This is a genomic window from Enterobacter sp. MGH85 (assembly GCF_001037655.1).
Taxonomy (GTDB): domain Bacteria; phylum Pseudomonadota; class Gammaproteobacteria; order Enterobacterales; family Enterobacteriaceae; genus Enterobacter; species Enterobacter intestinihominis.
The window spans coordinates 2753443-2811113 of sequence record NZ_KQ089925.1; the positions used below are offsets into that span (position 1 = coordinate 2753443).

General features: G+C 50.3%; 49 protein-coding genes and 2 pseudogenes (2 of these 51 only partly in view). 30 read left to right on the forward strand and 21 right to left on the reverse strand.

Annotation, left to right across the window (positions count from 1 at the left end):
- The 6 genes from SK51_RS13000 to SK51_RS13025 form a co-directional block, all read right to left on the reverse strand.
- On the reverse strand, positions 1–129 hold the 5' portion of the coding sequence (locus SK51_RS13000; RefSeq protein WP_023314385.1) for a helix-turn-helix transcriptional regulator. Its footprint begins 798 nt before the window's first position; the window shows 129 of its 927 coding nt (coding positions 1–129); it begins with the start codon at positions 127–129; its stop codon lies beyond the left edge, outside the window.
- Positions 130–391: 262 nt separating this feature from the next.
- Positions 392–2992: a hypothetical protein gene (locus tag SK51_RS13005; RefSeq protein ID WP_407057367.1), complete on the reverse strand. Its 2601-nt coding sequence runs from the start codon at positions 2990–2992 to the stop codon at positions 392–394.
- Between the two features lie 61 nt (positions 2993–3053).
- Entirely contained in the window at positions 3054–3656 is a 603-nt protein-coding gene (locus SK51_RS13010) for a hypothetical protein (protein WP_048206748.1), read from the reverse strand.
- Between the two features lie 31 nt (positions 3657–3687).
- Entirely contained in the window at positions 3688–3876 is a 189-nt protein-coding gene (locus tag SK51_RS13015) for a helix-turn-helix transcriptional regulator (protein WP_048206749.1), read from the reverse strand.
- Between the two features lie 134 nt (positions 3877–4010).
- Entirely contained in the window at positions 4011–5132 is a 1122-nt protein-coding gene (locus SK51_RS13020) for a tyrosine-type recombinase/integrase (protein WP_048206750.1), read from the reverse strand.
- A 148-nt stretch (positions 5133–5280) separates the two neighbouring features.
- Positions 5281–6408, reverse strand: coding sequence for a hypothetical protein (locus SK51_RS13025; RefSeq protein ID WP_048206751.1), 1128 nt, complete (start codon positions 6406–6408; stop codon positions 5281–5283).
- A gap of 330 nt (positions 6409–6738) precedes the next feature.
- Between SK51_RS13025 and SK51_RS13030 the strand changes: the two genes are divergently transcribed.
- The 11 genes and pseudogenes from SK51_RS13030 (at position 6739) to hhe (ending at position 26589) form a co-directional block, all read left to right on the forward strand.
- Entirely contained in the window at positions 6739–8262 is a 1524-nt protein-coding gene (locus SK51_RS13030) for a type I restriction-modification system subunit M (protein ID WP_048206752.1), read from the forward strand.
- Positions 8252–9472: a restriction endonuclease subunit S gene (locus SK51_RS13035; RefSeq protein WP_048206753.1), complete on the forward strand. Its 1221-nt coding sequence runs from the start codon at positions 8252–8254 to the stop codon at positions 9470–9472. The genes SK51_RS13030 and SK51_RS13035 overlap by 11 nt, the downstream gene beginning before the upstream one ends.
- Complete coding sequence (locus SK51_RS13040) at positions 9469–10152, forward strand: YecA/YgfB family protein (protein ID WP_048206754.1); 684 nt, start codon at positions 9469–9471, stop codon at positions 10150–10152. The genes SK51_RS13035 and SK51_RS13040 overlap by 4 nt, the downstream gene beginning before the upstream one ends.
- A gap of 22 nt (positions 10153–10174) precedes the next feature.
- Entirely contained in the window at positions 10175–11959 is a 1785-nt protein-coding gene (locus SK51_RS13045) for a cold shock domain-containing protein (protein WP_048206755.1), read from the forward strand.
- A gap of 69 nt (positions 11960–12028) precedes the next feature.
- Positions 12029–15313 (forward strand): type I restriction endonuclease subunit R, encoded by a 3285-nt coding sequence (locus SK51_RS13050; protein ID WP_048206756.1) that lies wholly within the window; start codon positions 12029–12031, stop codon positions 15311–15313.
- The gene (locus SK51_RS13055) at positions 15310–16065 is read left to right on the forward strand and encodes a M48 family metallopeptidase (protein ID WP_048206757.1); all 756 of its coding nucleotides are present in this window, start codon (positions 15310–15312) and stop codon (positions 16063–16065) included. The genes SK51_RS13050 and SK51_RS13055 overlap by 4 nt, the downstream gene beginning before the upstream one ends.
- A 173-nt stretch (positions 16066–16238) precedes the next feature.
- The gene (locus SK51_RS13060; RefSeq protein ID WP_029404312.1) at positions 16239–16598 is read left to right on the forward strand and encodes a hypothetical protein; all 360 of its coding nucleotides are present in this window, start codon (positions 16239–16241) and stop codon (positions 16596–16598) included.
- A 100-nt stretch (positions 16599–16698) separates the two neighbouring features.
- A pseudogene (locus tag SK51_RS24970) lies at positions 16699–17141 on the forward strand (IS1 family transposase); the annotation flags it as partial.
- Positions 17142–17180: 39 nt separating this feature from the next.
- Positions 17181–18632 carry a DUF262 domain-containing protein gene (locus SK51_RS13070; protein WP_000443938.1) on the forward strand — a complete coding sequence of 484 codons (1452 nt, stop codon included), beginning with the start codon at positions 17181–17183 and terminating at the stop codon, positions 18630–18632.
- Positions 18625–20667: a DUF262 domain-containing protein gene (locus SK51_RS13075; RefSeq protein ID WP_048206758.1), complete on the forward strand. Its 2043-nt coding sequence runs from the start codon at positions 18625–18627 to the stop codon at positions 20665–20667. The genes SK51_RS13070 and SK51_RS13075 overlap by 8 nt, the downstream gene beginning before the upstream one ends.
- Before the next feature lie 186 nt (positions 20668–20853).
- On the forward strand, positions 20854–26589 hold the full coding sequence (gene hhe, locus SK51_RS13080; RefSeq protein WP_048206760.1) for a DUF4011 domain-containing anti-phage protein Hhe: 5736 nt from the start codon (positions 20854–20856) through the stop codon (positions 26587–26589).
- Positions 26590–26809: 220 nt separating this feature from the next.
- Here hhe and SK51_RS13085 read toward each other — a convergent pair.
- Both SK51_RS13085 and SK51_RS25615 read right to left on the reverse strand, forming a co-directional pair.
- Positions 26810–27945 (reverse strand): IS3 family transposase gene (locus SK51_RS13085; protein ID WP_226876691.1). Its coding sequence is split into 2 segments (ribosomal slippage): positions 26810–27699 and positions 27699–27945, totalling 1137 coding nucleotides; the frame shifts between segments, so codons are not numbered across the junction.
- A gap of 464 nt (positions 27946–28409) precedes the next feature.
- Positions 28410–28541, reverse strand: a pseudogene (locus tag SK51_RS25615) (integrase); the annotation flags it as partial.
- Between the two features lie 121 nt (positions 28542–28662).
- Here SK51_RS25615 and SK51_RS24235 point away from each other — a divergent pair.
- The 4 genes from SK51_RS24235 to SK51_RS13105 are packed head-to-tail and all read left to right on the forward strand — an operon-like array spanning position 28663 to position 31401.
- A complete protein-coding gene (locus SK51_RS24235; RefSeq protein WP_001339197.1) occupies positions 28663–29871 on the forward strand; it encodes an IS4-like element ISVsa5 family transposase in 1209 nt (402 codons plus the stop codon).
- Positions 29868–30119, forward strand: a complete 252-nt coding sequence (locus SK51_RS13095) for a DUF4225 domain-containing protein (RefSeq protein WP_230679792.1) — start codon at positions 29868–29870, stop codon at positions 30117–30119. Before SK51_RS24235 ends, SK51_RS13095 begins: the two co-directional genes overlap by 4 nt.
- A 2-nt stretch (positions 30120–30121) precedes the next feature.
- Positions 30122–30445 (forward strand): hypothetical protein, encoded by a 324-nt coding sequence (locus tag SK51_RS13100; RefSeq protein WP_023306512.1) that lies wholly within the window; start codon positions 30122–30124, stop codon positions 30443–30445.
- A 29-nt stretch (positions 30446–30474) separates the two neighbouring features.
- Positions 30475–31401, forward strand: a complete 927-nt coding sequence (locus SK51_RS13105; RefSeq protein WP_023306511.1) for a LysR substrate-binding domain-containing protein — start codon at positions 30475–30477, stop codon at positions 31399–31401.
- 5 nt (positions 31402–31406) lie between these two features.
- Here SK51_RS13105 and SK51_RS13110 read toward each other — a convergent pair whose 3' ends face one another.
- From SK51_RS13110 to SK51_RS13135, 6 genes are all read right to left on the reverse strand, one after another.
- Positions 31407–31877, reverse strand: coding sequence for a hypothetical protein (locus SK51_RS13110; protein WP_023306510.1), 471 nt, complete (start codon positions 31875–31877; stop codon positions 31407–31409).
- A gap of 163 nt (positions 31878–32040) precedes the next feature.
- Positions 32041–32757 (reverse strand): ABC transporter ATP-binding protein, encoded by a 717-nt coding sequence (locus SK51_RS13115; RefSeq protein WP_032671299.1) that lies wholly within the window; start codon positions 32755–32757, stop codon positions 32041–32043.
- A complete protein-coding gene (locus SK51_RS13120; RefSeq protein WP_023306508.1) occupies positions 32754–33629 on the reverse strand; it encodes an ATP-binding cassette domain-containing protein in 876 nt (291 codons plus the stop codon). Before SK51_RS13120 ends, SK51_RS13115 begins: the two co-directional genes overlap by 4 nt.
- Entirely contained in the window at positions 33626–34900 is a 1275-nt protein-coding gene (livM, locus tag SK51_RS13125) for a high-affinity branched-chain amino acid ABC transporter permease LivM (RefSeq protein WP_023306507.1), read from the reverse strand. The genes SK51_RS13120 and livM overlap by 4 nt, the downstream gene beginning before the upstream one ends.
- An 11-nt stretch (positions 34901–34911) precedes the next feature.
- Positions 34912–35826 (reverse strand): ABC transporter permease subunit, encoded by a 915-nt coding sequence (locus tag SK51_RS13130; RefSeq protein ID WP_003859667.1) that lies wholly within the window; start codon positions 35824–35826, stop codon positions 34912–34914.
- A 68-nt stretch (positions 35827–35894) separates the two neighbouring features.
- Entirely contained in the window at positions 35895–37016 is a 1122-nt protein-coding gene (locus SK51_RS13135) for a branched-chain amino acid ABC transporter substrate-binding protein (RefSeq protein WP_023300472.1), read from the reverse strand.
- Positions 37017–37427: 411 nt separating this feature from the next.
- On the opposite strand from SK51_RS13135, the gene SK51_RS13140 reads away from it, so the two are divergent.
- A complete protein-coding gene (locus SK51_RS13140) occupies positions 37428–38096 on the forward strand; it encodes a YecA/YgfB family protein (protein WP_023306505.1) in 669 nt (222 codons plus the stop codon).
- Between the two features lie 28 nt (positions 38097–38124).
- Here SK51_RS13140 and tyrP read toward each other — a convergent pair whose 3' ends face one another.
- On the reverse strand, positions 38125–39336 hold the full coding sequence (gene tyrP / locus SK51_RS13145; RefSeq protein ID WP_032671625.1) for a tyrosine transporter TyrP: 1212 nt from the start codon (positions 39334–39336) through the stop codon (positions 38125–38127).
- A gap of 188 nt (positions 39337–39524) precedes the next feature.
- On the opposite strand from tyrP, the gene SK51_RS13150 reads away from it, so the two are divergent.
- Positions 39525–39764 (forward strand): YecH family metal-binding protein, encoded by a 240-nt coding sequence (locus SK51_RS13150; RefSeq protein ID WP_032671296.1) that lies wholly within the window; start codon positions 39525–39527, stop codon positions 39762–39764.
- A 36-nt stretch (positions 39765–39800) separates the two neighbouring features.
- Here the strand turns inward: SK51_RS13150 and ftnA are convergent, their stop codons facing one another.
- Together ftnA and yecR are read right to left on the reverse strand one after the other, a co-directional pair.
- Positions 39801–40298 (reverse strand): non-heme ferritin, encoded by a 498-nt coding sequence (gene ftnA / locus SK51_RS13155; protein ID WP_023306502.1) that lies wholly within the window; start codon positions 40296–40298, stop codon positions 39801–39803.
- A 200-nt stretch (positions 40299–40498) separates the two neighbouring features.
- The gene (gene yecR, locus SK51_RS13160; protein ID WP_023306501.1) at positions 40499–40837 is read right to left on the reverse strand and encodes a YecR family lipoprotein; all 339 of its coding nucleotides are present in this window, start codon (positions 40835–40837) and stop codon (positions 40499–40501) included.
- Between the two features lie 245 nt (positions 40838–41082).
- On the opposite strand from yecR, the gene SK51_RS13165 reads away from it, so the two are divergent.
- On the forward strand, positions 41083–41721 hold the full coding sequence (locus SK51_RS13165) for an RpiB/LacA/LacB family sugar-phosphate isomerase (RefSeq protein ID WP_003859680.1): 639 nt from the start codon (positions 41083–41085) through the stop codon (positions 41719–41721).
- Between the two features lie 42 nt (positions 41722–41763).
- Here SK51_RS13165 and SK51_RS13170 read toward each other — a convergent pair whose 3' ends face one another.
- Positions 41764–43182, reverse strand: a complete 1419-nt coding sequence (locus tag SK51_RS13170; RefSeq protein WP_032676179.1) for an MFS transporter — start codon at positions 43180–43182, stop codon at positions 41764–41766.
- A 214-nt stretch (positions 43183–43396) separates the two neighbouring features.
- Here SK51_RS13170 and azuC point away from each other — a divergent pair, with 214 nt between their 5' ends.
- Together azuC and SK51_RS13175 are read left to right on the forward strand one after the other, a co-directional pair.
- Positions 43397–43480 carry a stress response protein AzuC gene (gene azuC / locus SK51_RS25245; RefSeq protein WP_003859682.1) on the forward strand — a complete coding sequence of 28 codons (84 nt, stop codon included), beginning with the start codon at positions 43397–43399 and terminating at the stop codon, positions 43478–43480.
- 106 nt (positions 43481–43586) lie between these two features.
- The gene (locus SK51_RS13175) at positions 43587–43838 is read left to right on the forward strand and encodes a DUF2766 family protein (protein WP_003859683.1); all 252 of its coding nucleotides are present in this window, start codon (positions 43587–43589) and stop codon (positions 43836–43838) included.
- 80 nt (positions 43839–43918) lie between these two features.
- Here the strand turns inward: SK51_RS13175 and SK51_RS13180 are convergent, their stop codons facing one another.
- Positions 43919–45262 carry an anaerobic C4-dicarboxylate transporter gene (locus SK51_RS13180; protein ID WP_023306499.1) on the reverse strand — a complete coding sequence of 448 codons (1344 nt, stop codon included), beginning with the start codon at positions 45260–45262 and terminating at the stop codon, positions 43919–43921.
- 577 nt (positions 45263–45839) lie between these two features.
- Positions 45840–46343 (reverse strand): non-heme ferritin-like protein, encoded by a 504-nt coding sequence (locus SK51_RS13185; protein WP_022648520.1) that lies wholly within the window; start codon positions 46341–46343, stop codon positions 45840–45842.
- 504 nt (positions 46344–46847) lie between these two features.
- On the opposite strand from SK51_RS13185, the gene SK51_RS13190 reads away from it, so the two are divergent.
- The 6 genes from SK51_RS13190 to otsA all read left to right on the forward strand — a co-directional run bounded on the left by SK51_RS13190 (position 46848) and on the right by otsA (position 53648).
- The gene (locus SK51_RS13190; RefSeq protein ID WP_023306498.1) at positions 46848–47405 is read left to right on the forward strand and encodes a DJ-1/PfpI family protein; all 558 of its coding nucleotides are present in this window, start codon (positions 46848–46850) and stop codon (positions 47403–47405) included.
- Positions 47406–47721: 316 nt separating this feature from the next.
- Complete coding sequence (araF, locus tag SK51_RS13195) at positions 47722–48711, forward strand: arabinose ABC transporter substrate-binding protein AraF (RefSeq protein ID WP_023300466.1); 990 nt, start codon at positions 47722–47724, stop codon at positions 48709–48711.
- A 71-nt stretch (positions 48712–48782) separates the two neighbouring features.
- Entirely contained in the window at positions 48783–50297 is a 1515-nt protein-coding gene (araG, locus tag SK51_RS13200) for an L-arabinose ABC transporter ATP-binding protein AraG (RefSeq protein WP_023306497.1), read from the forward strand.
- A gap of 14 nt (positions 50298–50311) precedes the next feature.
- Positions 50312–51292, forward strand: coding sequence for an arabinose ABC transporter permease AraH (araH, locus tag SK51_RS13205; protein WP_022648516.1), 981 nt, complete (start codon positions 50312–50314; stop codon positions 51290–51292).
- A 153-nt stretch (positions 51293–51445) separates the two neighbouring features.
- Positions 51446–52249: a trehalose-phosphatase gene (gene otsB, locus SK51_RS13210; protein WP_032676180.1), complete on the forward strand. Its 804-nt coding sequence runs from the start codon at positions 51446–51448 to the stop codon at positions 52247–52249.
- Positions 52224–53648 carry an alpha,alpha-trehalose-phosphate synthase gene (gene otsA / locus SK51_RS13215; RefSeq protein WP_022648514.1) on the forward strand — a complete coding sequence of 475 codons (1425 nt, stop codon included), beginning with the start codon at positions 52224–52226 and terminating at the stop codon, positions 53646–53648. The genes otsB and otsA overlap by 26 nt, the downstream gene beginning before the upstream one ends.
- Before the next feature lie 15 nt (positions 53649–53663).
- Here the strand turns inward: otsA and uspC are convergent, their stop codons facing one another.
- Positions 53664–54092, reverse strand: coding sequence for a universal stress protein UspC (gene uspC / locus SK51_RS13220; RefSeq protein ID WP_022648513.1), 429 nt, complete (start codon positions 54090–54092; stop codon positions 53664–53666).
- Between the two features lie 796 nt (positions 54093–54888).
- Here uspC and flhD point away from each other — a divergent pair.
- From flhD to motB, 4 genes are all read left to right on the forward strand, one after another.
- The gene (flhD, locus tag SK51_RS13225; protein WP_003859693.1) at positions 54889–55239 is read left to right on the forward strand and encodes a flagellar transcriptional regulator FlhD; all 351 of its coding nucleotides are present in this window, start codon (positions 54889–54891) and stop codon (positions 55237–55239) included.
- A 2-nt stretch (positions 55240–55241) separates the two neighbouring features.
- A complete protein-coding gene (flhC, locus tag SK51_RS13230; protein ID WP_022648512.1) occupies positions 55242–55820 on the forward strand; it encodes a flagellar transcriptional regulator FlhC in 579 nt (192 codons plus the stop codon).
- Positions 55821–55943: 123 nt separating this feature from the next.
- Positions 55944–56831 (forward strand): flagellar motor stator protein MotA, encoded by an 888-nt coding sequence (gene motA, locus SK51_RS13235; RefSeq protein ID WP_003859696.1) that lies wholly within the window; start codon positions 55944–55946, stop codon positions 56829–56831.
- On the forward strand, positions 56828–57671 hold the 5' portion of the coding sequence (gene motB, locus SK51_RS13240) for a flagellar motor protein MotB (RefSeq protein WP_022648511.1). The gene runs 86 nt beyond the window's last position; 844 of the gene's 930 nt are visible here — the first part of the coding sequence; the start codon lies at positions 56828–56830; its stop codon lies off the right edge, out of view. Before motA ends, motB begins: the two co-directional genes overlap by 4 nt.

The window sequence follows — 57671 nt, forward strand, 5'->3', positions numbered from 1 at the left end:
ATCACGCCGGATGGTCTTATCACAGACATTAAACTCTTCAGCGAGCCCACTCACCGTGACTGATTCACCGTTGTTAAGGCGAGTCAGTATCAATCCAAGGCGATACCCAAGTTTGTCATGCTTATCCATTCAGGCATCCAATCAATTGAAGCTGGAAGGATATTTTCAGCAGGGTGCTGGACAAGATGAGTCCAGGTTGAAGCAGGATTTCTAAAAAATAAAAACCATAAAATTCAGTGGTATATTTTCTGTATGGTTTTTGTGGACTCAACCTGTCCATGTTGTGGTGGTTGCGGGAAGCAGCTTTATTACCGGTGCCTCATTACCCCCAAACAGTAAAGCCCACGACAGGGAGAGTGGGCTTAGCAAACAGGTATTCAGCGTGAAGGATTTACAACACTGCCGAGGGCAATGCGAAGCCGGGATATACCAGCTTTATAAGGTCCATCAGGCGATTCATTCGGGCAGTCAGGGAATCAAAGATAATGGGTGGGAGCTTAGCCCGACCTGCATTTTTTACATCGCTGGGTGTCACAGAGTAGCCTGCCTCGACCAGCCATGCAGCTATCTCCACACTGGTTTGTCGCTTTCTGTCGTCCGGCGTAAGCCCCCATTGATATTGAGCCAGGGCCCGCAGGAAAAGGCGAACAAGGACGTCATCGCTTCGATTTTGTCCTACTTTCAGTTTCAGAGGGGTAAAAATGTTTCTGCAATAGAGAAAATCACACCAGTCTTCCCAGTCTGCTTCATCTTTCAGGCTGTGTGTCTGCCGCCAGTCATCGAATAGCTGGCGTTGCTTAAGTGCCTGGGCTATATCATTCCACGGACGGGAATACATCAACAAATGTCCATCATTCATGGTGGGGGCGATCAGTTGGCGCTTAAAGTCGAACTCCAGATTTAACCGGATATCCGACTCAACGGCGACAAGGTCGCTTTCATTCAACCACATATCACGGGTTGAAATGAGAGATCCCCTGCGAAGCTTCTGACCCGGAGCCCTGTTAAGATAGAGGTCCACCATATAGCGGTTATAGTCGTCGCGGGGAATATCAGCAGGGGGTTTAACGCCTGCACGGGCGTGTACGATTGGGTAGCCTGCAAGTTCTTTATAGGTCAACTGCCCCCGGGTTTTCATGGCGACAAGTTGCCGGACCTGATGTTTACAGGTCAGCATAGACGAGCCCGGATCCGCAATGCCACATAACGCCTGAAAACGTGATGATAACGGGCCAGACATATCGATATTCTCGATAGCGGAATCCGTCAGAAAACCATCTGTAGTCACACTGACCACTGTTGCATTCGGCGGGAGTGCATTCATCAACTCGCCCACCACCGCGCGGACAAATCCCGTGACATGTGCAGCAAAAAATGGCTGGGTGACTGACGAAGGCGGCAGAGGGCTGTTCAGCCCTCGGGCGGTATCAAATGCAGTCTTTGCGTGAAGACCCTGAGCGAGTTTTCCGTACAGTGAATTTCCGATCTCTTTCCAGAATTTCTCCTCCAGAGACCCTTTATCATGGCGATTACGATTTTCGCGTACCTGTTGCACAAAGGGTAAAAACACGGAGCATACTGGTTCTGCCGGTGATGAGGAATCATTAGATTTATACTGACGCCAGGGGATGATAATACCGTGCTGAATAGTCATTTCCGCACCCAGAGACAGAGCGAGGGCCATTTCCGGGGCGGTCGCCCATGACTCACCCGTCAAAGGGAAAAACAATCCGTACTGGTCGGTTCTGACGGGCAGGCAGGGGTAGCGTACCGTGTCGGGGAATCGAAAACTGACCAGCGCAAATCCCATGGTATGCCCGCAAAATTCCTCAGGATTTTGGCTCTGGTAAATATTATCGTAATCAGGCTGCAAAATATCTAACAGCCCGGTGGTGTAAGCGCCTGCTAAATCGTAGTCATACCATTGGCTTTCAGGGGTAATGCCCATCATGAAGCATTCATTTCGACCGCCGTGATAGCAGTTGATGGCGAACGTCTCATAGAGTTCCCTTGCGGGTATACTCTGCGTCGATTTTAACGTTCTGAATCCCTGAGTGTCCGGGTTCCAGCGCTGGCGCGAGTCCGTCCAGGTTCCCATACAGACTTCGGGAGACTGGCCGCTTTCCTTAATGGTCTTGAGAAACCGGGAAACAGCCATCGCACCAATCGTGGTGGGGATGCGCTCAATCATCAGACTTTCAGTGCAGAACGATTTCACCTGTAAGGCATAGCGCACGGCAATTTCGGCATCACGAACTGCATAAGCTTCGAAACCGCGTCGATCGCCTTTTAAATACTGGCGCATATCGCTGATTGAATAAGGTGCTGGAATGGTTAGTTTTGGCAGGCCAAGTAATTGGCCACATTCCGCCAGCCCCATCCCACCCGGAGTGATCAACAACGTATCGGTGAACATCACATTGCTGCAACGGGGCGGGCTGGTCCGTTTATCAAACGTGATGAGGCTATTTTTTTCACGACGATTTTCGACTTCATCAAAATCTATGCCGTAACGGTTTTTAAAACTGCTGACAGTGCTGCGAATTCCTTTCAGCAGTATTTTGTGATCGCTCCAGAAATCGGAAAACGAGGCAACATCCGCCCGCAGGAAATGAGCATACAGCGTAATCGAACCCGGCCATTCGGTGATCTGCTCATTCTTCAATAGCGGCGTCAGGGTTTTCGCGAGAAAGTTTTTCAGCGACAGGCGATCTTTTTTGTGGGCGCTGGCGGGATACAGGATACCGGGAACACCCGTTCCATCAGGCAGCACGACATAGCTCTGATAAGACAGAATGTCGTTTTGCTTTGTCTGTGGGTTATAGACATATTCAGTGTCAAAGCCGATATCAAGATGTAACTGGCTGCTGACGTCCAGCCGTTTTTTTGACTTTTGCGGTATTAACGGAAAGTTATCACGTGTTTTAGTCGGTCTGGAGTCAGATTGCGTCACGCCAGCCGCATTCGCGAGCAGTGCATTCATGTCAAACATAAGTATTTTTTTCTTATTCAGGTGTGCGGTGTCATTATCGACACCGCTAATTGAGGGAAAATCAGATAAGGGCTGTGCGAATATCCGCAAAAAGTTGCTCTTTTTGTTCATCGTCGTGGGTCGCGACGAACGAAACAAACTTATCGCTTACTTTAATAACAACGCCATTCGGGGTCTTTTCTACCATCGGCAGGAGTCTCGAGGAGAGAAGGCAATTGGCATGTAACCAACGGAAGTTCATTGCTTCAAATTCGCGACCGCCAAGAGCGATAGCCAGTTCCTGCAATGCAGCATCAAGAGTGTCAGATTTGGCTGATTCACTGACGAGGGTGCCGCCATAGCGGTTAATCAGCATCAGGATAGCTTGCTCGTCGTTCTGAAACAGGCTGATGCCGTATACGAATCTCAGTCGGGCAATGCAGCGATTACCTTCGTAAATAGCCTCGTCAGACAGACCGCTTTTGAAAATGCTGGCATAGACGGTAAATGCGGCTTTCGCAGCCTCGTCCGAATCAAAATGCTCAATGTGCAGTGCGCGGCTTGCCCGGCCAATAAAGTACAGGCGGTTTTCAACGATACTGATGCCACTGACATCAGAGACAGGGATGATCTTATCGCTTGAGTTCACCAGGTAATCAGTGCTGAGTGTTGTTGAGGTTGTCATATTTTTTTCGCCTTATCAGGAAGTAATGTTATTAACGTGAAATTTGGATGTTCGTGAGTTGCTGCCGTTCCCAGGCCTCCACCTCAGATACTGGAAATCTAATAGCACGGCCCAGCCTGATGAACGGAGGGAGTTTCGCCGGATTTCGGGTGATATCGCTGGCAATCGTGCTGGGGGAAATGCCCCAGCGGAGAGCAAGCTGTTTACTGGTGATGTACATAACGGGGCTCCTCTGAGCAAAAAATAGTTAAGGTTCTGTCAGTCACTGCCGGGCCCAGCAAGGGTGTGCTCACATTACGAGCTGTGCAGTTAGATGGCACTTCATAAAACTCACAGCTCATCTTGTCAGATTTTTTATTTAAAACTATCAACCACTTGTGTAACTACCGACTGAGTGTCCGCTGCATTGTGAAACGCATAGCGACGGGTGGCAGTGAGTGAATGGTGATTCAGTAACCGGGAGGCCATGGCGATATCGCTGGTTGTCTGTAGCACACGGCTGGCAAAGGTCCGGCGGAGGTCGTGCATTCGCAGATTTTCAATGCCAGCATCCCGGCAGATTCGGGCAAAGGTTTCACGCGGATAGCTCAACTGACGAGTTGCATCGGTCAGGCGTGGAAAAACCCAGGACGTACTGAGTGCCAGTTTCTCTTGTCGCCGAATAATGGCTGTTGCGGGAGCTGCAAGCGGGCAGGTGAATGGATGTCCAGATTTGGTATCAGGGAGCAGCAATTGCTGTTCATCAGGATGCCAGTATTCCCATTTCAGGGCACAAACTTCACCAATACGCATACCGGTATAAAGGGCAAGTAATATGGCATCGGAGGCAGGAGTCTTCAGGGCTTCAGCCGCAGCAATAAACAATGGAATTTCAGTGGCAGAAAGTGTGCGATATCGGATGTTATTTTCTTTCAGATAACGAACATGGGTCATCGGAGAATGACTTATCCATTCAGCACGTACGGCCAGAGAGCATATCTTTGAGAGTATTGCCAGAAGGCGGTTAATGGTTGACGGGCGTAATGTCGAACGCAGGTCAGCAGCGAATTGTTCTATTTCGCCAGCGGAGATATCTCGCATGCGGCGCTCTCCCCAGTAGGGACGAATATGACGATTGAGTTTTGAGAGTTCAGATTGTGGGTTTTTCTTATATAGCCGCATGTCAGGTAACCACAAGTCGCTGATAGCCTGTTCGACGGTATATCGACGGGACTGTATGGAAAGGCGTTTTTTATTGCCAAGAAGAAGCATCGTACGCAAGCGGGCATCTTCAACACCGAGGAGCGGGAAAGTCCCCAGCGTTTCATAAATCCGTTGATTATTGATGGTCGCCCGAAATGCCAGAGTGATGCTATTTTGATAAACAAGTGCCCGCAGATGGGGGCAGTGAATATCACGGTATTCCTGACAACCTGTCTTCGGATGTGGCAGTTGTTGAAGTGATTTAGTGCTGAAACGCAGGTCAATAATGGACATCGTAGTTCTCCTGTGAATGTGTATCAGGAAAAATACGATGTCAGATGAGCTAATAGCGAGTTGTCATTTTCACAGTTCATCATTTCAATTTAGAACTGTATTTTTTATCTACAGATGAACTTTCTCTGCGGGTCGTGACGCTATGAGTTCATTTAGTCTGAGCAAGTGATAGTAATCGGGTGACATATTCATTTTTGCTGAGACGACCCACATCGTTAATCTTTGAAGGTAGTCCCAGAGCTGTCGATTTTAGATCTAATAATCCTTTAACGGTTTTACTTTTACCTTCAAGGAAAAGGATGATTTCTTTGGCTGTGGGTTTCCATTCTGGGAAGATAAGCAGTGCAATGTAAATATATGCTTTGTATAAAATCTGGTTTATGTTTTTTTGGATCCCTGTCAGGTTTTCTTTGTTTCTGGGGATGGTTTCATCAATAACAAATCGGTCAGGATTAGTTAATGTAATTGCATTGTCTTTTTCATTAATAAAGTGTTGCATGACCTCATGGGGTAACATTGCAAGAGTAATCAATTGAAACATGGCGGGGTGGTTGAGGCATTTATCTTTAATAAGCCCGGAGTTTTTCATCTTATCTAATATTTGCAATAGAAAGTGAAAATAAAATTCATCACAAAGTCTTGCAAAGAAAAGGAGGGCAGCATCCTGGGGTTCCAGATTTGAAATTTTTGGGAGTGAATTAGTGAAATCGGAGGATTTGATATAGGTTATGATTTTTCTGCGGGAAATTTTGAGTGCTTTGTTATGAATGTGCATCGAAAACTTACCATTCCAGATGTAGGGTTTGTTACTTTGATACGTTTTTTCATCTACAAGTGTATCAAGAATATTTAGTAATGTGAAAATCGGATGTGTCGGATCGTTGGGTGCCTTATTCAGTAAGTTCTTCAAAAATGCATCGATTTCCTTTAAGGTTTTATCAGGGATTTTATTTTGTTTAATCGAATCATAGCCGTAGATATTAATGGCCAGTACTTTGAATTCCTCACATTGCAGTACACACCATTTCTCAAGGTAATCAGTATACTGAAAAAAATTAATATAATTGGACAATAATGCGGAGGGCGCGAAAATCTCGATAGAGGCTAATGAGGAGCGCATCTTACGTGTGCCATCTGGTTGCTCTTGTGTCATCAGGTGTAGTAAATCGCCCTCAGTGAAAATTTCGGATAATTTTTCAATATCATTCTGATACTTAGCGAGCAGTTGAGCATTTTTAGGATGTCGGTCAGGATGTTCAAGGTAGTTTTCAAACATAATGTGCCTCGTTTATTTAGGGCAGATCCCCTTTACTGAAGGAGGTTTGCAAGGTAGTGCTTTGATTACAAGAGCATGAGTAGGTTATTTACCCCAACGGCAGTTTTACACCATAGCTTACATCGAGTCTATCCTGCTAATAGTATTAGAATTTATAAGCTTGTAAGCATAAGGGCATCCGTAAGTTATCTGTCAGTATCAATTGGACAATTCCCTTCAAGATACCGCGATTCTGGTGTGTCCAGGGGCGTGTCTTGAGGTATCATTTAACGCAGTTTTTTACGATGCACTGCCCTGCATCGCAGGCTTTTCTTCAGACCAGGATGATTCATGAACGACAAAATCAGTCAGGACACGATCAACAAAGCCCTGTGGGCCGCGTGTGATACGTTCCGTGGCACCATCAGTGCTGATACCTATAAAGACTTTATCCTTACCATGCTGTTCCTTAAGTACATTTCGGATGTCTGGCAGGATCATTACGATGAATATAAAAAACAGTATGGTGATGCACCAGAACTCATTGAAGCCATGATGGCGAATGAACGTTTCGTATTGCCGAAAAGCGCCAGTTTCTATGCGTTGTATGAACGTCGTCATGAACCGGGCAATGGTGAGCGCATCGACCAGGCTCTGCATGCGATTGAAGAAGCTAATGGCACCAAACTGAAAGACGCCGGGAAAAGCGTGTTCCAGGATATTTCGTTTAACACCGATCGCCTAGGTGAAGAAAAACAGAAGAACACCATCCTGCGCCAGCTGCTGGAAGACTTTGCGGGTGAAAATCTTAACTTGAAGCCGAGTCGTGTAGGTACGCTGGATGTCATTGGTAATGCTTACGAATATCTGATTAAAAACTTTGCCGCCAGCGGTGGGCAGAAAGCGGGGGAATTCTATACCCCGCCGGAAGTCTCAGACCTGATTGCTGAACTGCTCGATCCGCAGCCCAGTGATACCATCTGCGATCCGGCCTGTGGTTCCGGTTCGTTGTTGATGAAGTGCGGACGTAAAATTGTCTCCGGGCATGACAGCCGTAACTATGCCTTGTTCGGTCAGGAAGCGATTGGATCTACATGGTCGCTAGCGAAAATGAATATGTTCCTTCACGGCGAAGATAACCACAAAATCGAGTGGGGCGATACCATTCGTAACCCGAAACTGCTCGATAAAAATGGCGACCTGATGCTGTTTGATATCGTGACCGCTAACCCACCGTTCAGCCTGGATAAGTGGGGACATGACGAGGCCGAGAACGATAAGTTTGGGCGTTTCCGTCGCGGTGTACCGCCGAAGACTAAAGGGGATTACGCCTTTATCTCGCATATGATCGAAACCCTCAAACCGGGAACGGGTCGTATGGGCGTAGTGGTGCCACACGGTGTGCTGTTCCGTGGCTCCAGCGAAGGCAAAATTCGTCAGAAGCTGATTGATGAAAATCTGCTGGATGCCGTCATTGGCCTGCCTGAAAAACTGTTCTACGGTACGGGTATTCCCGCTGCGATTCTGATTTTCAAAAAGCAGAAAGTGGATGACCAGGTGCTGTTTATTGATGCCAGCCGCGAATTTAAGGCGGGCAAAAATCAGAACCAACTCAGCGCAGAAAATATCCAGAAGATCGTTAACACCTATCGTGAAGGCGATAACGTCGATAAATACGCCTATCTTGCCAGCCTGAAGGAAATTCAGGACAACGACTATAACCTCAATATCCCTCGCTATGTCGATACCTTCGAAGAAGAAGACGAGATCGACCTGCTGGCAGTACGTGCTGAGCGTGAGCAACTGAAAGCGGAACTGGCGAAGCTGGAAACAGAGATGGCAGGTTATCTGAAGGAGTTGGGTTATGGTGCCTAAGGGGTGGAAGTTAACCAGCCTTGGTGAGATATGTAATGGCAATCTCCAAACAGGCCCTTTTGGAAGCCAATTACATGCGCACGAATATGTTCCTGTTGGGATTCCAGTGTTGATGCCAAAGGATCTTATTGGCTGCCGAGCGAAACTTGCCGACGCTGCAAAAATAAATCAAAAAAAAGCACAAGAGCTTAAGAAGCATTTCTTGAAGACAGGAGATTTATTATTTAGCCGTAGAGGTGATGTAGCCCGATTTGCATTGATTGATGAAGAGTCTGAGGGTTCAATTTGCGGGACTGGTTGCCTTAAAGCTAGGCCAAGTGATAAGCATTCATCAGCATTTCTTGCCTATTTTCTTCAAAAAGACAGTATTAGGAAATGGCTTGAGCAAAATGCTGTTGGTCAAACAATGCCTAACATGAATACGGAAATTCTTAACGAGCTGCCTTTAATGGCTGCATCATCGAAGCAGGAGGAGGATCGAATCGCCCAAATCCTGTCAACCTGGGATAACGCGATTTCAGTAACGGAAAAGCTTCTCACCAACAGTCAGTTGCAGAAAAAAGCCCTGATGCAGCAATTACTTACTGGGAAGAAACGCTTGCTGAATGAGAATGGGGGCAGATTTATTGGGGAGTGGTGTACGTGCACTTTGTCTGAAGTAGCACATATTATTATGGGATCATCACCTAAATCCGAAGCCTACAACGATAATGGCTTAGGTTTGCCATTAATACAGGGTAATGCCGATATAAAGTGCCGAGTTTCATGTCCCAGAGTTTATACGTCTGACATTACGAAAGAATGTTCTCCTGGAGATATTCTTCTAAGTGTCAGGGCACCTGTAGGTACTGTTGCACTTTCTCAACATAAAGCATGTATAGGGCGTGGTATATCGGCTATAAAATCCAAGAGAAAAATGAGTCAATCATTTCTTTATCAATGGTTTCTTTGGTTTGAACCAAAATGGTGTTACCTATCACAAGGTAGCACATTTGAATCAATTAATAGTGATGATATAAAGACATTAAAATTATCAGTGCCCAATTTTGAAGAACAACAAAAAATCGCCACAGTCCTGTCCGCTGCCGACGACGAAATCGCCACGCTGGAGAAAAAACTCGCTTGCCTGAAAGACGAGAAAAAAGCCCTGATGCAGCAATTACTGACCGGTAAACGTCGGGTGAAAATCGATGAGGCTGTTGCTGCATGAAACTGACGAAAAGCGGGCCGCTGATTGACCGGGAAATCGACTGGCTGGAAGAGGTGTTGCTGAAATACGGCAATGATGACTCTGTACTCTGTTTCTCTGAGCTGGATGGCTTCCTGACGGCGGTTGTCTCTGGCCCGAATATGATCCCCCCTAATACCTGGCTCAGTGCTATCTGGGGTCGTGGTGACTACCACCCTCGCTGGACCACCGAAAAAGAGATGACGCGTTTTGTGGGGCTGTGTTTTAAGCATATGAACGATATCGCTGGCTGCCTGTATGAGGCCCCTGAACAGTTTGAACCGATTTTCAATGGACGTGAGGTGAAGGGGAAGACATATACCATCGTCGAAGAGTGGTGTTTCGGGTATATGAAAGGCCGGTCTCTGGATGACTGGTCAGCCTTGCCAGAGGCCTTACGTCCCTCGCTGGAGGCGATAGCCCTTCATGGTATCGAAAAGAACTTCCCAGTGGTTGAGAAAATGTCACCTGTTCAATTTGAACAGAGTATTACTCTCATTCAGCCTGCGGCACTGGCGCTTTACCAGCACTGGTTGTCGGTGAGAATGTCAGAGGCATCATCCCGGCCTGTTCCCGTGAAGGGGGCAGAAAAACTGCCCGGTCGTAATGACCCGTGTCAGTGTGGCAGTGGTAAAAAATTTAAAAAGTGCTGCCTGCACTGACAAAGCGGAAGGGGGCTTGCTCATGGCAGTGAACAATCTGGATCGTTCCCGGTGGTACATGGGAAATGTTCTCTGGTTCGGAGGCTACAACAGCAAAACGGATCGGGAGAATAACTTTGGCTTTCTCTTATCAGAGAATGGTAATGAGCTGTTTTTTCATAAGAATGAGATAAGCCGGAACTATACACCCGCTGACAATGCACCGGTGCTGTTCAGGGAAGGTATAGGTAAAAATGGTAAGCCTACGGCTTTTAATGTTCACATTCTTGATAAAACAGATGAGGAGACGGCTGAGCTCCTTATTGAATATCTCCGGGCTATTATTGAGGAGGGCGTTGATTTCGCTCGTTGGCGTTATCGTGACTGCGTTATTAATTTTCTCACTCAGTCCTTTGGCGAAAGGGCTATAATTCGGTTAGTTACCAGTGATATAGCTGCTACAAAAGTCTTGCCGCTATTTTTAAAATCACGTAACTACGATAACCAGTTTGCACTTTTCGCTTCTGATAAGAATTTTGATGATTTGACCGCACAACAAATATCTCCTGCGGTCATGCCTTCGTCATTTATCGATAATAACATTGATCAGTTCGCTGTTTGGGTGAAAAGGTGTTCTGCGGCTACGGATTGCCAGGGGGCTTCAACATCGGACATCATCAATGAATTACTCAGCCATATATCTATAAGTGCTATTCTCTACCTGGCATTTTACGATTGTATAAGTAGCGAGCGGATTCTTGAACATCGGCATGATGATATAGAGAATTTTGTTCGACGTAGTTTCACGAAAAATAAAATGGATATACAACCATTTGTCCGTGATGCCTATCAGCAGAAATTCTCATCGAGAGAGCAATTTTATAAACATTCCGTGATTAGTCCTTTTATCAATACGTATTTGATTAAACAGAAGATGTTCAGGAAAGATTTCAGTTTTGTTAATGATATCGAGTCGAATACTGAAATTTCTTCTGATCCTGAATACTTCATTCTGAGTAAATTGTTACCGTTGCTTGGGCGCAACGATGAACAGTCCGTTCTGAGTATTATTCTGCATGAGATATGGCACGGAGTCTTGTCGGGTAAAATTCCGGTAAATCATCCTTCTGTTTTCAAATTGTTCCCACAATGTAGTTCATTACAAATTCGTTTCCCAAGTTTAGAATTATCCTGTGAGGCGTTTCACTGGAATGCAAAACAACCTGACGGAACGATAGAGAAAAAATTCCTTTGTCGTTCGAAAATCTGCCATGATCCGCAGGTACTACCCGACCTCAGTCGGGATTACATCGACTTCACTATTTATGACTGGCTTGCCCACTATGGCATGATCTATCTGATTGCAGGCGAACCTTCTAAGCGGGATTTCCCAATTAAACTGGCCGGGTATTTCAACCGTATCAGAGAATTACATTCCCGCTTGCATTGCCGAAGTTGTGGGGTGCTGATGGTTCCAGATATGAAATATGCTCGTGTCGAAGTCAGCGTCTGGGATACAAAGTCGAAAGGATTTGTGAAACAACCTTTCCAGGCCGCGTATCGCCTGACCGTCTTTAAATGTGCCAGTCATTCCTGCGAACAGTTTGGTATCGAGCATTACATTAATCATTGTATTGGTTACAAATGCAGCGAAATAATTGACGCCAGGGATTTGCATGAAAAATGTTCAGAAGGACGATTTATTTGTGCATCCTGTGGTTCCTGCTGTACGACGCATCAGGAGAAATTTGGTAATGTAAACAAGGGCGAAACAGAACAGGTCAAGTACAATCGCCTTTATCGGGACTCGCCGTTCTTTTCATCATAAGTCTTCGTTCATTTTGAGTATGTCCGTACGGACATACAGTTTCACCTCTTAGCCAAGAAGGATTACCGGGTGGATAAGCACTACCAACCTAAATTCCAGGAAGAATACAGCGCCAAAATTCCGGCACTGACGTTACTGACCAGCCTCGGCTGGACGTTTTTATCTCCGAAACAGATTATGGATTACCGGGGCTATAAACAGGATGAGGTGGTGCTGCGTCCGGTTCTGCGTGAAGAGCTGTCGAAGCGTTCCTTTATGGCGGGTGGCAAAACCTGCCAGTTATCGGAAAAAGCACTGGATAACCTGATATCACAGGTCTGTTCTCCGGCGCTCAATGAAGGGCTGCTCAAAGCCAATGAACGGATGTATAACCATCTGCTCTACGGTATCGCCGTCACGGAGTTTGTCGATGGCAAGAAGGTCAACCCCACCATTGCGCTGATCGACTGGGAACATCCGGAAAATAACCAGTTCCATTTTACTGAAGAATTTACGGTATTGCGGTCAGGTGGTGTTGAAACCCGGAGGCCAGATATTGTCTGCTTTGTTAATGGTATCCCGCTGGCTGTTATTGAAGCGAAAAGCCCGGCTGGTCATGGCAAGAAAGGGCCAACCATTGACGAGGGGATATCCCAGAGTATCCGCAACCAATTCAACGATGAAATCCCGCAGCTGTTTGTCTACAGCCAGATATTACTGTCGATTAACGGTCATGACGGGCGCTACGGTACATGCCATACGCCAATGAAATTCTGGGCAGCATGGCGCGAAGAAGATATTACCGATCCGCAGATGTATGCGCTGCGCAACCATCAGTTATCGACTGAACAAATTCATGCGTTGTTTGATCATCGTCCTTCAGTCGATCTCAAATGGTATCAACAGTTAATCGATGGGGGGGAACTGGCAGTCAGCGGGCAGGATAAGCTGCTCATCAGTCTGCTTTCACCGGAACGTCTGCTGGAGATGACCCGCTTCTTCACCCTGTTTGATAAAAAAACCGGAAAAATTGTTGCCCGCTATCAGCAGGTGTTCGGGATAAAAAGACTGCTGGAACGCATCAGTACCCGCAGACCAGACGGGGGCAGGGAAGGTGGGGTGATCTGGCATACCACGGGGTCAGGTAAATCTTACACCATGGTATTCCTCAGCAAGGCGCTGATTCTTCATGACAGCCTGAAGCTGTGTCGTATTGTGGTGGTGACGGACCGCGTGGACCTTGAAGGGCAGCTCAGCGGCACTTTTGTCTCTGGTGGCGAACTGGCAGGGAAGGATGATAAGGCCAAAGCGATGGCGACCTCAGGTCAGAAGCTGGCACAGCAGATTGGCTCTGGTAAAGAACGCATCATTTTCACCCTTATCCAGAAATTTAATTCAGCGACAAAATTGCCTGAATGCGTCAACACCAGCCCCGACATCATCGTTCTGATTGATGAAGGACACCGTAGCCAGGGTGGTGAGAACCATGTGCGAATGAAACTGGCACTGCCGAACGCCGCCTTTGTGGCATTTACTGGTACGCCATTGCTAAAAGAAGATAAGACCACCAATAAATTCGGACCGATTGTCCACGCTTATACCATGCAGCGAGCGGTAGAAGATAAAGCCGTTACACCTTTGCTGTATGAAGAACGTATTCCCGACCTTGAGGTTAACGATCGGGCAATAGATGCCTGGTTTGATCGTATTACCGATGGGTTAAGCGAAGCGCAAAAAGCCGACCTTAAGCGTAAATATGCCCGTAAAGGTGAGGTTTATAGTGCAGATGATCGCATCCGGCTGATTGCATTAGATATCGCCATGCACTTCTCGAAGAAAATTGATGAGGGGCTGAAAGGCCAACTTGCCTGCGACAGCAAGATTTCCGCCATCAAATATAAAAAGTATCTTGATGAAGCCGGGTTGTTTGAGTCAGCAGTAGTTATCAGCCCGCCGGATACCCGGGAAGGGAATACCGAAGTGGATGAAAGCAAACTGCCGGAAGTGACGAAATGGTGGAAGGATAATGTCGGCACGCAGGATGAGTCCGCGTATACCCGCAATATCATCAGTCGTTTCGATACCGATGATAAGCTCAAATTGCTGATTGTTGTTGATAAACTTCTCACCGGGTTTGATGAACCGAAAAATACCGTGCTGTATATCGACAAGCCGCTTAAGTCCCACAACCTTATCCAGGCGATTGCCAGGGTAAACCGTCTGCATCCACTGAAAAAGTTTGGCCTGCTGATTGATTATCGCGGCATTCTGGCTGAACTGGACACGACGATCGGTAAATATCAGGATCTCGCCTCCCGAACCCAGGGAGGATACGACATCAAGGATATTGACGGGTTGTACAGCGCCATGAGTTCTGAATATAAACGTCTGCCGCATCTGTATAACCAGCTGTGGGCCATATTTGCCGGTGTTAAAAACAAAAATGATACTGAGCAGTTACGTGCAGTACTGGTGCCTAAAATGGAAGAACGTGACGGAGAGATGGTCGATATCCATCAGAAAACCCGTGATGATTTCTTCGAGGCGTTAACAGCCTTTGCCGGATGCCTGAAAGTGGCACTGCAGTCCGCCACCTTCTTCACCGACAAGAGCTTTACGGAACAAGACCGAAATCTCTATAAAGAAACCGTAAAACAGATGTCCAGCCTTCGCCAGTGGGCGATGCAGGTAAGTGGAGAGCAGGTCAATTATGACGACTACGCTGAGCAGGTGAAAAAACTGCTGGATAAGCATGTCACCGGCGTTGAGGTTCGTGAACCGGATGGCGTGTATGAAGTCGGTAAAATGGGCAAGAGCGAAAAGCCCGAAGAGTGGGACAACAATAAAACCCGCAATGAAACCGACATCATTAAAACCCGTGTGACAAAGATGATTGAGCAGGAGCTGCGTGATGACCCGTATGCTCAGGAGGCCTTTTCCAGACTCCTGCGTATGGCAATCGAAGAGGCTGAAAAACTGTTCGACCATCCACTGAAGCAGTACCTCTTATTCCGTGAGTTTGAAGAGCAGGTTGAAGCCCGTAAGCTCAGTGATATCCCGGATGCACTAGCGGTAAACAAACATGCTCAGGCATATTACGGCGTATTTAAAAAAGAGCTGCCTGAGGTTTTTGCGGTCAACGACGTTCAGGTGCAGGAGAAGTGGACGAAGCTGGCTTTTGAAGTGGACAATATCATCGTCAAAGCAGTGGCAGAAAACTCCCTGAACACTCAGGATATCGAGAAAGCAGTCAAGACAAATCTCTTACCGCTGCTGTTTACGGCCTGCCGGGAAATAGGGGCCGGAATGAACCAGGTAAACCGTATTGTGGAAACTATCATCCAGATACTGCGCGTTGGTTTGATGAAATCATGAGTGAAAAAGAGTCGCCAGCAATGAAAGTTATACGCATTGTCTATGGTGATGAGGTCATCGTCGTACAGTGTGTTCCGCGTCAGGTCGTTAAGGGCAGGGTGCTCATCAAGGTGCATCCGGACTGCCGGGTTGTGGCCTCTGTACCACCAGAAACACCTGAGCACGAGGTATTGTCTGCGCTGAAAAAACGAGGGCGCTGGATATACCAGCAACTGCGTGATTTCAGGGAGCAACAGACACACATTGTTCCGCGTCAGTATGTCAGTGGAGAAAGCCATTACTATCTTGGTAAGCAGTATCAGTTGAAAGTGACAGAAGACGCTACTGTTCCGCAACGAGTGAAAATGTTGCGTGGGCGGCTGGAAGTTACTGTCAGACACAAATCGGCAGAAAAAGTAAAAGCGTTGCTGACCGAATGGTATCGGGAACGTGCCAGAGATGTCTTTCAACGCAGGCTTGATTCACTAATACCGCAGACCCTTTGGGTTAGTGAGCGTCCGCCGATACGTTTGCGAGCGATGCAAACGCAATGGGGAAACTGTTCTGCGAAAGGTTGTCTGACCCTGAATCCATGGCTGGTTAAGGCATCCTCAGAATGTATCGATTATGTCTTGCTACATGAGTTATGCCATGTGGCTGAGCACAACCACAGCGAAGAGTTTTACCGTCTGATGGGGCAGGTCATGCCGGGGTGGGAAAAGGTAAAGAAGCGACTGGATGGGATGGCGGCGATGTTGTTGACTGATATGTGATTTTGGGGCTTATTCTAATTTAGAAACTAATCGGGGAAGTTATGTATTCAGTATCAAAGTATGTTTTTTATACCACTCTGATTCTTTATGTCCTGACATTACTAACTGTCAGCTATGTTGGTGTCTATTTAACTTATGTGGCTATTCCGGTGATTGTTGTTTCTGGATTATTAATGAAACTTCTCGGTAAAAGAAAGAGTAAATCAGGAGAAGTATCAAATGTTGTAGCCAGGGTGCTCAATGATACAAATGTCGGGCTGGAACGTTTTAATGAAGGCATGCACTGGTTCAATGAGAAAAACAGGATCATAAATGAAAAAACAAAACCTCTTAACGAACAAATTCATGCAATAAGAATGAAAATGATTGAGCCGGAGGTAAAGTTAAAATATGAAAGTGACCCTGAAAAAAGAAAAACACTTAATGCTTTAATTGAAAGTATGGAAAAAGATATCAGGATTATAGAATCCCAGAAAGATGAAATTAAAATGGCGATAGAGATAGATATTGCCCGCAAGAGGATTAATGAATAATGTTTGAGTTTTCTGCATGGATATTGATTAACAGTGACAGTTTTCGGTGATGCTGCCAACTTACTGATTTAGTGTATGATGGTGTTTTTGAGGTGCTCCAGTGGCTTCTGTTTCTATCAGCTGTCCCTCCCGTTCAGCTACTGACGGGGTGGTGCGTAACGGCAAAAGCACTGCCGGACATCAGCGCTATCTCTGCTCTCACTGCCGTAAAACATGGCAACTGCAGTTCACTTACACCGCTTCTCAACCCGGTACGCACAAGAAAATCATTGATATGGCCATGAATGGCGTTGGATGCCGGGCAACCGCCCGCATTATGGGCGTTGGCCTCAACACGATTTTCCGCCATTTAAAAAACTCAGGCCGCAGTCGGTAACCTCGCGCATACAGCCGGGCAGTGACGTCATCGTCTGCGCGGAAATGGACGAACAGTGGGGATACGTCGGGGCTAAATCGCGCCAGCGCTGGCTGTTTTACGCGTATGACAGGCTCCGGAAGACGGTTGTTGCGCACGTATTCGGTGAACGCACTATGGCGACGCTGGCCAGTTTTTGTTGACCACTTCATACCGCAGGAGACATGATGGAGAGCATTAATAATCAAGTGCAGTCGGTACGCCAGTTGCTGGCCATTCCCCAACTGGCCATCCCAAGCTATCAGCGACCTTACCGCTGGGGCTCCAAGAATATCTCGGATCTCTTTACCGATTTGGCAACCCATCAGGACAAGAGCGCCTACCGGCTGGGCTCGGTGGTGTTTCATCAGCACACCGATAGTGAGCAGGGCGAGATGCTTGATATCGTCGATGGTCAGCAACGCACCCTGACCCTGATGTTGACCGTCAAGGCGCTGATCGAGGTGCTGGATAACGAAAATCGCAGTGGCAAAGAGAAGAGTATCCGGTTTCAACGTCAGGATCTGCGTGAGCAATTGCAGGTCTTGCGTGGACCTATCGATGCGTTTATGCAGCGCCAGCGCTTCCCCAGCCGGGATTCGGAGTTCAACCTCAGACGCAACTATCTGGAGTTGCGTCGGCTGGTGGCCCGCCCTGAGTTTGACGAGCAGCAAATTGACTTTCTGCTCAACCGCTGTCAGGTGGTCTGCTTTGTACTGCAGGATATCTCGGAGGCGTTCCAGTTCTTCGATTCGCAAAATGCCCGGGGGCGCGATCTGGCTCCTCACGATCTGCTCAAGGCATTTCACCTGCGCGAGTTTGCCGGTCATGAGGCCAATCTCAAGGCCGAGGCGGTCGCCCATTGGGAGCGCCTGCCAAGCGACGAGCTGGCCAATCTGTTCGCCCTCTATCTCTATCGGGTACGCCAGTGGGCCGAGGGCAAGTCGGCCCGCTACTTTGGCAAGGGGGAGGTGGATCTCTTCAAGGGGGTCAACCTAGATCGGGTAGGGCATTATCCTTACGTGGAGTCGCTGCGCATCGCCCACCACTTTGTCGATGAGTACAACAGCCAGTACCAGCGCAAGATTGACGGCCAGTACATGACGTTTCCCTTTCATCTCGACCAGATGATCATCAATGGTCGGCGCTTTTTCGAGATGGCCGAGTACTACCAGACGCGGGTGGCCGCCATCGTGGCCGAGGAGTCTGATTCCGGCAAGGCGCAATCTGCCACCCTGCTCGGCGAAACGCTGACACCGATGGCCAGCAAGGTGCTATCGACCCTGGGCAGCTACGAGCGTCGCCACCGCACCGGGGATCGTTATGTGCGGGCCATGTTCGACTGCGCCCTGATCTTCTATATCGACAAGTTCGGCAGCCAAGGGCTGTCACTGGCCATCGAGAAGTGCTTTATCTGGGCCTATCGCTGCCGCATCCGCCAGCAGGTAGTGCAGTTGGCAACCATGGATAACTATGTGCTGGAGCACAATCTGATCCGTGCCATTCGTGATGCTCGTCTGCCGGGAGATCTGCACGGCTTCCCTTTGCCTAGCATGAGCAGTCGAGAGAACAAGAACAATCGCAATGGTGCCGAAGATGAGCTGGTCGGGCTGTTTCGGGAGATGAAATATTATGAATGATGCAGGCGTTCGCCCCTTTTCCATTCGTGCACTGCTTGAAGATCGCGCCCGCTATCTGGTGCCCATGTACCAGCGCAACTATGCCTGGGGTGAGGGAGAGATCACCCAGCTGCTGCAGGATGTGCTGGATTATCAGCAAAAATTGGTCAGTGGTAAGGGGCCGCAAACCTACTATATCGGCACCCTGGTGGTGTTTGCCCGGGACGATGGCAGTTTCGAGGTAATCGATGGCCAGCAGCGCTTTACTACCCTCTCTCTGCTGGCCAATTGGCTCAAACATCACGCGATAGATTCGGTGGATATGAGCTGGTATCAGACCATCAACCTCGCTTTTGAGAGTCGCCCGATATCGAGCCATACCTTCGAGCGCTTATGGCAGGGTGTTGCCCCCTACGATTTGCGGGGGAGTACCTTCAATGAAGGTTTGGTGAACGGTTTTGAGCTGATTGGCAAGGCAATGGCGGATCTTGGTTTGGTAGGGGCTAAACTGACGGCCTTTTGCGACTACCTCTTCAAGCATGTGCAGATCTCTCGTATCGAAGTACCCAAGGATACCGATCTCAATCACTTCTTCGAGGCGATGAACAATCGCGGCGAGCAGTTGGAAAAGCATGAAGTGATCAAGGCGCGGCTGATGGAGACGCTGAACCAGATACCCGAGGAAGAGCATCGTCGCCAAAGTATTCATATCCTGACCCGGGTATGGGATGCCTGCGCCAATATGGAGCGCTATATCCAGTACGGCTTTACCCCGCAAGAGCGCCACCGTCTGTTTGGTGAGAGCGACTGGGGTCAGTTTGTGCCCCGTGATTTTGCCCATCTGCTTGATCTGCTAGGATCCCCAAACACGGCCGACGCTGCCGATAAAAGCCGTGCAGCTGCCGGTAGCCAAGGGCGCACCTTGTTGGCCATTTTGCAGGATGACAAGCTTGATGGTGAGCAGACGGTGGAGGAGGAGAGCGCAGGCTCCGAGCGCTTTAACAGCGTCATCAACTTCTCCAACTTCTTGCTCCATGTGCTGCGACTCGTGAGCCGCGACCCGGGTGATACGGAGGGGGTGCCGCTTGATGATAAACAACTGGTCGATCAGTTTGAGCTGCGAGTGATAAGGCAACCGGATCCAGTAGCGGCAGTTCAGCGTTTTATCTATGGCCTGTTAAAGAGCAAGTATCTGTTTGATCAGTTCATCATCAAGCGCGAGTTTGCCGATGGCAAGGATAGTTGGAGTCTGAAGCGGCTGCACTGGTATTCGGAAAAGAGCGTCAGTTACATCAATACCTTTGACAAGGATGAAAATGAGAATGGTTTCTCTGGTGTTAACCGGCGGGTCCTGATGTTGCTGTCGGCGTTTCATGTGTCGACCCCGACCCTGGTTTACAAACATTGGCTGAATGGTGCACTGAGATATCTGTTCGACAATTGTCACCCTGATCAACCGGTGGATGCCGGGGCTTATCTGTCCTATCTGGAGAGTCAGGCTCGCCGCTTTGTCTTCCAGCGCTTTTTGGCGCCTGGTGAAGGGGCTTCCTATTACCAGATGCTCTACCTTGATAACGCCCTGTTGCCCGCCATGAATGTGGATGAGAGTTGGCACAAGGTGATTACATCCAAACTTCGCTTCGGTCATATCGAGAACAACTTTGTCTTCAACTTCCTCGACTATCTGCTGTGGGTACGAGATCGGAATAGCGACAAAGTTGCTGGCCCCTTTGAGTTCACTTTCCGCAGCTCGGTGGAGCACTTCTCACCCCAGCATCCGATGGATGGCTATAAACCGGTTGAGCAGAGTGCACTCCATTCGTTTGGCAACCTTTGCCTTATCAGCCACAGCAAGAACTCGCGCTTGAGTAACTTCCAGCCGCAACAGAAGCAGGAGCACTTTGAAGCAAGCCTTGCCAATAACCAGACTGATAGTCTTAAATTGCTTGCTATGATTCGGCTGATGAAAGATAAAGGTCGTTGGCTGGAAGATGAGATAGCTGTGCATCAACAAGATATGTTGCAGGTCTTACTATCCAATCAAATTCAGCAATAACGGATTGAATCTGTTTATGAAATTTGGCTGCTATCAACTAATGGGCGTTAAGTTGATTGTATGATCTGATTGATAAAGAAGGGGAGACTAAAAATCTCCTCTTCTTTGCAGCAGTTTACTGCGGTCTTTTTGTGATGCATCAGCATAAAACGTTTTACTTGTGGACCCTAAGAAATGGAGAACATTATGTCGACTGTAGATACCTCTACAGCAGAGGAACTCAATCAAGGAGGCTCAGATTTTATTCTGACTTCCCTCGAGGCTATGCGTAAGAAGTTATTGGACCTTACGTCTCGAAATCGACTTTTGAATTTCCCTATCACTCAAAAAGGGTCTTCACTACGTATTGTTGATGAATTACCAGAACAGCTTTATGAAACCCTTTGCTCGGAAATCCCGATGGAATTTGCTCCTGTGCCCGATCCAACTAGAGCGCAGCTGTTAGAGCATGGCTATCTCAAAGTTGGGCCAGATGGTAAAGATATACAGTTAAGAGCTCATCCTAGCGCTAAGGATTGGGCGCACGTCTTAGGAATCCGTACAGATTTTGATTTACCAGATAGCCATAAAACGGTTGTTTCTGATTCAGATAGAGAGTTGCTGGAAAAAGCCCATCAGTTTATCTTGCAATATGCCCAAGGCCAGAATGGAAAATTAACAGGGATTCGTTCTGAATACGTTAATCAAGGTATAGCTTTGTCAGCGTTGAAGGAGGCGTGCTGCTTAGCAGGCTATGAAGGGCTTGAGGATTTTGAACGACAGGCAAAGGCTGGGAATGAGATTAGTATATCTTCTTCCAATCCCTCTCATGACGATAATCGGATACAGGCTCTGCTTTATCCAAATGAACTGGAAGCTTGTTTGCGCGCCATCTATGGTAAGGCTCAAACTGCCTTGGAGGAGAGTGGCGCCAACATCTTGTATTTGGCGTTAGGGTTCCTTGAGTGGTATGAAAGCGATTCCTCTGAAAAGGCACGTTATGCACCGTTATTTACAATTCCGGTGAGATGTGAACGAGGAAAATTAGATCCGAAGGATGGTCTTTACAAGTTTCAACTTTATTACACGGGTGAAGATATTTTGCCCAATCTCTCTTTGAAGGAAAAACTTCAGGCTGACTTTGGCCTCGCTCTTCCTTTGTTCAATGAAGAGGAAACTCCAGAGTCTTATTTTGCTTCGGTGAAGAAGGTTGTAGAGCAGCACAAACCTAAATGGTCTGTGAAACGTTATGGTGCACTTAGCTTGCTCAATTTTGGCAAGATGATGATGTATCTTGACCTCGATCCTGCCCGCTGGCCTTGTGACAAGCGCAATATATTGTCTCATGAAGTAATTCGTCGCTTTTTCACCAGTCAGAGCTGTGGTCAAGAGAATTCCGGCTTACCTGGTGGCTTCGGTCAGCATGAGTACTGCATCGATAGTTACCCTGATATTCATGACAAGGTTCCACTAATCGATGATGCGGATAGCTCGCAGCACAGTGCGTTGATCGATGCTATCCGTGGTCAAAACTTAGTCATTGAGGGCCCTCCTGGTAGTGGCAAATCACAAACGATCACCAACTTGATTGCAGCAGCTCTGCTCAACGGTAAGAAAGTCCTGTTTGTGGCAGAGAAGATGGCTGCACTGGAGGTCGTCAAACGTCGCTTGGATCGTGCGGGGCTAGGTCAATTTTGCTTAGAGTTGCACAGTCATAAAACTCATAAGCGCAAGGTGCTGGATGATATTAATGCTCGCTTGGTGAGTCAGGCGACCATGCCTACTATGGAAGAGATTGATGCTCAGATTTTGCGTTATGAAGATCTTAAGCAGCAGCTCAATGAATATGCCGCATTGATCAATAACCAATGGGCGCAAACAGGCAAAACGATCCATCAGATTTTGAGTGGTGCAACCCGTTATCGTCACAAATTAGATATTGATGCAACAGCACTTCATATCGAAAACCTTTCCGGGAAGCAGTTGGATAAAGTGACCCAATTACGGCTGCGTGACCAAATAGTAGAGTTTAGCCGCATCTACAAAGAGGTTCGTGAGCAGGTGGGGGCTAATGCAGAAATATATGAGCACCCTTGGAGCGGTGTGAATAACACACAAATTCAATTGTTTGACAGCGCTCGTATAGTCGATTTGCTACAAACTTGGCAGACATCAATTATCGACTTTCAACATAGCTATCAAGAATATGTAGATAAGTGGGCGTTAGAAGGCGAAAGCCTTAATACGCTTCAATATATTGAGCAATTGGTAGAAGATCAGTCGAATCTTCCAGTGTTGTGTGGTTCAGAGCATTTCCCAGCACTTAGTGAGCTAGATTCACCCGATGCCATTGCACGGGTGCGTCACTATTTATATAGGTTCGAGTTGCTACAAGGTCATTATGTGGCCTTGAGCCAGGTTATCGAGCCTCAAAAGCTACGACTTTTAGAACAAGGACAATCGTGTGACTTTCCTCGTGAAGAGCTGGAAAAATATGGTGCAGCAGAGGATTTCACTTTACGTGATTTGGTCAGGTGGCTTGAATCCATCCAATCAATTCATGATGAGTTATCATCTATTTATGCGCAATTAAACGATTTCAAAAATGCTTTGCCAGATGGTATTGCTTCGTATATCGATGATTCGCAAGCTGGATTGCTATTCTGCTCTGGGTTGTTGTCGATTCTGGGTGCTTTACCGACTGAGCTTATTAGAGTTCGAGATCCTCTTTTTGATGATGATGATATCGATGCAGTATTGCGCGACTTAATGTGTCAAATCGAAACATTGCGTCCTTTAAGAGATGGTCTATCTACTTTGTATCAATTGGACCAGTTGCCTTCCCAAGAGATGCTCGCGCATGCCGTTGCTGTTATCCAGCAAGGGGGATTATTTGCATGGTTTAAGAGTGATTGGCGTAGTGCCAAGGCACTGCTCATGGCGCAATCTCGTAAGCCTGACACTAAGTTTGCTGAGTTAAAACGCTGCTCAGCTGATTTGCTCAAGTATTCGGAGCTGTTACAACGGTTTGAACAAAGTGACTTTGGTAATCAACTTGGTAATGCATTCCGAGGGTTGGACACCGACTGTGAACAACTCATGTTATTGCGTGATTGGTACAAGAAGGTCCGAGCTTGTTACGGGATAGGTTTTGGAAAGCGAGTTGCGATAGGCTCTGGATTATTTAACCTAGATGGTGAGATTATCAAAGGTGTGCATTTAATCGAGAAATCGCAGATTAGCTCAAGATTAATGACTTTGGTTAAACGGGTCGAGCACGAGGCTAAGTTATTACCGCGTATTTCTAGCTTGTTGGAAGAACATGCATCTTGGTTAGGTGAGCAAGGTGTATTGATGCAATCTTACCGACAGGTGCGGAATACTCTCATTGCCTTGCAGGGATGGTTTATCAATCCAGATATATCATTAGAGCAGATGACTCATTCCTCCGAGATTTTGCAAAACATAAACGATCTTCAGATATCCCTTGAAAATGACTCGTTACAGTTAGGGGCGTTTTTACAATTAACCCCATTGGCTTGCGGTGCGTATAAAAATAATCAACTGACGTTAGACACTATTAACGACACGCTGAATTTTGCCGAGCAACTGGTTGATAAGATAAATTGCGTATCCTTGGCTACCCAGATCAGACATTTGGCTAGTGGTAGTGATTACGATTTACTATGTCGTGATGGTGGGGAAATAGTTTCGAAATGGAATGAACAGATTAAAAATGCTGAGTTATATGCGCTAGAAACAAAGTTAGAGCGGAGTCAGTGGCTCAAGTCGACTGATGGTTCTCTTAATACATTAATCGAGCGCAACGAAAGAGCAATACAGCAACCCCGTTGGTTGAACGGGTGGGTTAACTTTATTCGTTGTTACGAGCAGATGCATGAAAATGGATTGCAGCGAATCTGGAGTGCTGTACTTGCGGGCTCGCTCCCGATTGAAAAAGTTGAATTGGGTTTAGCATTAGCAATTCATGACCAGCTGGCGCGGGAGGTTATTCACATCCACCCTGAATTGATGAGAGTTTCCGGCTCACAGCGCAATGCTTTGCAGAAGTCATTTAAAGATTACGACAAAAAACTGATTGAATTACAACGTCAGCGGATTGCAGCAAAAATTGCTTGCCGAAATATACCAGAAGGGAATTCTGGTGGTAAGAAAAGTGAATATACAGAACTAGCTTTGATCAAAAATGAGTTGGGTAAAAAAACCAGACATATTCCAATTAGGCAATTGGTTAACCGTGCATGTAATGCGCTGGTTGCAATTAAACCTTGTTTCATGATGGGGCCAATGTCAGCAGCTCATTACCTAGAACCTGGACGAATGGAATTTGATCTGGTGGTGATGGACGAAGCGTCTCAGGTGAAGCCAGAGGATGCATTGGGTGTCATCGCGAGGGGCAAGCAACTAGTGGTCGTTGGTGACCCGAAACAGCTACCACCAACCAGTTTCTTTGATCGAAGTGCCGACGGAGAAGATGACGATGATGCCGCGGCTTTAAGTGATACTGACAGCATTTTGGATGCTGCTTTGCCACTGTTTCCTATGAGACGTTTGCGTTGGCACTATCGTTCACGACATGAAAAGTTGATTGCATACTCTAACCGCCATTTTTATAACAGTGATTTGGTGATATTCCCTTCCCCAAATGCTGAGTCTCCAGAGTATGGGATTAAATTTACCTATGTGTCAAAAGGTAGGTTCTCCAATCAACACAATATTGAAGAAGCCCAAGCAGTTGCTGAGGCCGTACTTCATCATGCGCAACACCGGCCGGGTGAGTCACTCGGGGTAGTGGCCATGAGTTCCAAGCAACGCGATCAAATTGAGCGCGCTATCGATGAATTGCGCCGAAATCGCCCTGAATTTAACGATGCAATCGATGGCTTATATGCCATGGAAGAGCCACTTTTTGTGAAAAACCTTGAGAACGTTCAAGGGGATGAGCGTGATGTAATCTTTATTTCCTTTACCTATGGACCTTCTGAGCATGGTGGAAAGGTTTATCAACGCTTTGGACCTATCAATTCCGATGTTGGCTGGCGTCGCTTGAATGTGCTTTTCACTCGATCAAAAAAACGGATGCATGTGTTTAGTTCAATGCGTTCTGAAGATGTATTGACGAGTGAAACCAGTAAACTTGGTGTTATTTCGTTGAAAGGTTTTTTACAGTTTGCCGAAAGTGGCAAACTAGATTCCCTCACAACGCATACCGGCAGGGCTCCAGATAGTGACTTTGAGGTTGCTGTAATGGAAGCACTCAATCACGCTGGGTTTGAGTGTGAACCTCAGGTAGGGGTTGCAGGATTCTTTATTGATCTAGCTGTGAAAGATCCAGGTTGTCCTGGCCGTTACTTAATGGGCATAGAGTGTGATGGTGCGGCTTATCACTCAGCTAAATCTGCTCGTGATCGTGACCGTTTGCGTCAAGAGGTTCTGGAGCGTTTGGGTTGGAGAATTAGCCGCATTTGGTCCACTGATTGGTTCAGTAATCCTGATGAGGTTCTATCTCCGATTATCCGTAAACTCCATGAGCTTAAAACATTGGCTCCAGACGTTGTTGTACCTTCCTATGAATATGTAGAAACGATTGAGTCAAGCGCTGAAGTGGCGTCTGACTCAATTGATTCTCTTATGCCCAATTTGGGGCTTAAGGAGCAACTTAAGTATTTTGCCACACATGTCATTGAGGTTGAGCTTCCTAATGTTGATGCTGATCGTCGTTTGTTGCGGCCCGCAATGCTTGAGGCTTTGCTGGAACATCAGCCTTTATCACGTTCCGAGTTTGTTGAACGAATACCTCATTATCTGCGGCAAGCAACAGATGTATACGAAGCGCAACGCTTTCTTGACCGAGTCTTGGCATTAATTGATGGCGCAGAGGCTGAAGCGAATGATGCAGCGTTTGAGTCTGAATTGGCATAATTAGTTAAAGGTAATAAGAACAGTGACAACTGTCGGACAACGTGAACGCGCAACTCAACAGCGCGTAGTCAGGTTTTTTATTGAGGAATTGGGCTATCGTTATCTAGGCGATTGGCACACGCGTCCTAACAACCGTAATGTTGAGCCTGATTTGCTCAGTCATTGGTTGATTGACCGTGGTGTTGTGGACTGACCCCACGCCCGTAGACAAATTCTGTCCTCACGACGAGGCCTGTTCGAAGGCCTCCGGACTGACGCCGCCGAGGTGACTGTGGCGCCGGGCCCGGTTGTAGAACACTTCAATGTAATCGAAGATATCCGCCCGGGCTAGATCCCGGGTTTTGTATATTCTCTTCCTGATGCGCTCTTTTTTCAGTGAACTGAAGAACGATTCGGCCACCGCATTATCCCAGCAGTTGCCACGCCGGCTCATGCTCGGGACCAGGTTATTAGCCCGGCAGAAGCGCTGCCAGTCGTCACTGCCGTACTGGCTTCCCTGGTCTGAGTGCACGATGACCTCGCCGTCGGGTTTACGTCGCCAGACCGCCATCATCAGTGCATCCAGCGCCAGTTCGCGTGAGAGAGTGGGCTTCATCGACCAGCCCACCACGTTACGGGCGAAGAGATCGATAACCACCGCCAGATACAGCCAGCCCTGCCAGGTGCGGATATAAGTAATGTCGGTGACCCAGACCTGATTGGCCCGGACAACAGTAAACTGCCGCTGCACGCGATTAGGGGCAACCACTGAAGGTCTGCCAGCGATACGACGCGGCGCTTTATAGCCGCGCACGGCTTTAATCCGGTTCAGTTGCATAATACGGCCCACCCGGTTTTTACCGTAGGTTTCCCCGATTTCGTTCAGGTCGCCATGAACCCGCCGGTAACCGTATACGCCTCCGCTCAGTGAATAGGAGTCACGGATAAGCGTCAGCAGACGCTGATTATCTTTATCACGTGCCGAGACCGGGTTATGCAGCCACGCGTAGAACCCGGCCCGGGCGACATCCAGTACCCGACACATTGTCATCACACCCCATACAGTGCGGTGCTCATTGATAAAGCGGTACTTCAGTCGGGCTCCCTTGCAAAGTACCGCGCGGCCTTTTTCAGGATATCCCGTTCTTCTTCGGTACGTTTTAGCTGCGCCCGTAGTTTCAGGATCTCGCTTTTGGCTTCCAGTAAATCCCGGGCATGCTGCTCGCTGTTATCCGGTTTGATAGCCCGTAGCCACTTGTAGAGGCTGTGGGCAGAAACGCCCAGACGGTCAGATACTTCGGCAACGGAATAACCGCGTTCCGTTATCTGTCGGGCGGCTTCTTCCTTAAATTCAGGTGTAAATCGTGGTGTGCCCATATGCCCCCCCTATACTCAAACTATAGGGCAGGATCGTCTACCGGGGTGGGGTCAGTCCATTACTAACTGACAGTTGTACCGAATACTGAGGGCAGGTCAAGCGCTTTAGCTTGTGTGGCAACAACCTCCTTTACAGGACCAGGTAGACGATTACCCTGTGCTGTTTCTGTGCTCAACGCAATCTACGGCTATCCATTTTCTGCCAGTGGTTGCAAAGACGACCATTCAACGTCAGCAAAGTTTCGCAATGCACTGCTATGTAACTCATTGATCCTACGTAGAATTTAAAATCCCTCGGCGTTCGCGCTGTGTGGGTTCAAGTCCCACTCCGGCTACCATGGGAAAAGTAGAATAAAATCAATGATAAGCAGTGTCGTATAAACCACCGAAAGGTGGTTTTTTATTGCCTAATTTTCGCCATTCGCCATTCTTTCGCCATTCAGCTTCACCACAAAAAGAGGGCATTACTGCCCTCCGACTACCGGAACTATAGGAATTTTTCTATCATAACGTGCTGTCTGTGACGCGTTTTTATGACCAGCGATTCCCTGTTTTTCGTTAAGCGTTCCTTCCAGATCCGATCTCCCTTTAGATTTGCTGCTACGAAGTTCTGATGAATCCCCTAATGATTTTGGTAAAAATCATTAAGTTAAGGTGGATACACATCTTGTCATATGATCAAATGGTTTCGCGAAAAATCAATAATCAGACAACAAGATGTGCGAACTCGATATTTTACACGACTCTCTTTACCAATTCTGCCCCGAATTACACTTAAAACGACTCAACAGCTTAACGTTGGCTTGCCACGCATTACTTGACTGTAAAACTCTCACTCTTACCGAACTTGGCCGTAACCTGCCAACCAAAGCGAGAACAAAACATAACATCAAACGAATCGACCGATTGTTAGGTAATCGTCACCTCCACAAAGAGCGACTCGCTGTATACCGTTGGCATGCTAGCTTTATCTGTTCGGGCAATACGATGCCCATTGTACTTGTTGACTGGTCTGATATTCGTGAGCAAAAACGACTTATGGTATTGCGAGCTTCAGTCGCACTACACGGTCGTTCTGTTACTCTTTATGAGAAAGCGTTCCCGCTTTCAGAGCAATGTTCAAAGAAAGCTCATGACCAATTTCTAGCCGACCTTGCGAGCATTCTACCGAGTAACACCACACCGCTCATTGTCAGTGATGCTGGCTTTAAAGTGCCATGGTATAAATCCGTTGAGAAGCTGGGTTGGTACTGGTTAAGTCGAGTAAGAGGAAAAGTACAATATGCAGACCTAGGAGCGGAAAACTGGAAACCTATCAGCAACTTACATGATATGTCATCTAGTCACTCAAAGACTTTAGGCTATAAGAGGCTGACTAAAAGCAATCCAATCTCATGCCAAATTCTATTGTATAAATCTCGCTCTAAAGGCCGAAAAAATCAGCGCTCGACACGGACTCATTGTCACCACCCGTCACCTAAAATCTACTCAGCGTCGGCAAAGGAGCCATGGGTTCTAGCAACTAACTTACCTGTTGAAATTCGAACACCCAAACAACTTGTTAATATCTATTCGAAGCGAATGCAGATTGAAGAAACCTTCCGAGACTTGAAAAGTCCTGCCTACGGACTAGGCCTACGCCATAGCCGAACGAGCAGCTCAGAGCGTTTTGATATCATGCTGCTAATCGCCCTGATGCTTCAACTAACATGTTGGCTTGCGGGCGTTCATGCTCAGAAACAAGGTTGGGACAAGCACTTCCAGGCTAACACAGTCAGAAATCGAAACGTACTCTCAACAGTTCGCTTAGGCATGGAAGTTTTGCGGCATTCTGGCTACACAATAACAAGGGAAGACTTACTCGTGGCTGCAACCCTACTAGCTCAAAATTTATTCACACATGGTTACGCTTTGGGGAAATTATGAGGGGATCTCTCAGTACGAAGTTAGGTTATGGTAATAACGAGGCTGACTTAGTCTATGGCGTCGTTGATCTCTCTTTATCGGCATATGGTGCGGGCAGAAAAGTTTTGGGTCCCAGAGAGAGGTCTTGGAGTTTATTCCACGATTATATCAGAGGTTGGCAAGAGGCTTTTAAAACCGCAATGGCGCTGGATTTGACCAGTGGGAGTATTACGGGGTGGCAGATGTACCAGATAGCAAAAGAGAATTGATTATGTCTCAAGAGTTAGAATTTTCGCTTCATCCACCTGTTTGGCCTGCCGTGGCCTATTTCATTGTATCTATTGCAATTTTTCTCTTGCTTTATCTCGGCAAACTAAAAGTTAACAGGCTGCATAAATACCCGCTATTTATCGCGTATAGGGTGTTTGTAATCGCTATTGCAGCCGTTCAGATAAACATCTTTGCCAATGGCTACGAGTTTGTCAGCAGCTTTTTGCATATAGATTTTGACCCCTATCGCTATGACTCGGTATATTGGGGCTCATTGTTTTTCTCCATAATTTACTTGCTGGCATTGCCCCGGAACAAGTTTTAGCATAATGAAATTTTCATTTAAGGGACGCTATGTCTTTACCGCCATTGTATGCACTGCGTGCGTTTGAAGTTGCTGCGCGGTTGAACTCCTTCAGTAAAGCCGCTGAAACGCTCAATATTACGCCGGGCGCGGTCAGCAGACATGTCCGTACCCTTGAACTGTGGTTCGACTGCGAGCTTTTCAAAAGGCAAGGTCCTCGCGTGGAGGTCACTGAAGCCGGGCGAGTGCTTGCCGGACAGCTGAACGAAAGCTTCACGAGCATTGAATGGGCCTGCCGGGCATTTCGCAGTGAAAACCATCTGCTGCGGTTAAAAACACCCAGCACCCTGACCATGAGATGGCTTCTCGACGTGCTGCGATCTTTTCGCAACAACCATCCAAAACCGCAGGTGGAGATTGCCAGCGTCTGGATGGACATTGACACCGTTGATTTCAATCTTGAGCCATACGACTGCGCCATCCTTCTCGGTAATGGCCGTTTTGGTGAGACAACGGAAAGCCAGCTGCTTTTTCATGAATGGCTTATCCCGGTTTGCACCCCATCGCTTATCGAACCGGCCCGGCAGCAGCTTTCGCAATGCGATTTGATCCATCCTTCACCGGACAGACGTGACTGGCGGCGCTGGCTGCGAAGAACAGGATTGTTTCCGGGGCTCGATATGAGCAGCGGCATGGTGTTTGATACCCTTGAACAGGGAAGTATCGCCGCGATGAACGGGCACGGCATCGCTATCGCCGACCTGCATCTCACGCTTGATGCCCTGAAAAGCGGCCTGCTGGGCCTGCCGTTCAGGGAAGCTATCGCGACGGGAGATGGTTACTACCTCGTCTGGCCAAAAAATTCGCTCAAAAGAGAGAGCATCCAGCACCTTCTGGGCTGGCTGCAAAACCATACCCCGGTCGTTCCGGCTCTGGATATCGATTACCTTGAAAACGATGAAAGCCGGGTTTATTAATACCGTTATGAGTAAGAGATGTTTGCCATCTTTTTATAGCGTTCTGGCAAAGCGCTGTTCAGGCTGAGTACCTTATCCAGAATATAAAATGCTGGCGTGTTTTTCTGCTGCTCAGCGTCAATAATTGCACCGCGTAATATCGTGGCGGCAGACGAAATCCTGTGAAAATATTCTTCAGTCTCGGGCGTCTGTAATTCACCCGACGTGGCGTAGCGCACGTGCGGCCAGCCGGAGAAGTCGAGCAGCGGAAGGGGCTTTCCTGCTTCAGGATGACAGGCTGAAATCAGCGCAGCCGCTTGCTTAGGGTCGCGATGGGCAACGGACAGCATGTATACGCGCTGCGAAAACGGTGACAGAGCCTCTGAGTGATGTTTCGTCGCCATAAGCATGGCCATAAAATCCTGTAAATCATCGGCTGAATCGGTGTCAGGTGGTAATACAGTTTTCATTAACTGATATAACGCATCAAGTGTCATATTTGCCCCGGATCCTCTTATCATTATTATTCAGTTTGCGGCTGAACGTTTTATCGACCCGCGCAAAGGCGGGTCGTAAAGATGATATTTGAATGCGGTCGCATCAGAAAAACGATTAATAATGGCAATCACTGTGAGTTTTTCTCACTATAGCCTCCAGGCTTCACACGCCGCCCAGGTACGCCTTCCTCACCTCCGGATCCTTCAGCAACGCCTCGCCGCTGCCGCTTAACCGAATCTGGCCGTTAACCATCACATAGCCGCGGTCGGACAATTTCAGCGCGTGGTGGGCATTCTGCTCGACCAGAAAAATCGTCATTCCGTTACGGGCCAGTTCGCGCAGCGTATGGAAGATCTGTTTAACCACGATGGGTGCGAGGCCGAGGCTGGGTTCATCCAGCAGCAGAAGTTTAGGACGGCTCATCAGCGCCCGGGCAATAGCCAGCATCTGCTGTTCACCGCCGGAAAGCGTCATCGCCCGCTGGTTACGCCGCTCCTTGAGGCGAGGGAAGAGGTCGAACATACTTTGCATATCTTCAGCTGCATGCTGATTGCCGACGGGGATTGTCCCCATCAGCAGGTTCTCTTCTACAGACATATCCGGGAAAATGCGTCGTCCCTCAGGTGCCTGCGCGATGCCGCCGGTGGCAACATAGTGGGTGGATTTGTGGCTGATATCCTCGCCGCAGAAGAGGATCTGCCCGTTGCGGATCCGGGGCTGACCAAAGACAGACATCAGTAATGTTGACTTCCCCGCGCCGTTAGCGCCAATCAGGGCCACGGTTTCCCCTTTGTTTACCTCAAGTGAAACCTGCTTCAACGCCTGGATCACCCCGTAAAAAACGTCCACATTATGAAATTGAAGCATCGGTGCGCTCACAGATTTACCTCGCTTTCGTCGGTGCCCAGATACGCGGCAATCACTTTTTCATTGTGCTGGATCTCAGCCGGTTTACCTCTGGCAATCACATCGCCGTGATCGAGCACAATGATGTCATCTGAAATGCCCATCACCATCCCCATATCATGCTCGATCAGCAAAACCGTGATGTCGTGGTGGTCGCGCAGGAACCGGATGATCTCGCTCAGCTTGTGCGTCTCCACCGGGTTCAGACCGGCAGCAGGTTCATCGAGACAAATCATCTCCGGGCCGGTGCACATGGCGCGGGCGATTTCGAGGCGTCGTTGCTGGCCATAGGACATTTCCCCGGCCAGACGGTTCGCGCAATCTACCAGATCCACCACCTCCAGCCAGTAAAACGCCCGGTCCAGCGCCTCGTTCTCTGCCCGACGATACGCAGGGGTGTTCAGCACCCCCGCCAGCAGATTGCGATTGACGCGCATGTGCTGTGCCACCAGCAGGTTTTCCACAACGGACATCTCGCGGAACAGGCGGATGTTCTGAAACGTGCGCGCAAGACCCGCGCGGTTCACCAGATGCGTGCCGCCAAACATCTTATAGAACAGGCGTTGACCAAGCTGCGCCGGGCTGAGCCAGTCGCCCGGCTGGAGTTTCTGGCCGAGCACCTGAATGACATTGGTAGTTTTATTTCGTGCATTGAACAGAATGTTGCCGCCGGAGGCCCGGTAGAAACCGGTCAGGCAGTTAAAGACGGTTGTTTTTCCCGCGCCGTTAGGCCCAATGAGTGCAGTAATAGAGCCGCGCTGCACCTCAAGATTGACGTCGTTTAAGGCCTTGATCCCGCCGAAGTGCATCATCAGATGTTCTACACGCAAAATCGTTGCGTTCATGGCGCCACTCCTTTACGCACGGCAAATCCGCTGCGGTTGATGCGGATCAGACCGCGAGGACGCCAGATCATCATCACCACCATCAGCATGCCAAACAGTAGCACGCGGTATTCCGCAAAGCTGCGCAGCAGTTCCGGCGTGACGGTCAGCACAAAGGCGGCCAGTACGACGCCGACGGTGGAGCCCATCCCGCCCAGGACCACAATCGCGAGGATGAGGGCCGATTCAAAAAAGGTGAAAGAGGTGGGGTTAACAAACCCCTGCCAGGTGGCAAAAAACACCCCGGCGATACCTGCCGTCGATGCGCCCAGGGTGAAGGCCGAGAGTTTGACCAGAACGTGATTCAGCCCCATGGAACGGCAGGCAATCTCATCCTCACGGAGCGCTTCCCACGCGCGTCCAATGGGCATTCGGGTCAGCCGGTGTTTAATGTACAGCACCAGCATGACTACCAGGAACAGTACTGCATAGATGAAAATAAACTTCATGTTGGAGTTATAGGTCAGGCCGAAGAACTCGTGGAAAGGGATGCCACCTTCTTTGGCGCGTCGGCCAAACTCCAGGCCAAAAAAGGTCGGAGCAGGGGCTGAAACGCCGTTAGGCCCGCCGGTGAAGGTAAGCCAGTTGTTCAGCACCAGACGGATGATCTCGCCAAACCCGAGCGTGACGATGGCGAGATAATCCCCGTGCATGCGCAGCACCGGAAAGCCGAGCAGGGCGCCCGCGCCCGCAGCCATTAGCGCCGCCAGCGGCAGCATGCTCCAGAACCCAAGCCCCAGATACTGATACCCGAGCGCCAGCCCGTAAGCGCCGATGGCATAGAAGGCGACATAACCCAGATCCAGCAGCCCTGCCAGGCCAACGACAATGTTCAGCCCAAGACCGAGCAGGACGTAGATCAGTCCGAGTATAGCGACCGTCAGAACGTATTTTGTGGCCACAAACGGGAAGCAGATCGCCAGCGTGACAATCAGCGGAATGATCCAGCGCATGCGGCTTTTATACGCCGGTGGCCGGACATACACCCCCGCATTGTCGGATTCAAACCGCGCCTGTAAACGTCTTCCGGCCGCCGTAGCTGAAAAGGCGCTCAGCAAAAAGCGTCCCAGCATCACCGTGCCTACAATCCACGCCAGCCGCTGGCCGTCAAAGTTAAAGCTGTAACCATCCAGTATCACGCCCGCAATCGGGCCGAAAATAATCAGGGCGATCATTCCGGAAAAAATCGCGTCCAGAATGCAGCGCTTCAGGGAAAAGCCGTCAGAGGTCATCGCGTTGTTCCTTACACTTTAGCCACGACAGGGCGGCCCAGCAGCCCCTGAGGACGGAAGATCAGGATTAATACCAGCAATCCAAACGAGAACACGTCTTTATAATCCGAGTTCACCATCCCGGAGAATTGCGCTTCTGCGACGCCCAGAATCAGCCCGCCAAGCATCGCACCGGGCAGAGAGCCGATGCCGCCCAGCACCGCCGCCGTAAAGGCCTTGATGCCGATAACGAACCCGACGTAAAAATCAAAGGTGCCGTAATTCATGGTGATCAGCACGCCCGCCAGCCCGGCCATGGCTGCGCCGATAACAAACACCAGCGAAATAATTCTGTCGGTGTTGATACCCAAAATGGAGGCCATCTTACGATCCTGCTGCACCGCACGGCACATGCGCCCTAAGCGGGTACGGTTGATAATCCAGGTCAGCACCAGCATGCCCGCGAACGAGGCGATGAGAATAAAGACTTTGGTATAGGTTATCTGGACAAACCCTTCGCCGAGGTGAAAACGCAGCACGCCATCCAGCATGGTCGGTACGCCCTGCTGCCGTGGGCCCTGGCTGAGCTGGACGTAGTTTTGCAGTATCAACGACATCCCGATGGCCGAAATCAGCGGCGCCAGACGCGTCGAATTGCGTAGCGGCTTATAGGCGATGCGCTCAATCGTCCAGCCATAAACGCCGGTGACCACGATGGTGAAAACCAGGGTTCCCAGGATCAGCAGCGGAAAGGAGTGGAGTCCAAAAAACGCCAGCAGGGCCAGGCCAATGGCCGAGAGATAGGCGGAGATCATATACACTTCGCCGTGGGCGAAATTGATCATACCGATGATGCCGTACACCATGGTGTAGCCGATGGCGATAAGACCATAGACCGAACCCAGCGTTAAGCCATTAATTAATTGTTGCAGGAAGAATGTACTCATGGTCGCGCACCTGAATAAAGGGTTACGCCGACAGTCAGACCTGCCGGCGTTGAGCAGATTCCGTCCCGTTATGGCACTTCTTTATATTTGCCTTTGTCGTCCCACTGGTAGACCACGTAGTCAGACACTTTGAGGTCACCTTTGCTGTCCCAGGCTTTTTTACCCATCACCGTGTCGACAGGGTTGGCCTTCAGCCACTCGCTGGCTTTTGCGGAATCCGTCCCTTTCGTGGCCTTGAATGCCGCTGCGATAGCCTGCACAGACGCATAGGCGTAGAGGGTGTATCCTTCTGGTTCAAATTTACCGGCGCGGAATTTCTCGATGACGGCTTTTCCGTCCGGGATCAGGCGCGGGTCTTTACCGAAGGTCATGTAAATACCGTTGGTGTACTGCGCCCCACCGGCGGCGGTGACCATCTCTTCATTGACGATACAGTCTCCCGAGAAGAACTTCGCCTGCACGCCCTGTTCACGCATCTGGCGAACCAGCGGGCCCGCTTCCGGGTGACAGCCACCGAAGAACACCACGTCTGGTTTTTGTGCGCCAATTTTGGTCACCAGCGCGTTAAAGTCTTTCTCCCCGCGGGACAACCCTTCGTACATCACTTCCTTAACGCCGCGTTTCGCCAGCGCCGCTTTAGTGGCGTCCGCCAGCCCCTGACCGTAGGTGTCTTTATCGTGGATGATGACGACCCGTTTGGCTTTAAGCTTATCAAGAATAAAATCGCTGGCGACCTGGCCCTGCTGGTCGTCACGTCCGCACATGCGGAACATATCGCTCATGCCCCGCTCGGTAATAAGCGGGTTCGTTGAGCCGGGGGTGATGGAGAGGATCCCGGCATCGCTATAGACCTCGGAGGCGGGCATGGTCGACGAGGAGCAGAAGTGGCCGACGACCGCTTTCACTTTATCCTGATCGACTAAGCGGTTGGCGACGGCAACGGCCTGTTTGGGTTCGCAGGCGTCATCGCCCTGAACCAGTTTGATTTTCTCACCGTTGATCCCGCCAGCGGCGTTAATGTCTTCCGCCGCCTGCGTAGCGCCATGCCAGTATTGATCGCCATAGGTTGCGTTCGGGCCTGTGAACGGCCCGGCCACGCCGATCACGATATCGGCCTGTGCAGAAAAGGCCGTCACCAGACAACCGGCCAGCAACAGGGAGAGGGGAGTTTTGGTAAATTTCAGCGACATTATTATGTTCCTTAGCAAAGAGGTTTTTGCACCAGGTAGAAACCCGAACGCCTGATGGCATCGTAAATCCAAAAACAAGAGCGAGAACAAAATGCACTTTAGAAGCAATCTTGTGCTTAATACGGCGAGGATCCCACGCACCGCGAAGCGCGCAGAACATTAAGCAAAAAGGTTGCCAGAATGGTTAATCCCTTGACCGGGTCACAACACGTTGAGTATAGAGCGCCGTTTTATGCGCCTTTGCGGGATGAGATGAATTTACAGCGGAGATCACATCTCCTTAACAACAAAGCCCATAAGTTGTGCAACGGTCACGATTTGCACGTTTTTGCAGCAATAAAGACCTAAACTTCAGATAGGCATGCGCGGCGATATATGTCAGGATCGTTTTTTTTATCAGGAGTATCAGCAATGGCTGAAGGCCCATTAAATGAAAGCGAGATGGCGTGGCTGGAAGAGACATTAATCTCTTACGGACACGACGATGCATCCGTGATTGACGTGTCCGAACTGGACGGCATGCTTACCGCAGTACTTTCCGGTCCCGTTGTGGTGGAGCCCGACACCTGGCTGGTGGCGGTATGGGGTGGCGAGAAGTATATTCCGCGCTGGAAAAACGATCGTGAGATGAACCGTTTTATCGATCTCTGCTTTAAGCACATGAACGATATTGCCGAGCGCCTGAGCGAATACCCGGATCAGTTTGAACCGCTGTTTGGCTATAACGACGTTGACGGTCAGAGCTATACCGTAGTGGAAGAGTGGTGCTATGGCTACATGCGCGGCGTGGCGCTGACGGACTGGTCATCCCTGCCGGAAGCGCTGGAAGCGGATCTGGCGGTGATTGCCCTGCACGGAACGGAAGAGAACAGCGAGAAGCTGGAAGCGCTGACCGAAGAGGAGTATATGGCCAGCATCGAGAGCATTCAGCCTGCGGCGCTGCGTTTGTACAACTACTGGGTGGCTAATCCGCAGCAGCCGGAAGCGAAAAAGCCGATCGTGAACGGGTCGAAGGTGGGACGTAACGATCCGTGTCCGTGCGGGAGCGGGAAGAAGTTTAAGAGTTGCTGTCTGCACTGAAAAAAGGGGCTATTCATAGCCCCTTTTTTTATCCCACTTCCGGCAGCATTCCCGCTGCAATCAGCACCTGCACCAGAATAATTACCACCCCACAACCAAACACCACGCACAGCAGCGGCTTACCACCCGCCACGCGGTATCCTTGCTGCGGATGTTGCTGGCGGCTCTTCCACGCCAGCAGGGAAGGCAGCAGCAGGGCCAGTACCGATAACGCCACGCCAGCATACCCCAGCGCCATCACAAACCCGCGCGGATAAAAGAGCGCGAAGGCCAGCGGCGGCAGGAAGGTCATCGCCCCCGTCTGTAAGCGTCCGGCAACGGTATTGCGACGCTGGAACAGATCCGCCATATAGTCAAACAGGCCAAGCGCCACGCCGAGGAAGGAGGTTGCCAGCGCCAGGTCTGCAAACAGATGTACCGCCAGCTCCACGTGTGAAGAGGCCACCACGTTACGCAGGGCAACCAGGAATCCATTCAGACCAGAATGCTCTGCCATCAGGCCGATAAAGGTGGTGGAATCAATACTGCCCAGCGTCACCAGCTGCCAGAACAGGTAAGCAATCAACGGAATGGCGCTGCCGATCACAAAGACGCGGCGCAGCTTGCGAATATCCCCGTTCATATAGCTCACGATGCTCGGCACGCTGCCATGAAAACCGAAAGAGGTGAAAATCACCGGGATGGCCGAAAGCGCCAGACCTTTCTCCAGCGGGAGGGAGAGCAGGTTAACCTTGTGCACATGCGGTGCCAGCAGCACCAGCATCACAACAAGGAAGAGAATTTTGGCGCTGAACAAAAAACGGTTAAACAGATCGACCAGCGACGTGCCCGCACAAACCACGCCGCCACCGATCAGCGTAAAGACAATGGCGCCTGTTTCCGGTGAAAGCGACGCACCGAAGCCGTCATTGATACTTGACGCAATTAGCTCCCCGGCGCCGCTGATGTAGGCGGCGGTCAGCGCGTACATCAGGAACATCATGCTGAAACCGGTGATCCACTGCCCGTAGCGTCCAAGATAGCGTGCAGCCAGGGAGCCTAAGCCGGTATCGGCAGGGACATGTTGATAAACCTCCAGCAATAATAGCGCGGTGTAACACATCAGGGCCCAAAGACCGCCCAGCAGCACTACGGTAACCCCAAACCCGACGCCGGCGGCAGCCAACGGCATGGCCAACATTCCTGCGCCAATTGTCGTTCCGGCGACGATAAAAACACTTCCCAGAGTTCTGTTCTTCACGCTTTCCTCTACAACGCTTCCACACCGCGACTCATTCTGCGGCGCAGAGTAAGGGAAAAGCACCATCTCGTCAAATCACCGTTACATAGGGTGTAATGATTAATTTACAAAAAGAAAGGGGGAACCTGCGCCAGCGCAAAGCGTGCCGTGGAGGGAGCATTTAGTCTGCTTTTTATTTGCGAGAGGTAATGATGTCAATTCACGGACACGACGTGCTGAATATGATGATTGAGTCAGGTGAGCGTTATACGAAGGAGAGTCTGGTTGAGGCGATACATGCCCGCTTTGGCGAAGCGGCGCGTTTCCATACCTGTTCAGCTTCGGAAATGACAGCCGCGGAGCTGGTGGCGTTTATGGCGGCGCGCGGAAAATTCATTCCGGCAGCAGACGGATTTTCCACGCACGAAAGTAAAATTTGCCGTCATTGAATAAAGCGGTGCTGAAAACTCAGCACCGCTTTTCTATTAATTCTGCGTGTCGAGCGTCGACAGCTCTTTATCAATGAAGTACAGACCTTCCCCGGATTTACCTGCCAGAGATAATTTATCCAGCACGGATTTAAACAGCTTCTCTTCTTCGTGCTGTTCAGCCACATACCACTGAAGGAAATTAAAGGTTGGATAATCCTGATTGGTCATGGCGGCATGAGCCAGTTCATTTATTTTCTGGGTGATCAGCTGTTCGTGCTCATAGGTGGCACGGAACAGTTCATCAAGAGAGCCGTACTCGGCGAAAGGCGATACCACGTTATCAATGCGCGGCAGGCTGCCGGTGTCCGTCAGGTAATCAAACAGACGCTGCATGTGCGTCATCTCTTCCTGGGCATGACGACGCAGGAAGGCGGCAGCCCCTTCAAAGCTGTGATAGCTGCACCAGGCGCTCATCTGCTGATAAAGCAGGGAAGAAAATAGCTCAAGATTCATTTGCGCATTGAGCTTGTCGATCATTTCAGTTTTTAACATGGTGCAGCTCCGGTTTATTAATTCTGGTTCACGATGAGCGACACTATAATTTGTTATTTAATTATTTGCAAAAAGTAAAATAAATATTTATTTATTAAAAATACGAATGGGAATAAAACGCATTGCCGCCATTTATATTTATTAATGAGAATTATTTTTGTTCTTATTAAATAAACTGCCAGCGTGACTGGCAGTCGCGGTTAATACCACGGATTCTGGCTGGAAGAGGTAACGGCATATCCCTGACATTTATACTGAATGGTCACACTTTCGTTCAGACAGAATGAACCGCTGATCAGGGTGCAGGTTTTAATCGGCTGCCCGTAGGCTGACGCGGAGGCGTAGCCCATGTGTTGGCAGGCCTTTGTTGCCGTACCGTTATTAACATAGTCATCAGACCAGGCGTTTTGCAGCATGGTCTGGCCATAGTCGAGGCGCACAATTCCGTTTGGGGCATCCGTACTACTGACTTCTGCCTGACGGTTGATGCTGCACCCGGCGAGCAACAGGATCGTTCCGGCTATGATTACACGTTTCATGTTTCACTCTGCGTGACGGGAAATACGCCATTGTAACCAACGCGACGGGACGCAATGGCCGGAATAGCCGGAGGATCTGCCCTTTCACTCTACAACGAGCCGGGCCACCGCGCGAAATTGTGAGCGCATCTTTGTTTTTTAAAACAAGTTTTCACTTAATTTGAAAGTGCGTTTGTTTGATAGTAAGGTTAAGTTGAAAAGGTATCCACAGCGGGATCGCCCGCCATGCATTCAGGAGAGACAAGATGAAAATTGCACTGATGATGGAAAACAGCCAGGCCGCTAAGAATCCCATCATCCTTAATGAGCTGAAAGCCGTTGCTGATGAGAAAGGTTTCCCGGTCTATAACGTCGGTATGAGTGATGAGAACGATCATCATCTCACTTATATTCACCTGGGCATCATGGCGAGCATTCTGCTTAACGCTAAAGCCGTTGATTTTGTTGTCACCGGCTGCGGTACCGGGCAGGGCGCGTTGATGTCCCTGAACATCCATCCGGGTGTGATTTGCGGTTACTGCATCGATCCTGCGGATGCTTTCCTGTTCGCGCAAATCAACAACGGTAACGCGCTTTCTCTGCCGTTTGCGAAGGGGTTCGGCTGGGGGGCAGAACTGAACGTACGCTTTATCTTTGAGAAAGCGTTTACCGGACGCAATGGCGAAGGCTATCCACCAGAGCGTAAGGAGCCGCAGGTGCGTAACGCCGGTATTCTGAACCAGGTGAAAGCGGCGGTGGTAAAAGAAAACTATCTGGATACCCTGCGTGCAATCGATCCTGAGCTGGTTAAAACCGCCGTCTCAGGCCAGCGCTTCCAGCAGTGCTTCTTCGAGAACTGCCAGGACAAAGAGATCGAAGCCTTCGTGCGCGGTATTGTTGGCTGATTTCCTTTGCCGGGCGGTGCGTTGCCCGCCCGGCACAGAGCCTTACTTTTTCGATGATACCGCGCTGCCTGCATTTTTGGTCAGACGCAGCGTGTCAACCATTCCCACCAGGCAGATCAGCGCGATCGCCACAAATGCCAGCCGGAAGCTCATTCCCGGCATGCCGGCAATCCCCATCGTCTCACTGACTTTTTCCCCGATACGAATACCAATTGCCCCGAGCGTGATCCCAAGTCCCACGGCAAGCTGCGTTGCGGTTGAAAACAGCGTATTGGCATAGCTCATCTGCGCAGAGGGTACATCCGCAAAGGCCAGCGTACTGATGGCTGTAAACTGGATCGAACGAAAAACGCCACCCAGATAGAGGATCAGCATGACGAGCCACACAGGAGTCTGCGGCGTAAGAAAGGCGCAGGCCAGCAGCGCCAGGACATTCAGTGAACCGTTAATCAGCAACAGCCGCTTAAACCCCAGGCTGCGGATCAGGGGCGTCGTCGCCGGTTTAATGGTGAGATTGCCTACGAAAACGGCCAGCACCAGCAGGCCAGAATGGAACGCGTCCATGCCAAAGCCGACCTGGAACATCAGCGGTAACAGGAACGGAACCGCGCTGATGGAGGCGCGAAACAGCGATCCGCCGTACAGGGTGACGCGAAACGTCGGCACTTGCATCGCATCGAGCCTGATCATCGGCCAGGTTGCGCGCTTAAAGTGGCGCAGCGCCAGGCTCAACGCGGCGACACCGACGATAAACAGCGTGGCGGTTAATCCTGTCCGCAGAGGCTCTGCGCCCATCAACTCCATCGCATAAACCAGGCTCACCATGGCAAGGGTGGTGACCACAAAACCCGGCAAGTCAAACGGTCGGCGCGTATCTTCATGCAGGTCCGGAATGATTCGCAGTGCCAGCAAAATGGCGATTATCCCCAGCGGCACATTAATAAAGAAGATCCAGCGCCAGTCGGCATAGCTTGTAATGAACCCGCCCAGCGGCGGGCCGATGATCGGCGCGACCAGCGCAGGCCACGTCAGGGTGGCGATTGCCGTGATGAGCTGATGCTTTGGCGTTGTACGTAACACGGCCAGGCGACCCACAGGCACCATCAGCGCGCCACCCATGCCCTGGAAGACGCGCATTGCGACAAACTCCTCGAGCGTGGTGGACAGGCCGCAAAATACCGAGGCCAGCGTGAAGATCGCCAGCGCGAGGGCAAATACTTTTCGCGCGCCGAAGCGGTCGGCGATCCAGCCGCTGGCGGGGATCAGCACGGCAAGGGTGATCAGGTAGGCGCTGATGCCGATATTCAGATCCACGGCCTGTACGCCGAAGCTTTTTGCCATATCCGGCAATGCGGTGGCGATCACCGTCCCGTCCAGAAACTCCATAAAGAAAGCACCGGCCACCAGCAGTGCCGCAGGCGATAATCCACGGCTCTCTTTCCCGGATACGTTTTCACTCATTCTCTTCCTGCCCGCTCAAAAAATTTTATAAAAATTTACTGGAATTTATAAGTCTGTAACGTGCGGATTTATCGTGCCTTTTTTTAACAAACCGGCAGCACTGAGGGTTTGTTAACCGTGATGCAGGTCACAAAATGGTTGATTTTTGTGATGGCGGTCATATTATAAGCGTATTGATAATAACACCTGCATAACACGTTACTGGAGCAACATAATGAAACTGCGCAAAATCCTGAAAAGCATGTGGGCTAACTACTGCACAACGTTTAAAGACGTCCCACCGGGTGCGATGTTCTGATAAAAAAACCTGCTTCGGCAGGTTTTTTTATGTCTGCGGACGACGAGAGGGAGATGGAAGGGCGTCTGTTTTGCTACTATGGCTGCCTTTGAATAAGGAGAACCCCATGTCACAAAACCTGAGCGCCGATCAGGAACTGGTATCTGACGTCGTCGCCTGCCAGCTGGTTATCAAACAAATCCTTGATGTGATTGACGTTATCGCGCCGGTTGAGGTACGCGAAAAGATGTCGACCCAGCTAAAAAACATCGATTTCACCAATCATCCTGCTGCGGCGGACCCGGTTACGCTCCGCGCGATCCAGAAAGCGATCGCGCTGATTGAACTGCGCTTCACGCCGCAGGGTGAGTCACATTAAAATAAACCGATGTTTTAAAATTAGAAACCGTTTTCTGATTTTACGTCGAAGGGCGACAGAGTCTGTCGCCCACAGAAGGCTCAAAAGAACGTCTGCACCAGCAGATAGCTCACCACGCAGGCACAGCTGACGCCAATCAGACCCGGCAGAATAAAGCTGTGGTTGATGATGAATTTACCGATGCGGGTGGTGCCGGAGCGATCGAATCCAATACAGGCCAGATCGCTCGGATAGGTGGGCAGCACAAAGTAGCCGTAGGAGGCCGGGAAGAAGGCCACCAGCATTTTCGGATCGATGCCTAACATCAACCCCATCGGGGCGACCGCGGTCAAGGCCGCGGCCTGGCTGTTGACCAGTTTCGACACCAGAAACAACACGATGGCATACGTCCAGGGATGACTCTTCACTACCCCCTCCAGTGCCATTTTCAGTTCGTCGAGATGCGCCTGGAAAAAGGTATCGCTCATCCATGCCACGCCAAACACCGAGAAAATCGCGACCATCCCCGCCTTAAATACCGCTCCGTTTGAAATGGCCGACGCATTAACCTTACAGGTCATCAGCATGATGGCCCCGGCAATAAGCATCATCATTTGAATAACAAGGTTCATCGACAGGGCCGTCATTTTGCCTTTGATCTCAAACGCCGGACGCAACTCGGGCAACGCACCCAGCAGGACCACAACGGCAATCCCGGCGAAGAAGATCCACGTTGACAAGTAGGCCTGTTTAGGGAAACGCTGATCCATCAACGTCTCCGTTCCCCCATAGATAAACTCCCGCTGTTTCGGATCTTTCAGCTTTTCCTGAAATTCAGGATCGTCTGCGAGGTTTTTTCCCCGGCGCAGGCTCCACAGTGCCGCAATGGCGACGCCAGACAGTGAGGCCGGTACGGAAACGGCGAGGATTTCGAGGATCCCCCACGCGTGGCCGATACCGTTCTGCGCACCCAGAATTGAGACCAGCGAAACGACGGCCACGGAAACGGGGGAGGCGGTGATCGCCATCTGTGAGGCCACCGAGGCCACCGCCATCGGCCGTTCCGGGCGAATGCCTTTTTTCAGGGCGATATCCGCGATAATGGGAAACATAGTGTAGACGACGTGGCCGGTCCCGCAGAGAAAGGTCAACATCCAGGTGGTAAACGGCGCGAGAAGGGTGATGTGCTGGGGATGTTTTCGCAGCAGGCGCTCTGCGAATTGCATCATCACGTTCAGGCCACCGGCGGTCTGTAGTGTTGCCGCGCAGCCGATGACGGCGAGGATCGTGAGCATCACGTCAACCGGCGGTTTACCGGGTTGCAGACCAAAGACAAAACTCAAAATAAACAGGCCGATGCCGCTTATCAGCCCCAGGCCCATCCCGCCGAAGCGGGTACCTACCAGCAGGCAGAGGATAATGACAATAAACTCAATGGTGATCATGATGCTCCCTCGTTAATGAATGTAATTAAACAAATCATTACACGATGTGGGGTTATTCATTGGGAGCAAGATCTGATTTGTTAAATGTCAGCAAAAGCAGGGAGTTGGCACCCACTCCCTGACGGGCTGAGGGATCCCCAGTAATTTGAAAGCAAAAGCGATAACGTTGCCTTCAGAATAACTGAAGGCTTTCAGCGATGCCTCGGTCCGGCTGTAAATCGCTGAGGCGTTTCCTGTAGGCCGGGGCGAGGCGCAGGGATGCGCCGAGAGGGCGGGCTTTACAGGGATGTTACCTCCGCCCGTCCCCGATAAGCCGGAAGGAATAAGCCGAAGGTACCGCGAAGCGGCGATTTTCCGCCGGAAGCCCTGGTCGCCAGGGTGGTGGCGACTGAGCCACCCTGGCACGTTCACCGGTTATGCCGTGACAGAGTAGCAAGGAACATAAAGTGAACGGAATGACCACCAGAGCCGTATGTTCCCCCTCACCCCAGCCCTCTCCCTCAAGGGAGAGGGGGCCGTCTGTGCAGGCATTATTTTGTGGGGAACTCTCAGCCCTGACGGGAGCGGATGAAGGAACTTAGTGGTGTTGCACGGTAGCTATGTCGAGAAGATGGCGGTCCGTCTGCTCCAGACAGATCCCCGCGCGTTTCGCGTTGCGGATTTCGTCTGCGAGCGTTTTCAGCAGCATGCCATCCTGCTGCTGCTCTCTGTCCATATCACGTAAAAACTTGAGGGTAATGATGTCCTGTTGCGCTTTGGCTTCATCGGCCAGCTTGTTCAGCTTTGTACAGCGTTGCTCATACTCTTCAAGCGTTTTCTGGAACAGTTCCTCCAGAGAGGAGTAATTATCTTCAATCGTTTCAAGCTCTTTGACTGTGGGATTGGCGCCGATGGCTTTCAAAAAGTTAAAGACACGCATCATGTGCGTGACGTTACTTTGCGCCTGAGTACGAAAGAAGGTGGCAGTGCCGTTGAGGCTTTTTCTGGAACACCAGGCGCTCAAATGCAGATGCAGATTTGAAGCATAAAACTCCAGGTTCATCTGGGCATTCAGTTTTTGCATCATCGTTTGGGTAGTCATACTCATATCCTTATTGACTGTGGGACTTGATGTCCGCTACGAAACCTGACCCGGCAGGTACTGACGATTGAATAACAGAAAAAGATTTCTGCAAGGTAAACAAACTCGAAAATTCACGTCCTGTGTTCGATTTAAATAAGCATACGCTTCTCTTGGAATTAAGAAAACTCTTAGTTGGGCTGTGTTTACCATACATTACAAATTTAAATATAGCGCAGAACAGAAAACAGGTGACGAGATATAATATTTTTTATCTATATGATTTTAATGATATTAAAATCAGTGCTTCCCATTTTTATCGTTTCAGGAAACCTTCTGTGGCGGGAAATTCTGTGAAAGTGTTAAATCAGAAATAATAACTGCAAATATATCCTGCTGTAGCAAATTTGAGCTAAATCAATTTTCACATAATATACGGTTCTGTGATCGCGTCGTAAGATTGTTATCTAACAAATCTGGAAAATGAAACGATGTTTTATATCTTTTCACCCGTAGAGGTTTATGATGACAAAAGTTGCGGTGCTGCTGGCACCTGGTTTTGAAGAAGCAGAAGCGATTATCACAGTGGATATCCTGCGTCGCTTGCAGATCGAGGTGGAAATGCTGGCCTGCGCGGAGTCCCGTGCGGTAGTGAGTTACCACAATATCCCCATGGTGGCTGACAGTACATTAACGGAACGTATTAATACGCTGTATGACGCGGTCGTGTTACCCGGTGGGCCGCAGGGGAGTATCAATCTTGCGGCTAACCAGGAGGTGATCCGCTTTGTTTCCGCGCATGACGAGCACGGCAAACTCATCTGCCCGATCTGCTCTGCGGCTGCGCGGGTGCTGGGCGCAAACGGGCTACTGAAGGGGCGGCGCTACGTCTGTTCCGGCGATCTGTGGCAGATCGTTGATGATGGAGTATATGTGGATGCGCCGGTCGTGGAGGATAACAACCTCATCAGCGGCAAGGGGCTGGGGCACGCTTTTGACTTTGCGCTGACGCTCTCTGCGCGTCTGTTGGGCGACGATGCCCCCGTGCGCGATCATGCTGAACACATCTATTACCGCTGGTAAATTTTCTGCCGGACGCTAAGGCGTCCGGGTTACAGGGATTACTTAGCTGACCTTATGGATAATCCTGCTTAACTCCTTTCCATTTGTAGGACAATTACGTCCTTTTTTATGTCATTTTTCGCTGAATTTATGTACGCAATTACTGTAATTCTGCGGTGTGATGTCGCTCTCTTATGGATGATTAATTTCCCGCTAAAACTATCTCCAGCAATAACGCTTATAACGAGGTAAGCGCTAATGCCTTGTTTTAAGTCCGATTAAATAAGTTGTTCGCCATTATTCCCTACAGATAAGAATGCTAAAGCTGGAGTTTACCATGCACAAATTTACTAAAGCGCTGGCGGCCATCGGCCTGGCTGCCGTTATGTCACAATCCGCTATCGCTGAAAATTTAAAGCTCGGTTTTCTGGTTAAACAGCCGGAAGAACCGTGGTTCCAGACCGAATGGAAATTTGCTGATAAAGCCGGAAAAGATTTGGGATTTGAGGTAATTAAAATCGCCGTACCTGACGGCGAGAAAACGCTTAACGCCATTGATAGCCTGGCGGCGAGCGGCGCGAAAGGTTTCGTTATCTGTACGCCGGATCCAAAGCTGGGTTCAGCGATTGCCGCGAAAGCGCGCGGTTATGACATGAAAGTGATTGCGGTGGACGATCAGTTCGTGAATGCCAAAGGCAAACCGATGGATACCGTTCCGCTGGTGATGATGGCGGCCACCAAAATCGGCGAGCGTCAGGGCCAGGAGCTCTATAAAGAGATGCAAAAACGCGGCTGGGATGTAAAAGAGACCGCCGTGATGGCGATTACCGCTGACGAGCTGGATACCGCCCGTCGTCGTACCACGGGCTCAATGGACGCCCTAAAAGCGGCTGGCTTCCCGGAAAAACAAATCTACAAAGTCCCGACCAAATCCAATGATATCCCGGGCGCCTTTGATGCGGCGAACTCCATGCTCGTCCAGCATCCGGAGGTGAAACACTGGCTGGTGGTGGGGATGAACGATAACACCGTGCTGGGCGGCGTGCGTGCAACGGAAGGCCAGGGCTTTAAAGCACCGGACATTATCGGGATCGGCATCAACGGCGTGGACGCCGTGAGCGAACTGTCTAAAGCGCAGGCGACCGGCTTCTACGGCTCTCTGCTGCCAAGCCCGGATGTCCACGGCTATAAATCCAGCGAAATGCTTTACAACTGGGTGACCAAGGGGGTTGAGCCGCCGAAATTCACCGAAGTAACCGATGTGGTGCTGATCACCCGCGATAATTTCAAAGAGGAGCTGGCGAAAAAAGGACTGGGCGGTAAGTAATACGCTGTGATTGCGCCCCTCACACGCCGTGAGGGGCCTGACGTACACACTACAGGAATCACGGAGTCGTTATGCAACAGTCTGATCCGTATCTCTCTTTCCGCGGCATCGGTAAAACATTCCCCGGCGTAAACGCGCTGACCGATATCAGCTTCGACTGCTATGCCGGTCAGGTTCATGCCCTGATGGGGGAGAACGGCGCGGGAAAATCCACGCTGCTAAAAATTCTCAGCGGCAACTACACGCCCACCACCGGCACGCTGGCCATTCGCGGCGAAGAGGTGGCCTTTGCCGATACCACGGCAGCGTTAAACGCGGGCGTCGCCATCATCTATCAGGAGCTTCATCTCATTCCTGAAATGACCGTGGCGGAGAACATCTACCTGGGCCAGCTTCCGCATAAAAGCGGCGTGGTCAACCGCTCGCTGCTCAACTATGAAGCGGGCTTGCAACTCAGGCACCTTGGGCTGGATGTCGATCCGCAAACGCCCCTCAAGTATCTCTCCATCGGCCAGTGGCAGATGGTGGAAATTGCCAAAGCGCTGGCGCGTAACGCCAAGATCATCGCTTTTGACGAGCCAACCAGCTCGCTCTCGGCGCGTGAAATTGAAAACCTCTTTCGCGTGATCCGCGAGCTGCGCAAAGAGGGCCGCATCATTCTGTACGTCTCCCACCGTATGGAAGAGATTTTTGCCTTAAGCGATGCCATCACCGTGTTTAAGGATGGCCGCTACGTGCGCACCTTCACCGATATGCAGCAGGTCAATCATGACCAGCTGGTGCAGGCGATGGTTGGGCGCGATCTGGGGGATATTTACCACTGGAAGCCGCGCGAGTACGGCCCTGAGCGTCTGCGTCTGGATAGCGTTAAAGCCCCAGGCGTGCGCACACCTATTTCACTCTCGGTGCGCAGCGGCGAAATCGTCGGGCTGTTTGGCCTTGTCGGGGCAGGGCGCAGCGAGCTGATGAAAGGGCTGTTTGGCGGTACGCGCATTACCCAGGGCCAGGTCTTCGTCGACGGGAAAAAGGTCGATATACAGAAGCCTGCGCAGGCGATTAACGCGGGCATCATGCTCTGTCCGGAGGATCGAAAGGCCGAAGGCATTATTCCAGTGCACTCGGTGCGCGACAACATCAACATCTCTGCCCGGCGCAAGTTCATCCGCGCGGGATGTCTGATTAACGACGGCTGGGAGGCGAGCAACGCTGATCACCATATCCGTTCGCTGAACATCAAAACTCCCGGGGCTGAACAGCTGATCATGAATTTGTCCGGCGGCAACCAGCAAAAAGCCATTCTGGGGCGCTGGCTGTCGGAAGACATGAAGGTCATTTTGCTGGATGAACCAACGCGCGGTATCGACGTGGGGGCGAAACACGAAATCTATAACGTCATCTATGAGCTGGCAAAACGCGGTGTGGCGGTGCTGTTCGCCTCCAGCGATCTGCCCGAGGTGCTGGGCGTCGCCGACCGTATTGTAGTGATGCGTGAAGGCGAAATTGCCGGTGAATTGCTGCATGAACAGGCGAATGAACAACAGGCGTTGAGTCTCGCCATGCCTAAAGTTAGCCAGGCTGTCGCCTGAGTAAGGAGTCAATGATGTCCTCTGTTACTACATCCGGAGCGCCGAAGTCGGCTTTCAGTTTTGGCCGCATCTGGGACCAGTACGGCATGTTGGTGGTTTTTGCCGCCCTGTTCGTTGCGTGCGCGATTTTTGTGCCAAACTTCGCGACCTTCATCAACATGAAGGGGCTGGGGCTGGCCATCTCCATGTCCGGCATGGTGGCCTGCGGAATGCTATTCTGCCTGGCCTCCGGCGATTTTGACCTGTCGGTCGCCTCGGTGATTGCCTGTGCCGGGGTCACCACTGCCGTGGTGATCAATATGACCGAAAGCCTGTGGATCGGCGTGCTGGCGGGGCTGATGCTCGGCGTGCTGAGCGGTCTGGTGAACGGCTTTGTGATTGCGCGCCTGAAGATTAACGCCCTGATCACGACGCTTGCGACCATGCAAATCGTGCGCGGTCTGGCCTATATCATCTCCGACGGTAAGGCGGTGGGGATTGAAGACGAGCGCTTCTTTACGCTGGGCTATGCCAACTGGCTGGGCTTGCCTGCGCCTATCTGGCTGACGGTAGCCTGTCTGATCCTGTTTGGTTTCCTGCTTAACCGCACCACCTTTGGTCGTAATACCCTGGCGATTGGCGGGAACGAGGAAGCGGCGCGTCTGGCGGGTGTCCCGGTCGTACGGACCAAGATCATTATCTTCGTGCTTTCCGGGCTGGTGTCGGCAGCGGCGGGGATTATTCTGGCGTCGCGTATGACCAGCGGCCAGCCAATGACCTCTATCGGTTATGAGCTGATTGTCATTTCAGCCTGCGTATTGGGGGGCGTATCCCTCAAGGGCGGCATCGGAAAAATCTCATATGTGGTAGCGGGGATCCTGATTCTGGGGACCGTGGAGAACGCCATGAACCTGCTTAATATTTCTCCGTTCTCTCAGTACGTCGTACGCGGCCTGATCCTGCTGGCAGCAGTGATCTTCGACCGTTACAAGCAAAAAGCTAAGCGTACCGTCTGATTTATTTTTAGCCACTTATCTGCTCAACTATTAACCATAGTTGACCCACTGACCGGCCCGCCAGTTATGCTGACGGGCCGGTTGCTAAATGGCGAGCGCCGTCACACTGTCTATACTTACATGGCTGTTTTATTCACTGTAAGGAGGATTAGGGTGGCTGACTTGTTAACCGCACCGCCTGTACTGCCCGGAAAATTTGCTTTCTTTTTTGACCTCGACGGGACGCTCGCCGGAATTGAACCGCATCCTGACGACGTCGTTGTACCGGATCTGGTGTTAGAGAATTTGCAGCAGCTCTCCCGACAGAACGAGGGGGCACTGGCATTGATTTCAGGGCGCTCAATGGCCGAGCTGGATGTGCTCGCCAGTCCTTATCACTTTCCGCTGGCCGGTGTGCACGGAGCGGAGCGCCGCGATATCCATGATCAACTGCATATAGTTTCACTCCCCGATACGCTGGTTCAGGCGCTGCATGCGCAACTCTCTTCTGCTCTGGAACTGCTTCCCGGTACGGAACTGGAAGCCAAAGGCATGGCCTTTGCGCTGCACTACCGTCAGGCGCCTCACCATGAGGCGGCGATCTTTTCGGTAGCAAGAAGCGTGGCGGAAGCCCATCCGGAGCTGGCGTTACAGCCCGGTAAATGTGTGGTCGAGATTAAACCAGCAGGAATTAATAAAGGCGCTGCCATTGCAGCGTTTATGGCGGAAGCGCCGTTTAAAGGGCGTACGCCAGTATTTTTTGGGGATGACCTGACCGATGAGGCCGGGTTCAGCGTGGTAAACCGGGCCAGTGGCATGTCTGTCAAGGTAGGGCCGGGTGAAACCGTTGCCGGATGGCGGCTGGAAAACGTCGCCAGCGTCTGGCAGTGGATATCTGATGTCGCTAACCAGCAACAACAACAAATAGCGCAAAACAACGGGAGAAATCATTATGGGTCGCTTAGTCGTCGTCTCTAATCGCATCGCACCGCCGGATGATAAAAAAGCCAGTGCCGGTGGCCTGGCGGTCGGGGTATTAGGTGCCCTCAAAGCCGCGGGTGGTCTCTGGTTTGGCTGGAGCGGGGAAATCAGTAATGATGAGAAACCGCTTAAAAAGGTGTCACGGGGCAATATCACGTGGGCTTCCTTCGCACTCAGTGAGAAGGACTATGATGAATATTATTCCGAGTTCTCAAACGCCGTGCTGTGGCCAGCGTTTCACTATCGTCTGGACCTGGTGAAATTCCAGCGTGAATCCTATGAAGGCTATATGCGCGTTAATGCGCTGCTGGCAGATAAACTGCTGCCGCTGATCGAAGAAGACGATATTTTATGGATCCACGACTACCATCTGCTGCCTTTCGCCAGAGAGCTGCGAAAACGTGGTGTGAATAACCGAATCGGTTTTTTCCTGCACATCCCTTTCCCGACGCCGGAGATTTTCACGGCACTGCCGCAGCATGAAGAGATCCTTGAGGCGCTGTCCGATTACGACCTGCTCGGTTTCCAGACGGAAAACGACAGGCTGGCCTTCCTCGACAGCGTGTCCGGTAAAACCCGACTAGTTACTCACGGCGGCAAATCTCACACCGCGTGGGGACGTAATTTCCATACCGAGGTCTACCCGATTGGTATTGAGCCAGACGAAATTGCCGAGCAGGCCTCCGGTCCATTGCCTCCGAAGCTTGCCCAGCTTAAGGATGAACTCAAGCACGTTAAGAATATCTTTTCGGTTGAACGACTTGATTATTCCAAAGGGTTGCCGGAGCGATTCCTCGCGTACGAAACCCTGCTGGAAAAATTCCCGCAGCATCACGGCAAGATTCGTTATACCCAGATAGCGCCGACCTCGCGCGGTGAGGTTCAGGCCTATCAGGATATCCGTCACCAGCTTGAGACCGAAGCAGGGCGCATCAACGGGCGCTACGGGCAGCTTGGCTGGACACCACTTTTCTATTTGAATCAGCACTTTGAGCGCAAAATTCTGATGAAAGTGTTCCGCTATGCGGACGTCGGGCTGGTCACGCCCCTGCGCGACGGGATGAATCTGGTGGCAAAAGAGTATGTTGCAGCACAAGATCCTGCTGACCCGGGTGTGCTGGTGCTGTCTCAATTTGCCGGTGCGGCAAACGAGTTAACCTCAGCGCTGATTGTAAACCCTTACGATCGCGATGACGTGGCAAATGCCCTGAACCGTGCGTTAACTATGCCGCTTGCGGAACGTATTTCACGCCATTCGGAAATGATGGAGACCATCATGAAGAATGATATTAACCGCTGGCAGGCGCGTTTTATTGACGATTTGCGCGCGATCCAGCCGCAAAGTCAGGAAGGTGATCTGCAAAAAAAGATCGCGACCTTCCCTAAACTCGCCTGATTTTCTCCGGGGGCATTAATTGCCCCCAAGAGGCACCAGCAGGACATCAACCTGGCTTGACGAAACGATAGATTTTGCTGAGCATGCCGCACGAGAAAAAAAACTCTGGTTATGATTTCCGCAAATAACCAGGTCAATATTCTCTTTCTGACAGATGTCGAGTATATGCGCGCTTAATTCACCGGTCGCGATAACGGTCTGATGAATCGGATAGTCTGCCCTCTCCACCAACTCTTGCAGGAATTGGTGCGTTTCCTCCTGCAATACCTCACGTATATCTTCCAGCATCGGCGCAGCCAGCTGATTATACATTTCGGGTTCCGCGGCCAGCGTGATCAGGCTGATGCGGGCATTGGCGGGGCGGGCGATGGATACGGCTCGGGCGACAAGCTGGTGGCTTTCGGGAGAAACAGCAACTGAAACAAGCAGATGGGAGTAACTCATCACGCACTCCTTTGATGTCAGAATGACAAGTTTTCCCAGCTTTACCGCGAAACTGTCATTACTGCAAGAGGTGAATGCGTCATTAGTGTGAAGCTTATCATAATTATTCATTAATTATTCTTATAAGAAGAATAACTGAAAAGATGGCCTAAATGAAAAAAATTAACAGCTTAACGTAAATTACACATTTTCCCTTCCAGGTGGTTAACTCGCCTTAACTCATCATCAACCCGGCGTAGATCGTTACGCAACGAAACTGATTTTTGTGTTGCCAGCGTTAACCTCCTGTTTTTACTTTATTAATTAATGGTAGTTTCAACGTGAAGTTTTCCCCATAGCAGATCAATGCGGATTTGCCCTGTCTTTACATTTCCCAGACCCAATTCCCCCGTCCGGATGCATGAGTATTCGTTCCTGAAGAATATAAACAAGCTTGGGTTGGATAAAAAACACCCAAATTACAAGTCACGCTGATGGATTTATGGGTTCCATTCGCGTAAATTATGTGACGCAGATCACATTTTTTTTAAATTCCAGGGGGGGCTGCATTGTATGTGTCAAAACTGACGAGTAGAGTTTGCGTCGAATTAGGAAAAATCTTAGTTATTTGTAAGAAAAGATAAAATGTGTAACCGACATTTTGGCCATGTTAACCGGTCACGCGCTTTACGACGTACAAACCTAAATTCAACTATGCATTTGGCCTTTTCTTTTTATACCGGGTGATTTCCCGGCGACATCACGGGGTGCGGTCTTTCCGCATAAAAACAATAGTTGGTTATTCGGGATGGGAAAAATGCATACATCCGAGTTGCTAAAACATATTTACGACATCAATTTGTCGTATTTATTGCTCGCGCAGCGTTTGATTAGTCAGGACAAACCGTCAGCGATGTTTCGTCTGGGTGTTAACGAAGAGATGGCAACCATGCTGGGGGGATTAACACTTCCGCAGATGGTCAAGCTGGCTGAAACCAATCAGCTTGTCTGCCAGTTCCGTTTCGATAACCCGCAGACCATTACGCGTCTGACTCAGGAATCCCGCGTGGACGATCTGCAACAGATCCACACCGGTATTCTTCTCTCCACCCGCCTGCTCAACGAAATCAGCCAGCCTGACGACGTAGCCCGGAAGAAAAGGGCTTAACAATGAGCGAAAAAAGCATTGTTCAGGAAGCCCGTGATATCCAGTTGGCAATGGAACTCATCACGCTGGGTGCGCGTTTACAAATGCTGGAAAGCGAGACGCAACTGAGCCGTGGTCGTTTGATCAAGCTGTACAAAGAATTGCGTGGTAGCCCACCGCCAAAAGGCATGCTGCCGTTTTCCACTGACTGGTTCATGACCTGGGAGCAGAACATCCATGCTTCCATGTTCTGTAACGCCTGGCAGTACCTGCTTAAAACGGGCTTATGCAGCGGCGTGGATGCCGTGATTAAAGCCTACAAACTTTACCTTGAGCAATGCCCGCAGCAGGAACAGGGACCCCTGCTGGCGCTGACCCGCGCATGGACGCTGGTGCGTTTTGTTGAAAGCGGAATGCTTGAATTGTCGCGCTGCAACTGCTGTGACGGCAATTTTATTACCCACGCGCACCAGCCTGCGGGCAGCTTCGCCTGTAGTTTATGCCAGCCTCCATCCCGAGCCGTAAAAAGACGTAAACTTTCCCGGGATGCTGCCGATATTATTCCACAACTGCTGGATGAACAGATCGAACACGCTGTTTAACCCGAACCTGTGGGCAAGATTCCAGCAGCGGTAAGCGATTACCGCTGCTTTTTTTTACCCTGCGTTCAGGTCACGCGCTCGAAATGAACGTCCTGCCATAGTCACTAGCGGAAGGATGATGTCGTGCTTATCTTATTAGGTTACCTGGTAGTTCTCGGTACAGTTTTCGGCGGTTACATGATGACCGGCGGGCACCTTGGAGCACTCTATCAACCGGCTGAACTTGTCATCATCGGCGGTGCAGGGGTAGGGGCTTTTATCGTTGGTAACAACGGTAAATCGATCAAGGGCACGCTGAAGGCGATTCCGCTGCTGTTTCGTCGCTCGAAATACACCAAAAGCATGTATATGGATCTTCTGGCGCTGCTCTATCGCCTGATGGCGAAGTCACGTCAGCAAGGAATGTTCTCGCTGGAGCGGGACATTGAAAACCCGAAAGAGAGCGAAATTTTCGCCAGCTACCCGCGTATTTTGGCTGACGCGATGATGCTCGATTTTATCGTCGATTACCTGCGACTGATCATCAGCGGCAACATGAACACCTTCGAAATTGAAGCCCTGATGGACGAAGAGATCGAAACCCACGAGAGCGAATCCGAAGTGCCGGCCAACAGCCTGGCGCTGGTGGGCGACTCGCTTCCGGCGTTCGGTATCGTGGCGGCGGTCATGGGCGTCGTTCATGCCCTGGCCTCGGCGGATCGCCCGGCGGCTGAACTGGGCGCCCTGATTGCCCACGCAATGGTGGGGACGTTCCTCGGTATTTTACTGGCATACGGCTTTATCTCCCCGCTGGCGAGCGTGCTGCGCCAGAAGAGCGCTGAAACCACCAAAATGATGCAGTGCGTGAAAATTACGCTGCTCTCAAACCTCAACGGTTATGCACCACCGATCGCCGTCGAATTTGGCCGTAAGACGCTCTACTCCAGCGAACGTCCGTCGTTTATCGAACTGGAAGAGCATGTGCGCGCGGTGAAAAACCCCAACCAACAGACGACAACTGAGGACGCATGAAAAACCAGTCCCATCCGATCGTCATCGTAAAAAAACGCAAGCATAAGGGGCACGGGCACGGTTCTCACGGCTCATGGAAGATCGCGTACGCCGACTTTATGACCGCCATGATGGCCTTCTTTCTGGTGATGTGGCTGATCTCCATCTCCAGCCCGAAAGAGCTTATTCAGATTGCGGAATATTTCAGAACGCCGCTGGCGACGGCGGTCACCGGCGGGCCGCGCATATCGAACAGCGACAGCCCGATCCCCGGCGGCGGTGACGATTACACCCAGCAGCAGGGCGAAGTGAAAAAACAGCCTAACATCGATGAGCTGAAAAAACGGATGGAGCAGGCGCGCCTGAAAAAACTGCGCGGTGACCTGGATCAGCTGATTGAGGCGGACCCTAAACTGCGCGCGCTGCGTCCGCATCTGAAAATTGACCTGGTGCAGGAAGGGCTGCGTATTCAGATCATCGACAGCCAGAACCGACCGATGTTCAAAACCGGCAGTGCCGACGTGGAGCCCTACATGCGCGATATTCTGCGTGCGATTGCACCGGTGCTGAACGGCATTCCGAACCGCGTTAGCCTCTCCGGTCACACGGATGATTTCCCGTACGCCACGGGAGAGAAGGGATACAGCAACTGGGAGCTTTCTGCCGATCGCGCCAACGCCTCGCGTCGCGAGCTGGTGGCGGGTGGGCTTGATGATGGCAAGGTCCTGCGCGTGGTCGGCATGGCTGCAACCATGCGCCTGACCGACCGCGGACCGGATGACGCCATCAACCGTCGTATCAGTCTTTTAGTGCTGAACCAGCAGGCGGAGCAGGCCATCCTGCATGAAAACGCCGAAAGTC

What these genes read in the sequence shown, in the direction of transcription:
- SK51_RS13005 (WP_407057367.1), bottom strand. Translation starts at nt 2,992, where the DNA reads ATGTTTGACATGAATGCACTGCTCGCGAATGCGGCTGGCGTGACGCAA.
- SK51_RS13010 (WP_048206748.1), bottom strand. Translation starts at nt 3,656, where the DNA reads ATGACAACCTCAACAACACTCAGCACTGATTACCTGGTGAACTCAAGC.
- SK51_RS13015 (WP_048206749.1), bottom strand. Translation starts at nt 3,876, where the DNA reads ATGTACATCACCAGTAAACAGCTTGCTCTCCGCTGGGGCATTTCCCCC.
- SK51_RS13020 (WP_048206750.1), bottom strand. Translation starts at nt 5,132, where the DNA reads ATGTCCATTATTGACCTGCGTTTCAGCACTAAATCACTTCAACAACTG.
- SK51_RS13025 (WP_048206751.1), bottom strand. Translation starts at nt 6,408, where the DNA reads ATGTTTGAAAACTACCTTGAACATCCTGACCGACATCCTAAAAATGCT.
- SK51_RS13030 (WP_048206752.1), top strand. Translation starts at nt 6,739, where the DNA reads ATGAACGACAAAATCAGTCAGGACACGATCAACAAAGCCCTGTGGGCC.
- SK51_RS13035 (WP_048206753.1), top strand. Translation starts at nt 8,252, where the DNA reads ATGGTGCCTAAGGGGTGGAAGTTAACCAGCCTTGGTGAGATATGTAAT.
- SK51_RS13040 (WP_048206754.1), top strand. Translation starts at nt 9,469, where the DNA reads ATGAAACTGACGAAAAGCGGGCCGCTGATTGACCGGGAAATCGACTGG.
- SK51_RS13045 (WP_048206755.1), top strand. Translation starts at nt 10,175, where the DNA reads ATGGCAGTGAACAATCTGGATCGTTCCCGGTGGTACATGGGAAATGTT.
- SK51_RS13055 (WP_048206757.1), top strand. Translation starts at nt 15,310, where the DNA reads ATGAGTGAAAAAGAGTCGCCAGCAATGAAAGTTATACGCATTGTCTAT.
- SK51_RS13060 (WP_029404312.1), top strand. Translation starts at nt 16,239, where the DNA reads ATGAAACTTCTCGGTAAAAGAAAGAGTAAATCAGGAGAAGTATCAAAT.
- SK51_RS13070 (WP_000443938.1), top strand. Translation starts at nt 17,181, where the DNA reads ATGGAGAGCATTAATAATCAAGTGCAGTCGGTACGCCAGTTGCTGGCC.
- SK51_RS13075 (WP_048206758.1), top strand. Translation starts at nt 18,625, where the DNA reads ATGAATGATGCAGGCGTTCGCCCCTTTTCCATTCGTGCACTGCTTGAA.
- hhe (WP_048206760.1), top strand. Translation starts at nt 20,854, where the DNA reads ATGTCGACTGTAGATACCTCTACAGCAGAGGAACTCAATCAAGGAGGC.
- SK51_RS24235 (WP_001339197.1), top strand. Translation starts at nt 28,663, where the DNA reads ATGTGCGAACTCGATATTTTACACGACTCTCTTTACCAATTCTGCCCC.
- SK51_RS13095 (WP_230679792.1), top strand. Translation starts at nt 29,868, where the DNA reads ATGAGGGGATCTCTCAGTACGAAGTTAGGTTATGGTAATAACGAGGCT.
- SK51_RS13100 (WP_023306512.1), top strand. Translation starts at nt 30,122, where the DNA reads ATGTCTCAAGAGTTAGAATTTTCGCTTCATCCACCTGTTTGGCCTGCC.
- SK51_RS13105 (WP_023306511.1), top strand. Translation starts at nt 30,475, where the DNA reads ATGTCTTTACCGCCATTGTATGCACTGCGTGCGTTTGAAGTTGCTGCG.
- SK51_RS13110 (WP_023306510.1), bottom strand. Translation starts at nt 31,877, where the DNA reads ATGACACTTGATGCGTTATATCAGTTAATGAAAACTGTATTACCACCT.
- SK51_RS13120 (WP_023306508.1), bottom strand. Translation starts at nt 33,629, where the DNA reads ATGAACGCAACGATTTTGCGTGTAGAACATCTGATGATGCACTTCGGC.
- livM (WP_023306507.1), bottom strand. Translation starts at nt 34,900, where the DNA reads ATGACCTCTGACGGCTTTTCCCTGAAGCGCTGCATTCTGGACGCGATT.
- SK51_RS13130 (WP_003859667.1), bottom strand. Translation starts at nt 35,826, where the DNA reads ATGAGTACATTCTTCCTGCAACAATTAATTAATGGCTTAACGCTGGGT.
- SK51_RS13135 (WP_023300472.1), bottom strand. Translation starts at nt 37,016, where the DNA reads ATGTCGCTGAAATTTACCAAAACTCCCCTCTCCCTGTTGCTGGCCGGT.
- SK51_RS13140 (WP_023306505.1), top strand. Translation starts at nt 37,428, where the DNA reads ATGGCTGAAGGCCCATTAAATGAAAGCGAGATGGCGTGGCTGGAAGAG.
- SK51_RS13150 (WP_032671296.1), top strand. Translation starts at nt 39,525, where the DNA reads ATGATGTCAATTCACGGACACGACGTGCTGAATATGATGATTGAGTCA.
- ftnA (WP_023306502.1), bottom strand. Translation starts at nt 40,298, where the DNA reads ATGTTAAAAACTGAAATGATCGACAAGCTCAATGCGCAAATGAATCTT.
- yecR (WP_023306501.1), bottom strand. Translation starts at nt 40,837, where the DNA reads ATGAAACGTGTAATCATAGCCGGAACGATCCTGTTGCTCGCCGGGTGC.
- SK51_RS13165 (WP_003859680.1), top strand. Translation starts at nt 41,083, where the DNA reads ATGAAAATTGCACTGATGATGGAAAACAGCCAGGCCGCTAAGAATCCC.
- SK51_RS13170 (WP_032676179.1), bottom strand. Translation starts at nt 43,182, where the DNA reads ATGAGTGAAAACGTATCCGGGAAAGAGAGCCGTGGATTATCGCCTGCG.
- azuC (WP_003859682.1), top strand. Translation starts at nt 43,397, where the DNA reads ATGAAACTGCGCAAAATCCTGAAAAGCATGTGGGCTAACTACTGCACA.
- SK51_RS13175 (WP_003859683.1), top strand. Translation starts at nt 43,587, where the DNA reads ATGTCACAAAACCTGAGCGCCGATCAGGAACTGGTATCTGACGTCGTC.
- SK51_RS13180 (WP_023306499.1), bottom strand. Translation starts at nt 45,262, where the DNA reads ATGATCACCATTGAGTTTATTGTCATTATCCTCTGCCTGCTGGTAGGT.
- SK51_RS13185 (WP_022648520.1), bottom strand. Translation starts at nt 46,343, where the DNA reads ATGACTACCCAAACGATGATGCAAAAACTGAATGCCCAGATGAACCTG.
- SK51_RS13190 (WP_023306498.1), top strand. Translation starts at nt 46,848, where the DNA reads ATGACAAAAGTTGCGGTGCTGCTGGCACCTGGTTTTGAAGAAGCAGAA.
- araF (WP_023300466.1), top strand. Translation starts at nt 47,722, where the DNA reads ATGCACAAATTTACTAAAGCGCTGGCGGCCATCGGCCTGGCTGCCGTT.
- araG (WP_023306497.1), top strand. Translation starts at nt 48,783, where the DNA reads ATGCAACAGTCTGATCCGTATCTCTCTTTCCGCGGCATCGGTAAAACA.
- araH (WP_022648516.1), top strand. Translation starts at nt 50,312, where the DNA reads ATGTCCTCTGTTACTACATCCGGAGCGCCGAAGTCGGCTTTCAGTTTT.
- otsA (WP_022648514.1), top strand. Translation starts at nt 52,224, where the DNA reads ATGGGTCGCTTAGTCGTCGTCTCTAATCGCATCGCACCGCCGGATGAT.
- uspC (WP_022648513.1), bottom strand. Translation starts at nt 54,092, where the DNA reads ATGAGTTACTCCCATCTGCTTGTTTCAGTTGCTGTTTCTCCCGAAAGC.
- flhD (WP_003859693.1), top strand. Translation starts at nt 54,889, where the DNA reads ATGCATACATCCGAGTTGCTAAAACATATTTACGACATCAATTTGTCG.
- flhC (WP_022648512.1), top strand. Translation starts at nt 55,242, where the DNA reads ATGAGCGAAAAAAGCATTGTTCAGGAAGCCCGTGATATCCAGTTGGCA.